The 48,963-nt window shown below is 47.0% G+C and carries 40 protein-coding genes and 2 pseudogenes (1 of these 42 cut by a window edge); 31 read left to right on the top strand and 11 right to left on the bottom strand.

From position 1 onward, the window contains the following. Nucleotides 1-157, top strand: the final stretch of a protein-coding gene (locus AC3WT9_RS30095; RefSeq protein ID WP_341091659.1) for a hypothetical protein. It extends 611 nt beyond the left edge of the window; only the last 157 of its 768 coding nucleotides appear in the window; its start codon lies off the left edge, out of view; the stop codon is at nucleotides 155-157. Nucleotides 158-356: 199 nt separating this feature from the next. Then, nucleotides 357-1,545, top strand: a pseudogene (locus AC3WT9_RS30100) (transposase). A gap of 170 nt (nucleotides 1,546-1,715) precedes the next feature. Here AC3WT9_RS30100 and AC3WT9_RS30105 read toward each other — a convergent pair. Beyond that, nucleotides 1,716-2,096: a RidA family protein gene (locus AC3WT9_RS30105; RefSeq protein WP_341091661.1), complete on the bottom strand. Its 381-nt coding sequence runs from the start codon at nucleotides 2,094-2,096 to the stop codon at nucleotides 1,716-1,718. A 105-nt stretch (nucleotides 2,097-2,201) separates the two neighbouring features. Here AC3WT9_RS30105 and AC3WT9_RS30110 point away from each other — a divergent pair, with 105 nt between their 5' ends. Together AC3WT9_RS30110 and AC3WT9_RS30115 are read left to right on the top strand one after the other, a co-directional pair. Continuing rightward, nucleotides 2,202-2,543 carry a winged helix-turn-helix transcriptional regulator gene (locus tag AC3WT9_RS30110; RefSeq protein WP_038589298.1) on the top strand — a complete coding sequence of 114 codons (342 nt, stop codon included), beginning with the start codon at nucleotides 2,202-2,204 and terminating at the stop codon, nucleotides 2,541-2,543. Nucleotides 2,544-2,646: 103 nt separating this feature from the next. After that, the gene (locus AC3WT9_RS30115) at nucleotides 2,647-3,540 is read left to right on the top strand and encodes a GNAT family N-acetyltransferase (protein ID WP_492408539.1); all 894 of its coding nucleotides are present in this window, start codon (nucleotides 2,647-2,649) and stop codon (nucleotides 3,538-3,540) included. A 103-nt stretch (nucleotides 3,541-3,643) separates the two neighbouring features. Here AC3WT9_RS30115 and AC3WT9_RS30120 read toward each other — a convergent pair whose 3' ends face one another. Further along, nucleotides 3,644-4,534: an AraC family transcriptional regulator gene (locus tag AC3WT9_RS30120; RefSeq protein ID WP_341378106.1), complete on the bottom strand. Its 891-nt coding sequence runs from the start codon at nucleotides 4,532-4,534 to the stop codon at nucleotides 3,644-3,646. Between the two features lie 123 nt (nucleotides 4,535-4,657). Between AC3WT9_RS30120 and AC3WT9_RS30125 the strand changes: the two genes are divergently transcribed. The 7 genes from AC3WT9_RS30125 to AC3WT9_RS30155 all read left to right on the top strand — a co-directional run bounded on the left by AC3WT9_RS30125 (nucleotide 4,658) and on the right by AC3WT9_RS30155 (nucleotide 13,319). Continuing rightward, nucleotides 4,658-5,572 carry a nucleotidyltransferase gene (locus tag AC3WT9_RS30125; RefSeq protein ID WP_341378107.1) on the top strand — a complete coding sequence of 305 codons (915 nt, stop codon included), beginning with the start codon at nucleotides 4,658-4,660 and terminating at the stop codon, nucleotides 5,570-5,572. A 20-nt stretch (nucleotides 5,573-5,592) separates the two neighbouring features. Next, nucleotides 5,593-8,472, top strand: a complete 2,880-nt coding sequence (gene uvrA, locus AC3WT9_RS30130) for an excinuclease ABC subunit UvrA (protein WP_341378108.1) — start codon at nucleotides 5,593-5,595, stop codon at nucleotides 8,470-8,472. 19 nt (nucleotides 8,473-8,491) lie between these two features. Next, nucleotides 8,492-8,959 carry a GNAT family N-acetyltransferase gene (locus AC3WT9_RS30135; RefSeq protein WP_341091667.1) on the top strand — a complete coding sequence of 156 codons (468 nt, stop codon included), beginning with the start codon at nucleotides 8,492-8,494 and terminating at the stop codon, nucleotides 8,957-8,959. Nucleotides 8,960-8,971: 12 nt separating this feature from the next. Continuing rightward, nucleotides 8,972-9,907 (top strand): aminoglycoside phosphotransferase family protein, encoded by a 936-nt coding sequence (locus tag AC3WT9_RS30140; protein WP_341378109.1) that lies wholly within the window; start codon nucleotides 8,972-8,974, stop codon nucleotides 9,905-9,907. A 170-nt stretch (nucleotides 9,908-10,077) separates the two neighbouring features. Next, nucleotides 10,078-10,266, top strand: a complete 189-nt coding sequence (locus AC3WT9_RS30145; RefSeq protein ID WP_341097619.1) for a glycerol-3-phosphate acyltransferase — start codon at nucleotides 10,078-10,080, stop codon at nucleotides 10,264-10,266. Nucleotides 10,267-10,457: 191 nt separating this feature from the next. Beyond that, nucleotides 10,458-12,914: an O-antigen ligase family protein gene (locus AC3WT9_RS30150; protein WP_341091670.1), complete on the top strand. Its 2,457-nt coding sequence runs from the start codon at nucleotides 10,458-10,460 to the stop codon at nucleotides 12,912-12,914. 162 nt (nucleotides 12,915-13,076) lie between these two features. Further along, nucleotides 13,077-13,319 carry a hypothetical protein gene (locus tag AC3WT9_RS30155; RefSeq protein WP_341091672.1) on the top strand — a complete coding sequence of 81 codons (243 nt, stop codon included), beginning with the start codon at nucleotides 13,077-13,079 and terminating at the stop codon, nucleotides 13,317-13,319. A gap of 327 nt (nucleotides 13,320-13,646) precedes the next feature. On the opposite strand, the gene AC3WT9_RS30160 is transcribed toward AC3WT9_RS30155, so the two are convergent. From AC3WT9_RS30160 to AC3WT9_RS30175, 4 genes are all read right to left on the bottom strand, one after another. Further along, nucleotides 13,647-15,407, bottom strand: coding sequence for an ABC transporter ATP-binding protein (locus AC3WT9_RS30160; protein ID WP_341378111.1), 1,761 nt, complete (start codon nucleotides 15,405-15,407; stop codon nucleotides 13,647-13,649). Further along, the gene (locus AC3WT9_RS30165) at nucleotides 15,407-17,158 is read right to left on the bottom strand and encodes an ABC transporter ATP-binding protein (protein ID WP_341378112.1); all 1,752 of its coding nucleotides are present in this window, start codon (nucleotides 17,156-17,158) and stop codon (nucleotides 15,407-15,409) included. Before AC3WT9_RS30165 ends, AC3WT9_RS30160 begins: the two co-directional genes overlap by 1 nt. A 120-nt stretch (nucleotides 17,159-17,278) precedes the next feature. Then, nucleotides 17,279-18,334 carry a HAMP domain-containing sensor histidine kinase gene (locus AC3WT9_RS30170; protein ID WP_341091675.1) on the bottom strand — a complete coding sequence of 352 codons (1,056 nt, stop codon included), beginning with the start codon at nucleotides 18,332-18,334 and terminating at the stop codon, nucleotides 17,279-17,281. Then, complete coding sequence (locus AC3WT9_RS30175) at nucleotides 18,331-19,005, bottom strand: response regulator transcription factor (protein WP_341091676.1); 675 nt, start codon at nucleotides 19,003-19,005, stop codon at nucleotides 18,331-18,333. Before AC3WT9_RS30175 ends, AC3WT9_RS30170 begins: the two co-directional genes overlap by 4 nt. Before the next feature lie 156 nt (nucleotides 19,006-19,161). On the opposite strand from AC3WT9_RS30175, the gene AC3WT9_RS30180 reads away from it, so the two are divergent. Continuing rightward, nucleotides 19,162-20,454 (top strand): amidase, encoded by a 1,293-nt coding sequence (locus AC3WT9_RS30180; protein WP_341378113.1) that lies wholly within the window; start codon nucleotides 19,162-19,164, stop codon nucleotides 20,452-20,454. Between the two features lie 179 nt (nucleotides 20,455-20,633). Here the strand turns inward: AC3WT9_RS30180 and AC3WT9_RS30185 are convergent, their stop codons facing one another. The 3 genes from AC3WT9_RS30185 to AC3WT9_RS30195 form a co-directional block, all read right to left on the bottom strand. Beyond that, nucleotides 20,634-21,461 carry a GNAT family N-acetyltransferase gene (locus tag AC3WT9_RS30185; RefSeq protein ID WP_341378114.1) on the bottom strand — a complete coding sequence of 276 codons (828 nt, stop codon included), beginning with the start codon at nucleotides 21,459-21,461 and terminating at the stop codon, nucleotides 20,634-20,636. 43 nt (nucleotides 21,462-21,504) lie between these two features. Next, nucleotides 21,505-22,728 carry a hypothetical protein gene (locus AC3WT9_RS30190; RefSeq protein ID WP_341378115.1) on the bottom strand — a complete coding sequence of 408 codons (1,224 nt, stop codon included), beginning with the start codon at nucleotides 22,726-22,728 and terminating at the stop codon, nucleotides 21,505-21,507. Nucleotides 22,729-22,839: 111 nt separating this feature from the next. Then, entirely contained in the window at nucleotides 22,840-24,108 is a 1,269-nt protein-coding gene (locus AC3WT9_RS30195; RefSeq protein WP_341378116.1) for a S8 family peptidase, read from the bottom strand. A 166-nt stretch (nucleotides 24,109-24,274) separates the two neighbouring features. On the opposite strand from AC3WT9_RS30195, the gene AC3WT9_RS30200 reads away from it, so the two are divergent. From AC3WT9_RS30200 to AC3WT9_RS30260, 13 genes are all read left to right on the top strand, one after another. Continuing rightward, nucleotides 24,275-24,646, top strand: a complete 372-nt coding sequence (locus tag AC3WT9_RS30200) for a hypothetical protein (RefSeq protein ID WP_341091681.1) — start codon at nucleotides 24,275-24,277, stop codon at nucleotides 24,644-24,646. A 188-nt stretch (nucleotides 24,647-24,834) separates the two neighbouring features. Continuing rightward, nucleotides 24,835-25,803, top strand: coding sequence for a hypothetical protein (locus tag AC3WT9_RS30205; protein WP_342481574.1), 969 nt, complete (start codon nucleotides 24,835-24,837; stop codon nucleotides 25,801-25,803). A 508-nt stretch (nucleotides 25,804-26,311) separates the two neighbouring features. Then, nucleotides 26,312-26,893 (top strand): TetR/AcrR family transcriptional regulator, encoded by a 582-nt coding sequence (locus tag AC3WT9_RS30210; protein WP_341091683.1) that lies wholly within the window; start codon nucleotides 26,312-26,314, stop codon nucleotides 26,891-26,893. Between the two features lie 203 nt (nucleotides 26,894-27,096). Further along, the gene (pyrH, locus tag AC3WT9_RS30215) at nucleotides 27,097-27,834 is read left to right on the top strand and encodes a UMP kinase (protein ID WP_341091684.1); all 738 of its coding nucleotides are present in this window, start codon (nucleotides 27,097-27,099) and stop codon (nucleotides 27,832-27,834) included. A gap of 251 nt (nucleotides 27,835-28,085) precedes the next feature. Beyond that, on the top strand, nucleotides 28,086-29,492 hold the full coding sequence (locus tag AC3WT9_RS30220; protein WP_341091685.1) for an FAD/NAD(P)-binding protein: 1,407 nt from the start codon (nucleotides 28,086-28,088) through the stop codon (nucleotides 29,490-29,492). A gap of 82 nt (nucleotides 29,493-29,574) precedes the next feature. Beyond that, on the top strand, nucleotides 29,575-31,410 hold the full coding sequence (locus AC3WT9_RS30225) for a UbiD family decarboxylase (RefSeq protein ID WP_341378117.1): 1,836 nt from the start codon (nucleotides 29,575-29,577) through the stop codon (nucleotides 31,408-31,410). 685 nt (nucleotides 31,411-32,095) lie between these two features. Further along, complete coding sequence (locus AC3WT9_RS30230) at nucleotides 32,096-33,172, top strand: zinc-dependent alcohol dehydrogenase (RefSeq protein ID WP_341091687.1); 1,077 nt, start codon at nucleotides 32,096-32,098, stop codon at nucleotides 33,170-33,172. Nucleotides 33,173-33,200: 28 nt separating this feature from the next. Continuing rightward, entirely contained in the window at nucleotides 33,201-35,138 is a 1,938-nt protein-coding gene (locus tag AC3WT9_RS30235) for an alpha-amylase family protein (RefSeq protein ID WP_341378118.1), read from the top strand. A 19-nt stretch (nucleotides 35,139-35,157) separates the two neighbouring features. Further along, nucleotides 35,158-36,309 (top strand): sugar ABC transporter substrate-binding protein, encoded by a 1,152-nt coding sequence (locus tag AC3WT9_RS30240; RefSeq protein WP_341378119.1) that lies wholly within the window; start codon nucleotides 35,158-35,160, stop codon nucleotides 36,307-36,309. 15 nt (nucleotides 36,310-36,324) lie between these two features. Beyond that, a complete protein-coding gene (locus AC3WT9_RS30245; protein WP_341091690.1) occupies nucleotides 36,325-36,984 on the top strand; it encodes a RibD family protein in 660 nt (219 codons plus the stop codon). Between the two features lie 21 nt (nucleotides 36,985-37,005). Further along, the gene (locus tag AC3WT9_RS30250; protein WP_341091691.1) at nucleotides 37,006-38,367 is read left to right on the top strand and encodes an MATE family efflux transporter; all 1,362 of its coding nucleotides are present in this window, start codon (nucleotides 37,006-37,008) and stop codon (nucleotides 38,365-38,367) included. Between the two features lie 217 nt (nucleotides 38,368-38,584). Next, nucleotides 38,585-39,979 carry a helix-turn-helix transcriptional regulator gene (locus tag AC3WT9_RS30255; protein WP_341378120.1) on the top strand — a complete coding sequence of 465 codons (1,395 nt, stop codon included), beginning with the start codon at nucleotides 38,585-38,587 and terminating at the stop codon, nucleotides 39,977-39,979. Nucleotides 39,980-40,181: 202 nt separating this feature from the next. Further along, nucleotides 40,182-40,304, top strand: coding sequence for a hypothetical protein (locus tag AC3WT9_RS30260; RefSeq protein ID WP_269322513.1), 123 nt, complete (start codon nucleotides 40,182-40,184; stop codon nucleotides 40,302-40,304). 327 nt (nucleotides 40,305-40,631) lie between these two features. On the opposite strand, the gene AC3WT9_RS30265 is transcribed toward AC3WT9_RS30260, so the two are convergent. Both AC3WT9_RS30265 and AC3WT9_RS30270 read right to left on the bottom strand, forming a co-directional pair. Further along, a complete protein-coding gene (locus tag AC3WT9_RS30265) occupies nucleotides 40,632-42,335 on the bottom strand; it encodes a methyl-accepting chemotaxis protein (protein ID WP_341091695.1) in 1,704 nt (567 codons plus the stop codon). A 30-nt stretch (nucleotides 42,336-42,365) separates the two neighbouring features. Further along, a complete protein-coding gene (locus tag AC3WT9_RS30270) occupies nucleotides 42,366-43,637 on the bottom strand; it encodes an ABC transporter substrate-binding protein (RefSeq protein ID WP_341091696.1) in 1,272 nt (423 codons plus the stop codon). A gap of 321 nt (nucleotides 43,638-43,958) precedes the next feature. Between AC3WT9_RS30270 and AC3WT9_RS30275 the strand changes: the two are divergent. From AC3WT9_RS30275 to AC3WT9_RS30300, 6 genes and pseudogenes are all read left to right on the top strand, one after another. Further along, a pseudogene (locus AC3WT9_RS30275) lies at nucleotides 43,959-44,302 on the top strand (transposase). Nucleotides 44,303-44,310: 8 nt separating this feature from the next. After that, nucleotides 44,311-44,451: a hypothetical protein gene (locus tag AC3WT9_RS30280; protein WP_445935383.1), complete on the top strand. Its 141-nt coding sequence runs from the start codon at nucleotides 44,311-44,313 to the stop codon at nucleotides 44,449-44,451. A 315-nt stretch (nucleotides 44,452-44,766) separates the two neighbouring features. Next, on the top strand, nucleotides 44,767-45,339 hold the full coding sequence (locus tag AC3WT9_RS30285) for a GNAT family N-acetyltransferase (RefSeq protein ID WP_341378121.1): 573 nt from the start codon (nucleotides 44,767-44,769) through the stop codon (nucleotides 45,337-45,339). Nucleotides 45,340-45,646: 307 nt separating this feature from the next. Continuing rightward, on the top strand, nucleotides 45,647-46,504 hold the full coding sequence (locus AC3WT9_RS30290; RefSeq protein ID WP_445745026.1) for a carbohydrate ABC transporter permease: 858 nt from the start codon (nucleotides 45,647-45,649) through the stop codon (nucleotides 46,502-46,504). Beyond that, nucleotides 46,501-47,325 carry a carbohydrate ABC transporter permease gene (locus AC3WT9_RS30295; protein WP_341378122.1) on the top strand — a complete coding sequence of 275 codons (825 nt, stop codon included), beginning with the start codon at nucleotides 46,501-46,503 and terminating at the stop codon, nucleotides 47,323-47,325. The genes AC3WT9_RS30290 and AC3WT9_RS30295 overlap by 4 nt, the downstream gene beginning before the upstream one ends. A 110-nt stretch (nucleotides 47,326-47,435) precedes the next feature. Further along, entirely contained in the window at nucleotides 47,436-48,818 is a 1,383-nt protein-coding gene (locus AC3WT9_RS30300; RefSeq protein WP_341378123.1) for an ABC transporter substrate-binding protein, read from the top strand. The last annotated feature ends 145 nt before the right edge of the window (nucleotides 48,819-48,963 follow it).

Here is a 48,963-nt window from a genome sequence, read left to right on the forward strand (position 1 = left end):
GGCGAACTCCGATGGCAGCGTAGAAATCTGGGATTTCAGCTTTAATAATATTGACCCAAGTGTTACGCAAATTCAGTACGCTATCTCCTACACCGCAAATGGACAAACGTATTGGGATAATAATTACGGGAACAACTACACAGTAAACCGCTATTAATACAGAAATATATCCGTGAACTTAATGCTCTTCCCCTTATTTTGGAGTAGGATCAACGTGAGCCCTTGGGTGGACGCTCCGCGAACGGACCGTTGTTTAAGCGGAAAAAGTTTCTTCAAATCTTTCTAAAATCACAAAAAGAAACCGTCCTTTGGTAAAATGGAGTTACCACACAACCATTTCAAAGGAGAGGTTTCTTTTGTACATTCAATATACCATGGACCAACTTTGCTTGCCAATGGATCTGGAAGAAGATATTCCAGAAAGTCACCTTGTTCGTGTCGTGAATGCCGCCGTCAATCGACTGGACGACGCCATTTTTGACGCTGCCTATCCCGGCGGCGGCCGCGACAGCTATCATCCTAAGATGCTTACTAAAGTCATTATTTACGCCTATACTCAGCGAATCTATTTCGTTTCGTCAAATCGCTAAGGCCGTGCGAGAGAACCTCCCTTTCATGTGGCTGGCCGGACGGCAACGCCCCAACTTTCGCACGCTGAATCGCTTCCGTTCCCAGCGAATGAGGAATATCCTTGAAACGGTATTTACAGCCGTGCTTCAGTTTCTGGCTGACGAAAAATACGTGTCTCTGGAGCATTTCTTTGTGGATGGTACCAAGATCGAGGCCAATGCCAATCGCTACACCTTTGTTTGGGGGAAAGCCGTTAGTAAACATAACACTGAAAAAAGCGGTTCGGATGTTGCGTAAGGATTTGCTTCCTCGACTGCTGAAGTACGAACAATATCAAAAGCTGCTTGGTGACCGGAACAGTTTCAGCAAGACAGATCCAGATGCAACGTTTATGCGGATGCAGGCTACGGCAGTGAAGAAAACTACGCCTATCTGGAAAAGAAAGAGATTCAGGCGGTGGTGAAGTACGGTAGCTACCATAAGGAAAAGAGTAAAGCCTGGAAAGCAAACATTGGTAAAATCGAGAACTGGACATACAACACAGCCGAGGATCACTGGACGTGCCCAGCCGGGAACATGCTGCATTTCCACAGGGGAAGCAAGGAGACCTTAGAGAGCGGCTATGAAATTCATAGACGTCATTACCGAAGCAGCTCCTGTGAAGGTCGCCCCCTAAAGGAGCGTTGCACGAAAGCGGCAGGAAATCGGGAGGTGGTCGTCAGCCTGGAACGGCTGCGATACCAGAACCAAGCGCGGGAACGGTTGCGGAGTGAAGAGGGCTATGCCTTAGCGGTACGCCGAATGACGGAGCCGGAAAGTGTATTTGGACAACTGAAGAACAACCGGGGGTTCCGGCGATTTCTGCTTCGCGGCATGGAGAAAGTGACGCTAGAAGTCGGTTGGCTTTCGCTCGCCCATAATCTATTGAAGCAAGCTGCAATGGACCAAAAACAGAAAGCAGCGATTCTCCAATAACGGGAGGATCGCTGCTTTTTTAACATTTGAAGCTTTTGAGAAATTTGAGAATCTGACTCGTCAGTAGAATATCTACTTTTGGGACAGCCCCTTTTAACTTTATGAAGAGCCGCGAGCATCGTAGTTTTGCGACATCGTAAGGCGCTGGATTTCAAGGTATGATGATGGAGTTAGTCAGTGTGTGCGACCGCACTGATTTCGATCCGTTGCTCAGGGTACGCCAGGAAGGTCACACCGATGAGACTGCCGGCTGGCCGGTGATCTCCCATGTATTCCTTGAACAGTTTGAGGCATGTCTCAAAGTCTTGCGCGTTTGTCAGATAAACCTCCACATAAGCGAGGTTCGACCTCGTGACACCAAATCCCGCCAGCACGCGATCAAGATTCTCCAGCGTCTGCCGGGTCTGTACCTCGATATCGCCCTCGCCCACAAACGCGCCCTCCGTATCGTGCGAAAATTGTCCCGAAATGTAGATGGTGCCGTTTACGCTGTATCCCTGCGTGATGCCGTGATCCCAAAGATCGTGATTGTAGGTTTTGACATTAGCCATTTTTTTCTCTCCTTTACTTCAAAGTAAGGTCAGTATAAAGTGAACGTAAATAAAAATATAGTACGCACTTTTTTGATAGGTACTACCAGAAAGGATAGTGTAAATATGAGTATGGCTGAATATAAAGGTAAGGTTAAGAATATTCAAGATACACCTTTTGGTTACACCTTGTCCGTTATTGGCGGTAAATGGAAGATGGTGATTATGTACCTGCTGGCAGAAAATCAACCGGTTCGCTTTAATGATCTGAAAAGACAGATAGGAGCTATTACGTATAAAACATTGAGTTCACAGCTGAAAGAACTGGAAGCTGACGGTATGGTGATACGGAAAGAGTATCCACAAGTTCCCCCTAAAGTCGAGTACAGTCTGACAGATAAAGCCGAAACGTTATTGCCTGTTTTGGAAGGTTTATGTGAGTGGGGGACGATACACCAAAATAATTAGATGAGTCATGGTGTACAACTTTTAATAAGTAATCTCGGTATATCATCTCAGCCTGCAGTTTCCTTACAATAAGGTCATACAGAGATTAAGGGGCTGGTTAACGATGACAGTACGATTCAGAGCCTATACTTCGGAAGATATGCTGAAAGTACGCCAATTTCTTTCACATGTTTATAGCAATCTTGGGCGGCCGAATAGTTGGCTGATTGCACGCTTTGAATTCGAGATTTTTTTCCTGCAAAAGAATGCAGGGTGGCTTCCCGAATGGGAGCAGAATATAGCGTTATGGGAAGAAGAGGACGGTAATCTGGTTGCGGTAGCCTGCAAGGATGGCGATTTCTATTTCCAGCTAGATACAGAACAGCCGCAGGAAAGCCTGCTCATGGAAATGTTCGAATTCATTGAAGAGAGGTCCCGCCAGGGAACAGCCGGTTATTGCAAACTGGCTGTTCCGGCCTTTATGCCACAGCTGGAAAAGATGGCGCTAAGTCGCGGATATGAGCTTCTTCCGAACGAAAGCGATAATTTCGTTTCTATCGCACTGGACCGGATTTTTCCTGTGGAGATTCCATCGGGGTTCACTCTTTGCTCTGGAGCGGATGTCTCTAATAGGGCTAAGGCGCAGGGGCATATTATGGCGTTTAATTATCCGGGAACTCCATATGCGGAGCAGATGCTTCAATATTATGGAGGGATTGCCGAAGCTCCCGGTTATCGGCCTGAGCTTGATCTGTCACTTGTTAATGGGCAAGGGGAGGTCGTGTCTTTCTGCAATGCTTTTCTGGATGAGGAGAACAAGATGGGCATACTTGAACCGGTGGGTACTCATAGGGATTACAGGTTGCATGGGCTGGGGCGAACGATTATTTATGAAGCGCTAAACCGGCTGCGGGCAATGGGGATGGTCAAGGCATATACGGGTCCCATGCAGCCTTTTTATCAGCACATCGGTTTTGAGCTGGACGTGGAGCTGACCGTGTGGAAGAAAGAAATATAGTATTCTATGTTGAACGTAAATCCCTTTATAGCGCGCAAAATAACCAAGCTCTGAGGTACTGGGGCTTGGTTTGTTGTATGTACTATTTTGAGGCGACTCTAATTCATAATCCCGATATCGGAAAATACAGATCACACTCGCAATAATGCTTGTTGCCCTTGGCGTAATTAATATATTCAAAGCTGAACTTCTCCTCTAATTGAAAAGGTACAGTCGGCATCCAGGTTGAGGTGATGTATTCCCAGATTTCACTCAGAGAGTGCGGCGTAATCTCCTCAGGCCGATGCAGCCCGATATAGGTAAACACACCGTATTTATGCGGTTTAATATGTTTGATATTCAGGTCAGGCGGGATGATGCTGCTGTGGTTGATTTGCAGGGAGGGCTGGTAGGTCATAGACACGGTAAAGGGCTCGGGAATGGAAGTGAAGCCGATATAGACATCCTTCTCTACCGGATTCATAATCCTGGAACGGGAAAGCGTGAAGAATTCGACACCATAACAGGCCGCAGCCTGGGACAGCCGGTTGTCCTCTGCATGAATAGTATAGGTGGGTCCTGCTATTGAAAAAGGGGGCAATACCGAGATGGAGCGAAAAAAAACGAGGCCATCTCCGGCGCGGCTCATAAAGTCGGCATTGAACCGGTCCAGGATATTCAGCGGGGAAGGCGATCTGCGCCATTTGGCCGGAGTGACATGATACTCTTCCTTAAAGGCCCTGTTGTAGGTCCGTTCACAGCTGAAGCCGTATTTGGCGGAAATATATTCAATGCTGCTCCGCTGATTCAGCAGATCGCCAAGCGACAGGGCAATCCGCCTTCTGCGCACATACTCCATTAAGCCAGTGGCTGTAGCCCCTTTCCAGATGCGCAGCAGGTGGAATTTGGAGACATTGACATGCCCGGAGATATCATCAAGACAGAGCGTTTCCAGCAGATGCTCTTCAATATATTCCGTTGTCTGGTTGATAGTTTCCAGTAAATAATGATCCATTTGGGTCTCCCTTCCAGCAATTTCTGTCCGGTTTTCATGAAAAACGTGAAGTATAATTTTACCACAAGCTCCAGAATCGGCAAGCGATTTCAATCATAGGGAGCGGTGGAGGATTAATTGGATATGGATGATAGAGTACTGCTGGAGTTAAAAGACCGCTATCTGGCTGCGACGGAAAGCTTTGTTGACAGGGTCAGGGAAGATCCGAACGTTATTGCCGTCATTGTGTGCGGAAGTCTCGCTTATGATTCAGTCTGGGAGAAAAGCGATATCGACATGGGCCTGGTCGTCCGCGACCAAACCCTGCAACAGAACGCGTATTGCCTCGTGGAGGATGGAATTACGATAAACGTCCAGCTGTTTGAGCGAAGTACCTTCAAGCGGGGTTTTGAACGAATGATCGGCGGGTCGATGCCGCAGTCTTTTTTTGCGAAGGGGCGAATGATCTATACTTCTGATGATAGTCTTTATGATTACTTCGAAGAATTCAAGCAGCTGGGAAGCTATGATATTGCGTTGTCCCTGCTTTGGAATGCCTGTGAGTTGATTGATGTGTACTACAAATGTCAAAAATGGCTGACGGTGCGCAAAGATCTGCTGTATGCCCAGTATTTTTTGCTTAAGGCAGGCAATCTGATCGCCAATATGGAGCTGTGCTCACAAGGTGAGCCGCCGATCCGGGAGTCGGTCCTTAAGATCCTCGAACACAGTCCGGAACGTATGGCCCCCTTTTACCAGAACCCGATGTCCCGGCGCTTAAGTGAGGATGAAATTCAGAACGCCATAGACACAATAGGACAAGTCCTGGACCGTCATCTCGACATGATTAAGCGCCCGGTCATTGAATTTATGGCAGATCAGGAGATGAAGACCGTAACCTTGCTGGCGAAGCATTTTCATATGCAAAGTCATTTCCTGATCAACATCCTGGAGTATATGGCCGAGAAGGGTGTCATCGAGAAGGTGTCACAAACGATCCGCATCACCTCCAAGAGCAAACCGGCCGTCGAGGAAATTGGTTTCTTGTATATTCCATAAAGAGAAGGGGGAATTGTCATATGTCCGTACGCACGACAATTGAAATATCGGGGGCCAAGCAGAACAATCTCAAGAATATCTCCGTAGAGATCCCGCGGGACAAGTTAACGGTCATCACCGGGGTATCCGGCTCGGGCAAATCCTCCCTTGCGTTTGATGTCATCTATGGGGAGGGACAGCGGAGATTTCTCGATTCAATCTCGAATTTTGCCAAAAGCAGGATCAGCCAGGTGAAGAAAGCCAAGGTTGATTCTGTGCGGGGGTTGTCCCCGGTTATTGCCATAGAGCAGAAAAAGGGCAACAATAATCCCCGCTCTACCGTAGGGACTGTGACGGATACCAATGATTATTTGCGGCTGTTGTTTGCGACAGCGGGTACCGGGCATTGTCCGGAATGCAGCCATCCGCTCAAGCAGCTGTCTGCAGCCCAGATCGCCGAACATATCTCGGCGCTGCCTAAAGGCACGGTCGTTGAGCTTCGGGCCCCAGTATACAAGATCTACGGGGAAGACTACAGCTATACTTTCCAGCAGCTGCGGACCAAAGGCTTCAAGCATTTGCTTATTGATGGGGCTCCGGTGTCATTGTCGGAAGAAATTGAGCTGGATGAATCTGCAATCTACAAGATCGAAATGGTTATTGACCGGTTCACTTTAAAGCATGACACCTACATACAACTGACCAAGACCATTGAGGCGGCGATGCTGGCGCTGGATGAGGATATATTGATCAAGGTAGAAGTGATCGGGGGAGTGGACGACGGGTTCTATGACCATTTTGGCTGCCGGGAGCATCATTTTTTCCTCTGCGATATGCAGCCGTTCCATTTCTCCTTCAATACACCGGCAAGCGCCTGCCATACCTGCATGGGTGTGGGCATGTCCTATGTCGTGGAGCCGCGTTTTCTGGTGGTTGCGCCGGAGAAAAGCATTAATAAAGGAGCGCTGAAGAGCACGGTGTTCAACACATCGGGCAAAGACAGCTACCGCTCGGTGATGATGTACAGCTTGTCCCAAAAATATGGGTTCAGCCTGGATACACCATTCCATGAACTTCCTACATCGGTTCACGAGCTGCTCTTCTTCGGCAGCAAAGGCGAACTCGTCCCCATGCTGCACCCGCCTGCCTCCCAAAAGAAGAACTGGATTACCGGCCGGGACCGGCCGTTTGCGGGATTTGTGCATGAGATGGAACATTGGTACAAGCAATACATCCGCAAGTCATCCACCTCGGAGGCGTTTGAACCGACCTTTATCAAGGAGTGCATGATCGAGCGAATATGCCCGGCATGCGGTGGAGCGAGGCTGAAGAAACAACGGCTACAGATTACGGTCGGGGACCGGAATTTTGACCAGCTTAGCCGCATGCAGCTGCATGAGCTGCTGGGATTTCTGGATGGCTTGACCTTTGAGGAAGAGGTACGGGATGTAGGGGAGACCATTATCCGCGAGCTGCATACGAGAATCTCCCTGCTGATCGAAATCGGGCTTTATTACATCAACCTGGGCAGAAGAAGCGATAGTATGTCCGGAGGCGAAATGCAGCGGATCAAAATGTCGACGCAGATCAGCAGTGAGCTGATGGGCATGCTCTATATTATGGATGAGCCGAGCATCGGACTTCACCCGCGCGATTCGAGCAAGGTGATTGATACGATGAGAAAGCTGTGCGATATCGGCAATACGATCATAGTGGTTGAACATGATCTGGATACGATACAGTCTGCCGACCATATCATCGAAATTGGTCCAGGGCCCGGTATTCATGGCGGGGAGATTGTTGCGAGCGGAACGATGAAGGATATTATGGACGAGCCGGAGTCGGTTACGGGCCAATACTTATCCGGAAGCGCAAGCATCCCTATTCCCAAGCAGCGGCGGAATCTGGGAGATCACTTCTTATCCATTCAGGGAGCCCGGGAGAATAATCTCAAGAATGTGGACCTGGACATTCCGCTGGGTGTTTTTATCTGCGTGACCGGGGTATCCGGCTCTGGGAAAAGCTCGCTGATCAACGAGATTCTGTCCAAGCAGCTGAGAATAGATAAAACGGGTGCACGGATTGTCGCCGGGGAGCATGATTATCTGTTCGGTTCGGAGCTGCTAAACCATGTGATCAATATTGATCAGACACCTATCGGGAGAAACAGCAAATCCAATCCGGCCACTTATATCGGGATATACGATAAAATCCGTGACCTGTTCGCCATGCAGCCTGTTGCCGTAGCGCGCGGGTATCAGCCAATCGACTTCAGCCTTACCCATGCAAACGGGACACGATGCGAACACTGTGCGGGCGACGGGATTATCGTCACAAGCCTGCAGTTTATGGCTGACATTGAATCCATCTGCCCGGTGTGCAAAGGCAACCGGTTCTCTGAAGAAGGGCTTGAAATCAAGATCCGGGATAAAAGCATAGCCGATGTTCTGCAAATGACCGTGGAAGAAGCCAGTATTTTCTTCGAGGAGCATAAGTATCTTAAGCATAAACTGGGGATTATGAATGAGCTGGGACTGGGATATATGACCCTTGGCCAAAGTTCAACCACCTTGTCCGGCGGAGAAGCGCAAAGAGTGAAGCTGGCTTACGAATTGGGCAAGATCAAGAAAGGCGCCCACAACCTGTATATTCTAGATGAGCCTACAACGGGATTGCATCTGGCGGATATACAGAAGCTGCTGCTTGCCCTGAACAAGCTGATGGACAGCGGGCATTCTGTCATCGTCATTGAACATCATCTGGATGTGATGAAATCGGCAGACTATATCATTGATATGGGACCGGAAGGCGGCAATGAGGGCGGATATGTTGTTGCGGAGGGAACTCCAGAGCAGGTGGCACAAGTGGAGGCTTCCCATACTGGAAGATACCTGCGCAGTGTGCTTGAACTACGGAAGTAGGAGTGAAGGAGCGAAAGTAATGAACGGACAATACAAAGTGAAATTTGCGGAAATGCAGGATGTTGATTCATGGATGTCAATGATTGAAGCTGTCCGCAGTAATTTTCCGGGTCTCCACAGCGAAGAATTGCTGGAGGGCTATAAACAGACCGTAATTAAGAACATTAACAGGCGGACGGCTATCTGCGCGGTCTATGCTGGCGAGGTTACCGGGCTGATGCTCTTCTCCTATAATGCCAAATGTCTTTCCTGCATGGCCGTACACCCGGATCACCGCAGACAAGGAATCGCCACAGCAATGATCGATCAAATGTTATCTTTGTTTCCGGAGGATACAGAGCTTTCCGTAACTACGTTTAGAGCAAATGATCCGCTGGGGGCAGCACCGCGTCCGTTATATAAGAAATTTGGATTTGTTGAGGATGAGCTGATAGAGGAATTTGATTATCCCCATCAGAAATTTGTCCTTCGCAGATCACCATCATAAAGGGGGATAACATTGAATCAGCCACAGATTTATCCATATGAATTGTCTGCTGTTGTAGAAGCGCGTATTGGATCATTTACAGTTCTCTCAGATCACAGACAAGGCAGCTCAAGAACAGGAGTGTGGAAGATTCAAGCGGCCCAAGATCAGACATGTTATTACCTGAAGACTCATAGCCGTATTCAAAGATGGCATCCCGAAGTGTATGCCTACAACCACTGGGTGAATGCTTTAAAGCCTTATGTGCCGGAGCTAATTGCAGCTTTTGAGGGAGTGGGTTGGCAAGCTATCTTAATCTCCGCACTCGATGGAGTCACTATGAGAGAGGCAAACCTGAAGCCGGCTGAGCGATACACTGCTTACAATAAAGCAGGGCAATTGACCAGGCAGCTGCATGATTCACAGACCGGTGATTGGTTTGGCCGTCCGGATAAAGACGGAAATCCCATTGAGCTATATCATCATGCGGATCCTGTTGTCTATATCCGCAGCACGCTTGAGGATATGGCCGGCAAATGTATGGAACTAAACCTTCTTCAGCCTGCTGAGCTTGAACTGCTGGAGTGGGCTCTACAGAATGCCGGTGTTTTTGAAGGCAGCAAGCCTGTCCCTATAAGCTGGGATTCAACCCCGGGCAACTGGCTGGTAGATTCTAACGGAATTTTCACCGGACTGATTGATTTCGAGAACATGTTATGGGGCGTAGATATTGACCATTTTTCGGTACTGTTTGAGAAATATTTTATTAAGGATGAACGGGCCAAGGTTGCGTTTTTTGAAGGCTACGGAGATGAGATACTGACTCAAAAGCAGATCCATATTCGAATTTGCTGCATCAAGCTGGCTTTGGGAGATCTCTATTGGGGTACTCAAAATAACATGCCTAAGGCTATAGCAAACGGGAGGAAACTTCTGGCGTCCTTGCTGAAAGCTAATGATGATAAATGATGACTTTTAACGAGGGTAGGATACTTTCGCTTATTCACAGTAATCTTCCTGCCAGTTCATTATTTTACATTTTTCGAGTTTCCTGTACAATATAAGTTACATATTATTACAGTCATCAATTGAAAATGCTTGCGTTATACATACGCTAAGGAGTGGATCAAATTATCTTAATGCAGTATTGGTGGCAACTGTCTTTAATTGGAGTCGTCAGCTATTTCCTGGGGAATATCTGCGGAGCGGTGATAGTCTCAAACAAGTTTATGCACAAGGATATCAGGGGGCTAGGAAGTGAAAATGCCGGAACGACGAACATGGCCCGGGTATTTGGCGTGAAATACGGAGTAGCGGCCTGGATTTAAAAGGAGGTAAGGGATTTGCTCAGGAATAGGTGTGTTTATGGCGCTCCAGCCGCTGTTTACACTGATTCTACTAGTCTACGGGCTTCTTAGCTCTACCATCTGCTGAAATATGGAAAAAGGGCTCATTGGGCTTGTGAGATTTATTAAACATTATAAATTTATGAATCTAGTAAGTGTGGAGGTTATAACTTGTGTCGAAACCTGTGTATGGAAAAAACGCTGTGCAGCTGAAGCATAACGAAAGATCAACAGGGGGAGTATGGCTGCTGGCTGCCGCTTTTATACTTTTTCTGGGATGGGCGCCATTTCAGAGGGGATTGTTTAACAGTCAGCAGCTCATATTCGAGAAACCTCTCTTTGTGTCTGCTCTATTATGCTGTCTTATGCTGTTTGGCTGGGTAGGTTTGAATTATAAAAAATTCAAGCTGCAGGAGCAAAGTGACTTGCTTGTCCTGGCTGCATTTATGTTGCCGGTCATTTACGCGCTAACACTGTTTGTAGCTGTTTCGCATTTCTCAGCGATGAACATGCTGTTTATTCAGACTATGTACGCTGCCGTCTTTATAATCTCCTTCTACCTGTTAAAGCAAAAGCAGGTAAACTTTGCGGTACAGCAGGCCATCTTGAGTATTGCTTATATCATTGTATGGTTTGGCCTGCTCAATTGGTTGGGGAGCGGGAAGTTAGCGGGCAGTCTGGTAGGCTGGTTCACAAAGGAAGTGGTCAATGGAACTTACAATGGCGCACTGATAACTGATTCCAACGGTTTGCGCCTGACCTCGATATTTCAGTATGCCAATACGTATGCAGCTTTCTTAATGGCCTTTCTGTTTGTTGCTCTGTTTGCACTGGTCCGCTCCAAAAAGGGGTACGGCTGGCTGATACACGGGTTCATGCTCGTCCCGATTATCGTTTCCATGCTGCTCACGCTGTCACGCGGCGGGCTTGTCATGATGCCGGTAGTATTTATATTGCTGTTGTTATTCCTGAAGTCTGTGCAGCAGATTCTATGGATCATTCATCTTGGAATTTCTGGATTGGCATCTTTAATTATTGCGTCACCCGTCACTAATCTGGGAATCAGCCTCAATACGGATTTCACGTCATCATCGGCATTAAAGGGCTGGAGCTACTTGCTCGGGGCTTCGCTCCTCACAGCCGGATTAAGCTGGGCAGTGCAGCGTTACCTGGCTCCATGGCTCCGAGGCAAGCTGGACGGCGAGAACTCCCGAAAACTGAATGGAATGTGGATTCCACTGGGTTCGGTAGCGCTTGTCGGTATTATTGCCTTTCTGCTGATCGGTACAGGCGTGCGGAGTATTCTCCCGGACCACATTGAAGTCCGGCTGGAGAATATTAACTTCAAGCAGCATAGTGTTTTGGAGCGGATTACCTTTTATAAGGATGCTGTTAAGGTTATTAAGGATAATCCGGTTCTTGGGATCGGAGGTAGCGGCTGGCAGGCAGTGTTCGGGCAATATCAGAATAATCCCTATGTCAGCCACCAAGTGCATAACTTTTTCCTGCAGTATCTGATAGAGGTGGGGATAGTCGGGTTTGTTGTGTTTATGAGTTTCATTCTCTATATTTTTTATAAGTATATCCGCGGGTATACGGCAAGGAAGCAGGATGAATTCAGCAATGGTTTCTTTTATCTGATTATTGCATTATCCATTCTTGTTCACAGTCTGTTGGATTTCAATATGAGCTATGCATTTATGGGGATTCTGGTCTTTTTGGGCATGGCCGGAATGGCAGTGGTGATGGACAGCAAACCGCTGCGCCGGAACTGGAACAAGGCAGGGGTGCGTTACGGGTACCTTGCAATCCTTACGGCAGGAGCGGTGTTCATGCTGGTTCTGTCCATTAACTATATCAGCTCCAACAATGCCGGCAATAAAGCCCGGCAGTTGTTCAGTGTCAGTCAATCCTATGATGAGCTCAAAGCTCCGCTGGTCAAGGCGCTGAAGATACGTCCAGGCCATCCGGAGTCGACGATCTATCTGTCTTCACTGGATCAGCAGGTGTATTCCCAGACGCAGAACGAACAATTTCTGGAGGAGTCGCACACCTTACTGACGACTGCGCTAAAGAGAGAGCCCTACGATAAAGAGTTATTGAAGCAGTTGGTTTCTTATTATGACCTTAAAAATCAAAGCGACCTTGCCCTCAAGGTCTACCACGATAATGCCAACAAGTACAAGTGGGATATCGATTGGTACAGTACGCTGATCAGCCGCTCCTTTATGCTGGGAGAGCAAGCCTTTAATTTAAAGGACGATGCGGCTAAACAAGAATATTTCACAATTGGACTTCAAGCCTACGATCATGTGACTGCCGGTGTGGAGCATCTGAAGACACTGCCACCCGAACAGCTGCAAGGAAATCCATTCTCTGTAACCCCGCTCATCGCCCTGAACGCGGGTAAGATAAAGTTTATGATGGGCGAAGTACAGGAAGCATCGGATATCTTAAAGCAGGCCTTAAGTGCAGATTATGCGGATGTTACTAACCGCGAGATCGCCCGCTGGTATCTGGCTGCACTGAAAAAGAATGGAGGCCAGGACCAGGCGGTCCATGATCTGCTGATTGCAGCGGACGCACAGGAGGCGGCCCGAATTGATGAAATCTTAGCTAAGCAGTATTAAAGGAAGGGACACTCTCCTGAATAAGAAATCGTTTTGCATATTGCATTTTTTGAAAATTAAAGTGTAATTGAGGCGTTTTTGCGTTATCCTCTAAGAAGACACAGCTTTCCCGGAGCTGGTCAAATCCAAAGAAAAGTAGAGAATACCGCAGGAGGAACCTGGATGTCAACTGAGATTTCACGTTCGTATATTGAGAATGTAAAGCTGGAACTGCTCAGCAGGCTTGGCCTGAAGCAGGTCTATTATAAAGGTCCGGCAGGCGATGATTTACTCTTTGAGGCCACGGGCTTTGACAAAGGAACACAGCACAAATTTTGCGTCAGAACAAAAACAGGGACCATTGATGAGTTCGTTGCAGGGAAATGGATGAAGGTCCGCAGCTTTACGGTCAAGAGTGAAAAATGAAACTTGGCACAACAATCAAAGCCGCATACCCCGCGATCTGTGGGGTATGCGGCTTTTTTGTGGTAAAGAAAACTATAGATTGTGAAAATTGTGTATCACTCGAAAACTTGATGATGCACTGGCTCAGCTACTTGGGATTGAGTAAAAGTGCCAGGAACACTATCACTATGCTGCACAGGATATTAGATATTGGTGCCACTGGGCTACTGGGCTCCGGGTGAAATGAGAAGCATAAGTGCATTTGAATTCGCCGTACTCGGCAAAATCCAATGATTTAAGTCAACCTTTTGAGGACGGCAAGCCGTTTCCACTTCTTTTGTAACCGCATTAAGATGCTTGTTCGAATTGGCTATTGTAAAGCTCCGCATAGAAGCCATTTTTGGCAAGCAGTTCATGATGGCTGCCGCTTTCCAAGATATCGCCATCCTTCAGAACCAGAATCACATCGGCATTCTTAATTGTTGAGAGCCTATGTGCAATCACGAAGGAAGTTCTTCCTTCCATAAGCTTATCCATCGCCTGCTGAATCAACAGCTCTGTTCTTGTATCGACCGAGCTTGTTGCTTCATCGAGGATGAGCATCGGCGCGTCCTTGAGCATCGCGCGGGCGATCGTAAGCTGTTGCTTTTGCCCTGTAGATAAATTGACTTTGTCGTTTAGCACGGTATCGTATCCGGCACTCAAGGTCTGTATGAAATGGTGTAAGCCCACTGACTTACAAGCCTCTTCGATTTCATTATCGGTTACGCCCGTTTTGTTGTACACTAGGTTTTCCCTGATAGTGCCCTCAAAAAGCCAGGTATCCTGCAGAACCATACAGAATAAATCATGGATATTTTCTCTGGTCAAACTGCTGATTGGGGTATCATCAATATAAATTTCCCCGCCCATTAATTCATTAAACCGGATTAGAAGGTTTACAAGCGTTGTTTTACCTGCGCCGGTAGGACCGACAATAGCGACTTTTTGTCCAGGCTTAACCTCTGCAGAGAAATCTTTAATAACAAGCTTGTCTGAATTGTCATAAGCAAATTGCACATGCTCAAATTTCACTTTGCCCGCAGCGGTTTCAAGATGTCCTTCCTTGTGACTCTCATTGTCCATTTCTTCGGCATCCAGGAATTCAAAGACACGTTTGCTTGCGGCAGACGCCGATTGCAGACTTTGTGCGGCTTGCGCAATCTGTGACAGCGGCTGTGTGAAATAACGGACATACAGAATGAAGGCCACGATAACCCCAAAGGATATCGTTCCGTTCATAGCAAGTATAGCACCTGCGACACAAACGGCCACAAACCCCAGATTGCCTATAAACATCATAATCGGCATCATGAGACCGGAGAGGAACTGTGCTTTAAATGCACTATCTTTAAGATTCGTATTCAAGGATTCAAATGTACTGCGCATTTGCGATTCGCCATTGTAGGCCTTCACTACAGTATGTCCAGAATAGACTTCCTCCACATGGCCATTGATTTTTCCTAAATATTCTTGCTGGCTTTGAAAATACTTTTGAGATTTTTTCATAATTGCCGCCATGAGGCCAAAGCCAATTACGGTGGCAACAATCGCTGTAATGGTCATGATCACGTTCGTTTTGAACATCATGAGGAGAGACCCGACAAACAGGGCGAGGGCAGTGACCAGTGTGCCGACACTTTGATTTAACGCTTGCCCGATGGTATCCACGTCGTTTGTAACCCGGGACAGGATGTCACCGGTTGTAGACTTATTATAATAAGAGATCGGAAGCCTGTTCATTTTACGGGAGAGATCGGTTCTTAAGCTTTTGGAAACCTTTTGTGTAACTACGGACATAATTAATCCTTGTGCCAAAGACAATACAGAGCTAAGGAGATAGATAAATACAAGGAAGAGTCCAATGGAAGTTACAGCTTCCATATCAATACCGGTGACGATGCCCTCGGTGATCAAGTCTGTTATCTCTGAAAGCTTATCCGGCCCGAGCAAAGTCAGTACCGTACCGATTGCTGCACTGATAATTGCAATAAGAACTACGGGAATATATTTTCTGCCATAGCGGAGAAGTTTGCTCCAGGTGTTGAGTTGCTCTTTGCTCTTGTTCATTAGGCCAGCTCCTCCTTAGAAAGTTGTGAGTAGGCAATTTCCTGGTAGATACTACAGGACTGCATTAATTCATCATGTGTCCCCATGCCTGCCATACGTCCAGCTTCCAGTACAATAATTTTGTCCGCGTCTTTGATTGTACCGATTCGTTGGGCAACAATCAGCATCGTTGTGCCGCGGGCTTCTTTCTTCAGCTCACTGCGCAATTTGCGGTCTGTCTTATAATCAAGGGCTGAGAAGGAATCGTCGAAGATCAATATTTCAGGACGGCGCGCAATGGCCCGGGCAATGGACAGACGTTGTTTCTGCCCGCCGGACAGGTTCGAGCCGCCTTGTGCGACATGAGCCTCGTAGCTGCCGTCCATCTTTTCCACAAAATCCGAAGCTTGAGAGGTATAAACGGCATCAACGACATCAGATGCAAGATTACTTCCGTTGTCACCAAAAGCAACGTTGGAGCTTACCGTGCCGCCAAACAAAATCGCTTTTTGGGATACATATCCTATTTTGTTGCGCAGTGCACTTTGCTCGTATTGGTTGACATTGATACCATCCACCAGCACCTCACCTGCTGTAGCATCATAAAAGCGGGGGATCAGGTTAACAACGGTACTTTTTCCGCATCCGGTTGAACCGATAAATGCCACGGTTTCTCCTTTTTTTGCCGTAAAACTGATGTCCTCAACAACATAATCCTCTGCATCAGGATATTTGAAGCTGACATTTCTAAATTCGACTTCGCCAACCCGATCCGCCTTGGAGGAAGTAAGCGATCCGTTCTGTAAGCTTGGTTTAGTGTCCAGCACTTCGTTGATTCTTTTGGCAGAGACATGGGCACGGGGCATTAAAATAAAAATCATGATCAACATCATGAACGCCATAACCACCTGCATCGCATAGGATGAGAAGACAATCATATCGGAAAATAAGCCCAGCTTCGCGGCACCATCGGCATTCTGAATCAACACAGCACCTACCCAATAGATAGAGAGACTTAAACCGCTCATAATGAGAGAAATACTTGGCATCAGCATGGACAATACATTGTTGGCGAAGAGATTCGTCCGGGTAAGCTCGTTGTTGGCTACGCCGAATTTATCTTCCTGATAGCCTTCTGCATTATACGCGCGAATGACACGCAGTCCGGTGAGGTTCTCTCTTGCTACACGATTTAGGTTGTCCGTCAGTTGCTGTAATCTTTGGAATTTCGGCAGCACGAGCACGATACATATGCCGACAATCAGGATTAACACGCCAATAGCGACACCGGTAGAGAGCGACCACTGCCAACTTTTGCCCGTGATCTTGAGCATCGCCCAGACTGCCAGGATAGGAGCCTTCAACAGCAGCTGCAGACCAATGACAATCAGCATCTGCACTTGCGTGATGTCATTCGTGGACCGGGTAATTAGACTGGCTGTAGAAAAGTTGTTGATTTCTTCCATGGAGAAGGACTGTACCTTATCGAACAATTTGGAGCGTAATCTTGAAGAGAAGTTAGCCGCGGTTCTGGCGGCAATGCCTGCCACAATAATGGAGGTGGCTAAGCTGCCGAGGGCACAGAGCAGCATCCAGACTCCGGCTGTAATAATTTCGCTCATTTCACTTCCCGGTGTCTGTATAAGACGGGTAATATCGCTCATGTAACCGGGCAATTCCAAATCCAGCCATACCTGTGCAACAATGAAGAGGAGGCTAAACCCGACCAGAGCCCATTCCTTCGGTTTCAAGTATTTAAGTATAGTGACCATATCTCTGACTCCTTTATGTGGTGTTGCATCCATGATAACGAAACAAGATAAACTGAAAATTAACTTTTCTGAAAGAATAAAAAGCCCTGAAAGAACCATTCAGTTCTTTCAAGACTAAAGTCAAAGTCCATCCGGTATTGTAATTGTAAACGTGGTACCTTGTGACGGGGTGCTGCTGCAGGCAATTGTTCCTTCATGCAAATGAATGATTTGGTTCACGATCGCTAATCCAAGCCCATTGCCTGCAGTCGAGTGGGAAGTATCCTGCTGATAAAATTTATCGAAGATCTTGGTAAGTCCTTCCTGGCTAATCCCGCAACCGTTGTCGCGGAACAGAATGACAATGGTATTTTCATTTTGCTTCATTTGAACTTCAATTAGGCCATTGTCAGGTGTGAACTTGATCGCGTTATCCAACAAATTCAGCCAGACTTGATTCAACAGCTCTTTGTTTCCAGAGATATTGTAATCCTGAACGTTAACATTCAGCGACATATTCTTCTTCTCCAATTTGGCAGCAAGCAGCAGCACAGATTGGCGAATCTGCTCCCCAACATTAAACCGTACTTTATTCGTTAAAATCGTCTGCGCCGCAATTTTTGAAAGCTCAAGAACATTCGAGGCGAGGGAGGCTAGTCTAGCCGATTCCTCAATAACAATGTCTAGATATTCATCCCGTTCCTCTTTGCTAAGATCATCATGCTTGAGCACTTCGGCAAATCCTTTGATCGAGACAATGGGGGTTTTGAATTCATGGGAGAAATTATTGATAAAATCGGTTCGCAGAATTTCAATTCCCCCAAGCTCTTCGGCCATCCGGTTAAAGTTCTCCGAAAGAATTTTAAATTCCGGAGGGCTTTTGAGCTGAAGACGCATGGAAAAGTCACCTTTGGCAAGCCGGTCCGTGGCTTCTATAAACATCCGGATGGATTTTACCATTTTCCGGCTTGTGACAGCCGATATCGTCGTACCGATAATTGTGCAGGCGATTAATGTCATTACGGGAAGCAAGGTGCCATCTTTGGCGATTTCTTCATTTAACAGACCAAAAACATTCGCAAGATAGAAGAGCAGCCCGGTAATCACAACAGTAATGAGAAAGATGACGAATACGGCAAGAGAGAAATAGAGGGGAAGAGAGATTCTGCTGCTGAGTTTATTACTCATCTTGCTCATGGTGTTCTCACCGCCTTGTATCCCAGACCCCGAACAGAAACCAGTTCAAACTCCGGATAAGCTTCAAACCGTTTCCGCAGACGATTGATGTGCACATTAACGGTTGTATCCGTACTTTCATTTTCCATGCCCCATATTTCGTCCATGAGCTGGATTCGGGTGAAAATCCGCTCAGGATAAGATAATAGCTTATACAACAAATAAAATTCTTTTTGCGGAAGGGTCTGTTTCTCATCCTCGCGGGTTACCGTCAAGGCGTCATAATCAAGTACGACTTTACCCACTGCCAGCTTACGGGCACTCGCAATTTGGGAACGGCGAAGCAGAGCTTGGATTCTGAGAAGCATTTCTTCGGTATCAATGGGCTTGGTCATATAATCATCGGTTCCAAGCCGGAACCCCTTTTTCTTATCTTCAGGGAGCTGTTTGGCTGTAGCCATAAGTATGGGGATCAAGCTATTGGCATCCCTTACTTCCTTTGCGAATTCATAACCATCCATATTAGGCATCATGATGTCCAGAATGATTAGATCAATATGCTGTGAATCAAGGACCTCCAAAGCTTTAACTCCGTCTTCGGCAGTAACAACAGAATATCCTTCACGTTTTAGAACAGCTTCAAGTAGTCTTCTTACATGCTTTTCATCTTCTACGACCAGAATGTTGATCATGATTTCACTCCAATTCATTTCATTGGGGGTTCAGGGTCATAATATCATCTTTCTTCTGCAATGAACAAACTGTGAAGTATAGGGAATTTATGTAACTTATAGGACTTGGCATCGTATATCATTCGAGATTATAAAAATGACCTTGGAGATGATACCGTGCAACTTGCCCGCTCCACCTTAACCGACCTGCACAGTAATGAAGAAGAACCGGATATTATATTACAGCAAGCGGTAAAGCTTTATCTGCAAAGGGTCCGCCAGTTTGAACCACAGATCCATGCCTTTGTTCCGGAAGAGCATCTGGAGGGGCGGTTGGCCATTGAAGCGGAGCGTTTGCTGGCTTCATCCGCTGCAATGGCAGTCAAACCGGCTTTATGGGGAATCCCTATCGCCATTAAGGATCTGTTGCATGTCGACGGTTTACCCACTTGTGCCGGTTCCGCGCTTCCTCCAGAAGTATTGGCTGATAAGGAAGGCTCATTGGTAAGACGTCTTCGTGACTTGGGAGTGCTGATTGCCGGAAAAACAGTGACCGAAGAATTTGCCTACAATGGGCCTATTGCTACACGGAATCCGCATAACACGGAACACACGCCCGGCGGATCAAGCGCAGGATCTGCAGCAGCGGTAGCCGCCGGCCTATGTCCCCTCGCAGTAGGCACCCAAACCTTGCGCTCTGTGATCGCACCGGCGTCCTTTTGCGGGGTGACCGGATTCAAACCGAGCTATGGAAGAGTCCCGCTGGATGGAGTGATTCTGCTGTCACCTTCTTTTGACACAATAGGCTTCTTCACACAGGATCTGCCAAGCATGGAAGTGGCTGCAGCCCATCTTGTTCCGGACTGGACCCCCCGCCAGGTAGATCGGAAGCCTGTACTCGGTATCCCTCGGGGAGTGTACATGGAACTGATGAGCCCGGAGGTCAAAGCCACCTTTACTGCGCAAATCGAACATCTTGAGCAGTTGGGCTACGAGGTCCGTTATGCAGACATGCCATGGGAAGATGAGTTTATTTACGGGGACAGCATGCTCCGGTTCATTGAAGGAGAGATGGCGCGCGGGCATGCATCCTGGTTTGAGCATTATGCTGAGCTCTATGGTCCTCCGGTGAGAGAGGCTATTCTTAGAGGCAAAGCCATCCCGGAAGATGAACTGGACGGGTACCGCAGGAAGCAATGGGGGCTGCGTGAAGAGCTGAAATTGCTGATGGTGAAAGAAGGGATAGATATTTGGGTGTCTCCAGCCCAAGGCGGAATCGCTCCGAAGGTAGCGGACAATAATACCGGATGGTCTGGTATGCCCGCCATATGGGGGTTTGCCGGATGCCCGGCTCTCAGCCTTCCGTCAGCAAGCCTTGAGGGATTGCCGCTCGGTTTTCAGTGCATCGGAAGCTTTGGCGAGGATGAATGGCTGCTGGCCTGGGCCCGGGAAGTGGCTCGGGATTTGTGAAAATATAAGAATTCATATGCTTTATGCTATAAATTATCCTTCTATTTCTCGCTGAAACGGATACCGTCCTTATGAGGACGGTATCCGTTTCCACTTGTAAAAGCCATTGATACCAATACCGCCAAGCTAAAGGTATGGGAGGAGATCCTGAAATCATTATCGGCGGCATGGCAATGTACCTATTCTCGACAGGTGAGGAAACGAAAAGCTGCAAACAAGTCTTCTACCGGAATATCATGGATTCGCAGGCCGGACAGGTTGCATTCCTGAATATTCACATTGGAAAGATCACAGCCGAATAGGGTGCTGCCGGTTAACCGGGAATCTGCAATAAGTGTGCTCTGAAGGTTCAGGTTGGTGAATTTGGAGTCACTCATATTGCAGTCCGTAAACAGGCTGCGTCTTAAATTGCTGTTGCTGTAGGAGGATTTTTCCAGATTCATATTGTAAAAGTCGGCTTCATTCATCATACAATTCTCGAATTCCGCCTTGGAGAGCTGCTGGTCCTCAAATCTCACACCTTCCTCTGCTGTTACAGCCGTGCCCGATTTGACCTTTTCATAGCCGAATTCGGTGGCGGATTCATAGATTCGCGTATAACCGGATTTCTCATAGAAATGGTGGTTGCTCAGCTGCTTGCTGGAGGTTTCCAGCTTCCAAACCCGGACAGCAGGGAATTCCTCTTCGAGAAAACTCATGATCTTCGATCCGAAGCCCCGGCCTTGATACTGCGGGTCAATGAAGATTTTATCGAGACGGGCATGTCTTCTTCCGGTGTAATTAATGCTGAACCCGCCTGCAATATGCTGCTCTACTTCTAAGACAAAATAATCTGATTCCCGGATGAAATACTTGTGCATTTCTGCAGAGTCATATCCCGGCGGGCGTAGATTATTATCATATTCATTCTCTTCCGTTGCCCAGCGCTTCATCTCCAGGTCGAACGTTCTTTTCATTACTTCAGCTAAAATCCCGGCATCTGCCGTGGTTGCTCTGCGAATATTCATGGCTGCACACTCCGTTTTCTGTAATCGTAAATCCTTAATTGTTTTATTCAGAACAAAGGTATACCCCAGCCTCCGGAATATAACTGATGGATGCGCAGCGGCCGGTAACAGCTCCAATGACTTGCAAGGTATAAATGTCGATCAGCTGCAGCAACAGGGTTTCCTGCTCTGCGATGAACTTGCGGGTAAGCATACACTGAGCATTGATCATCCTTACCATCGTATATTGATCGCTGGCCGTGTACAACAGCTCACCGCTGTCAAGATCATAAATCTGGTCCAGAGGCTCCGATGTTCTGATTCCAAACTTGTTCAGATCTTCTCCGATATAAATATTGTCATAACACTCCTCAAGTCCGCATCTTTCCATCTGCCTGTTCTTTAGACCGTATGTACATAGTTCTGAAGAATTCTCGCTAAAATTCTGTTTGCATAGGAAAAGCGAAGAGCCTCTCTGGCTGATGCCGGCATACCCATGGGCCGGATCACATTGGTCAATAATAAAAGTTTCGTCGATTGGCAGGTGATTGCGGATATTCTGAACGAACTGTTCCAGCGGAATCATGACCACACTTTGTATGGCTGTACCTTCGGGCATATCGTATTGGCTGTAATCCCATTCCGCCCTTTTCTCAGAGACTCCAATCCGGCCCGTTACAAGCATAAGCTGTTCGATATGATCCTGCTCAAAGACTGAGGTGTATGATAAGTGTACGATCCGGTCATTCGGCCCGATCCTCTCGGGAACGGGGAAGCTCTGCCCAAGCTCGACGTCGATCAGCAGATATCCGGTAAATCCGGAGTTTCGTTTTTTGGAGAAGGGGTCCAGATCACGGACAGCCACCAATAGATAGCGCTGGTTCAGCCCATACAATTCTGTGTATTTTAAAGCCGATACCTCTATGTTTTCTGCCAGATCATCTGTCAAACGAAGAATATAGACCTCCTTCGCATGCATGCTGCGGCAATCCAGTTGATGAATCGCCAAGACGGCTGTCCGGCCTTCCCAGCTCAAATAGGCATAATAAATCCAGCGCCCGGCGTCTGAATGATTAAGAATATAAGACCTATGCCCATAGCTGACGAACTCCGTGGTATGGTTGACCAGATCATAGCGAAGCACTCCGGCAAAGGGGCCGGATTCCGTAAGCTCTTCTTCATAAATAGCGTCACTGACATAAAAGACAGCGTAGCGCTCATCGAGGGTAACCCCGGAGTAAGCTACAAATTGATTTTCAAAGCCGTGCAGATGCAGCATTTCAGTCATTACCGGGCACAACTCCCCTACACTGTAATAAAACAGAATATACCATAAATTGCGTGTAAAAAGGTTAAGACCAATGTAGAAAAAGGAAAATTGAAATTTAAGGGCACGAGCTCAGCTCGTGCCCTTTGCGTTCCGCCGCAGAAATCTGACATTCACTTCTCCGCTGCCTGCCGTATTTGGACGGAGACCCAGTCGGAAAGCATTCCGTTTTAAAGTTTTTTTGACCTGTAAGGGGGAGAGGGAAGGGGAACGCTGCAGCAGCAACGCGGCTGCGCCGGAGACGATAGGCGTCGAGACGCTGGTGCCGGACAAGACAAAATACTGATTATCTATTCTCAAATACGGATATTGGCGGGCTAACTGTGAGCCGGGAGACCGCAGAGAGATGATCGTTTCGCCAGGAGCTACAATGTCAGGCTTCTTCCTTCCTCCCGGTGCCGGCCCGCGGCTGGAGAAATCGGTGATTCGGTCATCGCCTTGCGGCAGCGTCCGGCGGTCATCTACAGCCCCAACTGTTATAGACGAAGGGCTAACGCCCGGCGACTCAATTGTTCTGCGGCCTGGACCGCTGTTTCCGGCGGCAATCACGACGGTGAGCCCGGCTTTTACTGCTTTTTCTACAGCTTGGCAGAGCAGGTCGTCCTCACATGAAGTATTCACCGGTCCGCCGAAGGACAGTGAAAGAATGCGCAGCTTCAACCGCTTCCGGTGCTTAATACACCATTCAATCCCCTTAATAATCGTGGAATCATAGCCATCACCATTCTTATCCAATACTTTAATGCCCACAATTCCCGCTTCCGGTGCCGGGCCTCTGTATTTCCCCCGGCTTGCCCAGCCGTTGCCTGCCGCATCGCCGGCAATATGTGTGCCATGACCATTGTCGTCATAGGGCTGTTTCCGGTGATTGATAAAATCCTTGAAGGCTATAATCCGGTTCACCGGCCGGGTCAGATCCGGATGCGGGAATACTCCGGTATCGAGAATGGCGATATGGATTCCTTTGCCCGTAAGCCCATCCGCTTGCCGAACGGTTGCAGCTCCGATTGACGGGGTGGCTATATTTAATGAAGTCGTTTTGATTGCGTCCAAATAGACCTTGTGAACTCCATTCCAGCAGCATATGCGTTCCAGACATTTCAATGATACCTGTGAGGATACCGCATTGAGCAGAGGCAGACGGCGGCTTACGATAAATGGCTGCGGGCCGATATGTCTGTGTAGAGCAAGAAGACGGGAGGATGTGACAGGGCGTTTAAACTGAATAATAACCGGAACGGCGACCGCTTTATTGACAGAGGCATAGGTTTTCCGGACTTTGTGTTTCAGGGGCCGATTTAATTTGGTGGCATGCTGCTGCAGCCATAACTGTGCGTTCATTGCTCAGTGATCACCTCTTCAGTCAGTGTATGCACAGTAAGAGACGGTGGGTACGTATCTATGAACCTAGGACACTACCACATTTTAATTCAAATAGGCCATTGTAGTTTCAGAGAGCACGGGAAATGAATCTAATAGTGTATCCTATAAGAAAGTGGTGAAGTAAATGAAGCCAGTGGACAAGAAGACTCTTATGGCAAAACGGGCACTTATGGCAAAAAAGGCGCTTATGGCCCGCAAGGCAAAGGCATCCGCAGTGAAAAAGAAACGCAGAATCAGACAAAGCCTCGACAGATTTATCGTAATTGCTACGAATCTGTCTAATGCACCAAGAGATACAAGTGGATGGACAGCTAGCTTAACCAACGCAGGCGTAACAACAACAGCCGATTTTGATGATTTTGGTGTGGCCAGATTCCCCACAATCACCACGTTAACAACGGTACCGTATCTTTTGAGAATAAGAGATGCCAACGGAAATTCGGTAGTCAGCCGAAATGTCCCTGCAGACCGTGAATTTTTCATCGCCAGATTCTAATCTGGGGTGATCCATGGATGTGACATAGTCTAAACAGCGTGCGCCGATGCAAGACGGTGTGCGCTGTTTGTTATGATATGAAAACAAATTAGAGTAAACTGGAATTGTAATGTTTTTCCTGTATCCTCATCAGCTTGGTATTCAGATTGGAGGGGTGTCCTATATACGAGTGGATCAAAGACCGTAGCTTGCTGGAATATAGCGCCAAGCAGGAGCGATTTGAACTGGATAGGTTAACTGATTTTCATGTGAACAGACTGACGATGGACAAGCCACCTTCCGGGATGACGGCGCTTGGGCAGTATTTTATTGCTTCTAGTGTGTTGGACGACCAATCCTTCGCCCAGGTAATCCCGGTACAAGATGAAGCGATTAGAGCCATATTGATGGAGCAGGTGGCGCCACATTTTACGGTAGTAAGGGAAGCCGGACATGAAGGTGTAATAGAATCGTTTTTTCTGGAGCAGCTCAGACCGGAATCGAAGATATTGTTCGAGGAGACGAAGACCGGGATATTGCCCGTTATACAGGATTTGTACCGTCACAAGGATATGAGCAGCCATTACCATGAGGGCAAGAGACAATTGATTCATTATCCTGTGAATTTGGAGCTGCTTACGCCTTATGATGCGCCAGATGTGCAAGAACTGCAAACGCTGCTGAGAAAGTTCTATTTCAAATCCGGGGGGGAATCCAGTCTGATGCCGGTCGGCTGGATATTTGAAGATTCCTTACGGGATTCTGCCCTGCTGCGGTTTCTTGCCGGATTTGTCCCCTATGTTACGATGCTCGTGGATGCAGACAGCAACGAAGTTGTAGTGCTGCGGATGAGCGAAAATGAATGTTCACATACGCTTAAATTGAATTCAGCTAAACCGCAGCCGCCGCGCAGACACAATAATTATTTATACCTGGATATGGGCATTGGATTGGTCTTTGCGGTTGATTTAGCCGGGCAGCTACCGGTGGAGGATTGGAAAGGTCTCCGGGAGAAACAGGGGTATTATTTGCCGGAGGACAGTGACTTTGCAGATTTTGATCATGAGACCGCAGCGCCGATTCCTGAGGGCATAGGCCTTTTTTTTGATTCGGATTTCACGAAAGCAATGGTTGAGGCGGTTAACCGGGAATTGCTGAATTTCTTGGGAGGAAAATGATGAAGTCTATCAGGGGGTTTGCAGCTTTGCCAGAAACGGATGGTCCTTATGTGGTGTATATGGATTTCCGGCCCGGAAAAATAGGGCTATATATTGAACTTAAATCTTGAGATAAGGGAAAGGAGCAACGGAGGGGGATTTTGGAACTGGAGGAGCGGTAGTGTCCGACTGAAAGCTTTCCGAAGGAAAGCTAGCATCGAAAGCATAAGCAGTCTTCGGATTTCTACCGCTAATAGCGGTTAAAATCAAGAAATTTGAAGACAACAGCGGCCGGAAGTCCAAATATTCACCGTAGTAGCGACTGATCCTGTACTCTAATATCTTAAGTTCAATCTATGCAGAAAAGCTGAATTGCAGAAATCGGTAGAACTTAATCCTTACTGAGAAGACCAATAACACTTATTATTGCTCCTAGTAATATAGTCAGAAAACTCAAGCTGGGATATCTGACCTTGTAATCAACGATAGCATTAAAAATGAGTCCTAAAAAAATCAGGAGGTGCAGATCGTGCCGCCGAAATCAGATATTACGAAAGAGCAAATTATACAGGCGGCATTTGCCATTGTGCAGGAGCAGGGGCTTGAAATGTTGTCAGCCCGAAATATCGCGCAGAAGCTGAATTGCTCCACCCAGCCGATTTACAGCTTGTACGGAAATATGGAGGAGATCAAAAGTCTGGCGTATCAGAGGGTTGTAGATCATGTGCGTTACAGCATGACAAGTTATGAGGAGGGGTACTACTCACCTGCTCTCAATTTGGCTATCGGATTTTTGCATTTTGCCAAGAAAGAACAGCATTTGTTCAGATCTGTGTATCTTTCAGGTTATAAGAGCTATGATCTGGATCAAGAAGAATTTATAGGCGAAGCCATAAGTATGGCCTACATGCGTCATAGCAAACGGCTCAATTCAGCCTCAGAACACAGACTTAAGCGGGTTTTTCTGAATCTCGCCATCTATTTAATCGGGCTGGGAACCCTGATCCACTCAAGTACAAAGAAGCTGGAGATTGATGAGGCGATAATCATGGTCAGGGAGATGTATGAAACTTTGCTCCTGAGAGAAAAAGAGGGAATGAGCTGTGAATAGCGGTCTGGCGTTATTTCTGCAAGAAAGCAGATTAAGATATTAGCCGTTGCTATTTTCTTCTTGATGAGTATACAATAGATTGAATTAAAATACTGGAAGAGGTGGAAATATGAATTCATTTTTAAATCTTCATATTTTCATTTCATTGAAACACTAAGGCATTTTATGCTTTAGTGTTTTTTTATTATGCGGAGGTGTAGAGATTGGTAAGGTACAAAAGAGTTCTCATTAAACTAAGCGGCGGGGCAGTGGCAGGAAAGACAGAATTTGGTTTTGAACCGGAAAAAATGGAGCATATCGCGAGTGAAATTATGTCCGTGGTGAAACTGGGCGTTGAGGTTTCACTCGTGATCGGAGGAGGCAACATATTCCGTGGCAACATGGCGGAGAGCTGGGGCATAGAAAGAGCGGAGGCTGACAATATCGGCACGCTCGCGACCGTCATCAACAGCTTGATGCTGCGTGGAGTACTCAAAGCCAAATCTGACAGAGAAGTGCGCGTAATGACAGCAATACCGACTACATCCGTTGCTGAACCGTATATCCGTCTAAGGGCAATTCATCATTTGGAAAAAGGGTATATCGTGATTTTCGCCGGAGGCAACGGTCAGCCCTATGTGACAACAGACTATCCTTCGGTTCAACGAGCGATCGAGGTGAATTGTGATGCCCTGCTGGTTGCCAAACAAGGGGTGGATGGTGTACTTAGTGCAGATCCTAAACATGACAGGGCGGCCAGAAAGTTCAAATCCCTGCATTACAACGATGTGCTCCAGCATAACTTGAAGGTCATGGATCAGTCAGCGTTCATTCTGGCCAGGGATTATCATCTCCCGATGCATGTGTTCAACTTTGACCAGCCGGGTTCCATGAAAGACATTTGTGAAGGGATCAATCACGGAACAATCATTAGCGGAGAATCTCTTCTGGAATTGGAATAAGTGGCATGTTTTATTCTATTGAGAGTATAATAGCTTAGTTTGTCAATATACAGCTAGCTAATAAGCTTGAATATTAGTGATTATGTACAATCGGTTGGCAATAATTTAGCTATAATGACAATAAACCTAACATATATATTTAAAAGGCACAGCATTCAAGATATAATGTGGCCATCAGTATCAGCGTGAAGGTTGGCGGAGAGTCATGTATTTTGATTTCTAAAAGATGCCATCGAAAGGTCTGAGGGTTGATGAGCCTGGAAACTTTAAATGAACGAGTACAAACTGACCTTTCCTATTTGGCCTATGGCGGTACGGACTGGGTACGTCCTCTGGAGCATCTGGAAGGGCATGTCTACGATGTTGTTATTGTCGGAGGCGGTCAAAGCGGTTTGGGAGCGGCTTTTGGACTGCTGCGTGAACGGATATCTAACATTCTGGTCATTGACGAGAACAGTGAAGGGTCAGAGGGGCCTTGGGAGACCTATGCCCGGATGGTTACACTGCGGACGCCAAAGCATTTGACCTCCATTGATTTAGGGATTCCATCCCTGACCTTCCGCTCCTGGTGGGAAGCGCAGGCTGGTCCCGAGGGCTGGGAGGCCATGGACAAAATCCCGCGCGGTGAATGGATGAACTATCTGCGCTGGTACCGCCAGGTGCTCAGACTTCCTGTCATCAATGAGGTGAAGCTGAAGCTGATTGAGCCTGGAGAAGAGGGGCTCCACCGCCTGCACATTGCTGGCCCGGGAGCACCCTCCGGGTTGCTGCTGGCCCGGAAGGTGGTGCTGGCTACCGGCATTCAGGGTGGCGGTCAATGGCATGTGCCGCCGCTTATTGCCGGAAATCTGCCGGAGCATCTGTACTCGCATACTTCGGAGGCTATTGATTTCAGCGCACTGAAGGGCAAAAAAATCGCCATTCTGGGCGGCGGAGCCTCAGCCTTCGACAATGCTAATTACATGCTCTCCGAAGGTGCAGCCGAAGCCCATGTCTTTGTACGGCGGGAGAAGCTGCCGAGCGTCAACCCGATTCGCCAGATGGAAATATCGGGGATGATTGAAAGGTTCCATACGCTGGCGGATGACGATAAATATGCGGTGATCTCCCATTTCTTCAAGTACAATCAGCCGCCGACCAATGATACCTTTGCCCGTGCCGCGGCTTGGCCCGGCTTCACACTGCATCTCGGCTCCCCGTGGCTTGATGTGCAGGCTACTCCGGGAGGGGCGGTAGTAACAACTCCCAAGGGAGAGTTCGCCTTTGATTATATTGTGGTCAGCACTGGTCTTCTCAGTGATCCCGGCCTGCGTCCCGAGCTGCGGCTGGTTGAGCGTTATGTCGCCCGCTGGAGCGACCGCTATCAAGCCCCGGAAGATAAGGTGAATCCGCTGCTTGATGCGCATCCTTATCTCAGCCCGGGGTTTGCGCTGCAAAGCCGTGGGGAAGACGGGAAGAAGCTGCTGCATGGTTTGTTTGTATTTAACTATTCCGCTTTGGCCAGCTGCGGGTTGTCCGCTTCGGCGATTTCAGGTATCCGGAACGCCATACCCAAGCTTGTAGCCGGGGTGGCCGATCAGCTCTTCGGGGATGACCGTGAGAGGATTCTGCAATCCTTTTACTCCTATAATGAAATTGAATTTACCGGAGATTTGTAAGGAAAAGCTCTCTTGAGAAATCAAGAGGGCTTTTTGCTATAATAGAGAGGTTCATATTTCTTCTGCAGATTGGAGTAAGACCATGACCTATCGCAATTTGGAAGAGTGCATTATAGATTTGGAGAAGCACGGACATTTGATCCGTATTCATGAGGAAGTGGACCCCCTGCTGGAGATGGCAGCGATCCATTTAAAGGTTTATGAGGCCGGCGGCCCTGCATTATTATTTGAAAATGTTAAAGGCTCGAAGTACCGTGCGGTGTCGAACCTCTTCGGGACCATTGAGCGCAGCAAGTTTATATTCCGGGATACCTGGGATTCTTCACAGAATGTCATCGCGCTGCGCAATGATCCGATGAAGGCGCTCAAGCAACCCTTTAAATATATAGGTACAGGGCTTGCCGCGAGAAAGGCTCTGCCGCTTAAGACACTCGGCGGTGTCCCGGCAGGCTTCGAGGAAATTCAAATCTCCGACCTTCCGCAGATTAAGCACTGGCAGGGAGACGGGGGGGCTTTTGTCACCTTACCGCAGGTGTATTCGGAGGACCCGGACAAGCCGGGCATAATGAATTCCAACCTGGGCATGTACCGTATTCAGCTCAGCGGCAATGAGTATGAAGTGAATAAGGAAGTGGGGGTTCATTACCAGATCCACCGCGGCATCGGAATCCACCAGTCCCAAGCGAACAAGCGGGGCGAACCGCTTAAAGTGAGCTGCTTCATCGGCGGTCCTCCCGCACACACATTGTCTGCTGTCATGCCGCTGCCGGAGGGCTTAAGCGAAATGACCTTTGCCGGTCTGCTGGCCGGACGCCATTTCCGCTACAGCTATGTAGACGGCTTCTGCATCAGCGCGGATGCGGATTTTGTAATTACCGGGGAAATACATCCCGGTGAGACCAAACCGGAAGGTCCCTTTGGCGACCACTTGGGGTACTACAGCCTGGTGCATCCTTTCCCGGTCATGAAAGTACATAAGGTGTATGCCAAGAAAGGGGCAATCTTCCCGTTCACCGTAGTGGGACGGCCGCCGCAGGAGGATACCGCCTTTGGGGAATTGATTCATGAACTGACCGGAGGCGCTGTGAAGCAGGAGATCCCGGGAGTGAAAGAAGTACACGCGGTTGATGCTTCAGGAGTGCATCCCCTGCTGTTTGCCATTGGCAGCGAACGGTACACGCCTTATCAGCAGTTGAAGCAGCCGGCGGAGATTCTTACCATCGCCAACCGGATCCTGGGAACCGGCCAGCTTAGCCTGGCTAAGTATCTGTTCATTACGGCCGAGGAGGACCGGGCCATTAGCACTCATAATGTGGTTGATTTTCTGACCTATATTCTGGAGCGGATTGACCTTCGCCGTGACATTCATTTTCAGACCAATACTACGATTGATACGCTTGATTATTCCGGCACAGGAATGAACAGCGGCAGCAAGGTGATTTTTGCGGCAGTGGGAGAGCAGAAGCGGAGCTTGTGCACAGAAGTGCCGGAGGTTCTGTCCCGGCTACAGGGCTTCGGTGAGGCCAGAATGGTGATGCCGGGCATCGTTGCCCTGCAAGGGCCGGCATTCATTAATTATAATGAAGCGCAGCAGCAGTTAAGGTCTTTGTGCGACGCCATTGAGGAACAAGGTCCGCTCCCTACCTTGCCGATGATTATTCTGTGTGATGATAGCGAGTTTATGAGCGGGACCCTGAACAATTTCCTATGGGCGACCTTCACGCGCAGCAACCCTTCGCATGATATATATGGCGTGAACAGTGTAGTGGAGAATAAGCACTGGTCCTGCGACAATGTCATTATAGACGCCCGTACGAAACCGCATCAGGCCCCGCCATTAATCCCGGATCCTGAGGTGGAGCGCCATATTGAGCGGCTTTTTGCAAAGGGAGCCATCCTGGGAAGCCTGCGTAAATAAAACTGCAGGTTATTCTCTTGGCGGGGAGTTGGGAGAAAACAGTATATTCGAACGGAAAACCGCAGCTGATGTCGCTGCGGTTTTTTATGTGCGTCTCACAGTTGTACCTATTCGAAAATCGGTTTTTTGTCATATTTTCGCGAAATTTCGTACGAAAATAGGTAACATTGCTGGATCAAAGTCGTAACCTGCGTGTCCGGGAGTACTCTACAGAAAAAAATATAATGCAATATGCAGGCAGGACAAATTGCCAAATGATAGAGAGTTAAGAGACTCTAAGAGTGAAAATAATGCATCGGAGAGAAATAACTTACAAGTGAATTAATCCAAGAAGTCCAGGCCTAGCCTGGCTTCTAATCGCTGAGCGATCCTGTTGGCCCGGATTTTATTCCCGATCCCCTGAGCTGAGATTGTAGGACCCAATAAACGAATGCAGTCATATTTTGGAGATTATTAACGATATGAAATAGAAAAAAATAATAATGATGTAATATTCGACAATAAATTCCTTACATTTCAAAAAATATATGATAGGATAAAAAATGAAATCGTACAAACGTTTGCACAACTTCTGGTTGTTGCTTTTCGAGAGATAAAGGGGGCGTACTGAGTTGATGTGAAAATATATGAAATTATGTGAAAAGAAAAGAAAATAAATGTAAGAAAGTGGAAAGGGGATTAGGCAATGAAATCAGAACAAGCTGAATATGCAGTATCGGAGAAGATGCCAGCACTGGTATGGTGTTCCGAGGGACTGAATCTGTCTGAACTGGACATCCCTGCGGTCACACTATTAACTGATGTCAAAATAAAAATTCAAATGACGGGGATCTGCGGAACCGATCTGGCTGTCATCACAGGAAAAGAACCTGGTATTTCTGGAGTGATACGCGGTCATGAAGCTGTAGGAACTGTTATCGAAACCGGGGCGAATGTGACAGGCCTGAACATAGGCGACAGAGTAGTCATTGATCCCAATCAAAGCTGCGGCGAGTGCAGATTTTGCCGTCAAGGCAAAGAACATCTCTGCATAGGAACGGATGGGAAGGGCATGCCGATTGCCGGATTGAACAAAAATGGCACTTTTGCTCCCTGGTTCGTTACTGATGAAAAGTACTTGTATAAACTACCTGAACAAATGAGTTGGGAAGCTGCACTGGCCGTTGAACCACTCGCCTGTGTTCTGCATAACTTCCGTGAGGCCAGGATCAGCGCAGATGACTCGGTGTTAATTCTTGGTTCCGGCCCGATGGGACTTTTAGGTCAAATAGTTGCTAAACGTATGGGATGCACCACTATTGCTACGGAAATCAATACAGGCCGGCTGGCAAAGGCGAAGCAAATCTCTGACTATGCCTGCCCGCCGGAGGAGCTGACCCCGGAGCTGGTGTCAAGCATACTGGGAGAGAAGAAATTTAACATCGTAATAGATACAGTGGGCACACAGATGGAGCTGGCGGAACAGTGGGTGGAGCGCGGCGGTACGATAATCCCCTTCGGCATCAATGGGAAATATCAGTATACAATCTCACCGACCTTTTACACCCAGAACGCAGTAAGGCTCCTGGGAGCCGGTGAATATCTGAACACCTTTGAGGATGCATTTCAGTTTGCGAAGGATGTGCCGGAGGTAGCCTCCCTGATTACACGTAAGTACAGCTTGAACCAATCCGGGACAGCCATTCAGGAGTTGCTGGGACATATGCCGGATCATGCAGCTTCTTCGGACAAGCCGCTTCTAAAAACGGTGTTTGTTTTCTGAAAAGAACTTTCATAGGGAGATGCGCTCAATGATCAGACAGGATGAAAGAATAAACCGGATGCTTGAATATTTTGCCGGCTGCCAATTTAAAAAAGTGGAACCCATCTGGATACCCGCTTTGTGGAACGAGTGCGGCTATTTGTCGGTCTTGGATAACAAGGATGGCGAAATTCTCGTTGATCCGGCAGGATTTATGGTTAAGCATCTGCAATACTTGCTTGAGTTGTCTTCGGGCTATGTCAATATCGAGCAGACAGATTTAGATAATAGTGTCATCTATTGCTCCTTACTCCGTTATACTTCAGCCTGGGATTATAGCCATACCGGGAATATCCAATCCGGAACGTTTCTGAAATTTATGATTCTGTTGCCAATGCTAAAAAAAATGAATGTCAATATCCTGTACTTGCTGCCTGTAACCCAGTACAGCCATTTGAATCTCAAGGGGGATATTGGTTCGCCGTATGCCGTGTACAGCCTATTTGATTTAGATGAGAATTTACATGATCCGTTGCTGGACGGTATGGAGAAGCTGACCATCCATGATGAGCTGGCGACCTTGGTTGAGGCCTGCCATTTGCTGGATATCAAAGTAGTACTTGATTTAATCCCGCGGGTGAGTGCAAGAGATAATGTGTTTTTGGCAGAACACCCGGATTGGTTTTACTGGATTGATCTTAACGTGCTGCCGGGATTCCAGCCTCCGAAAATTGCCGAATTGGAGTTCTTCGCCGAATGTACACCGGATAAGCTGGAAACCATTTACCGCAGTGATGAAACCCGGGTTTTTCTAAACCAATTCCGTCTGCCGCCGAATGAACTGGATGCAGTCCTTTGGAGTGACCTCAAACGGCGCGCCCTTGAGTCAGGCGAATCCATATTACCGATGATCGAACGTGAGATGGGGATTACCCCGGCCCCTGCACATTCGGATTGGATTAATGATGTTCAGCCAATCTGGACAGATGTAGCTTTCTTTCGTCTATACAATGATCCCTCTCCGTTGGTCCGGTCTTATTTACCTGAAGGGCAACCGCCATACGTACTTTTTGATACGATCAAGTGCAATGTATACCCTGGAGAGGAGCCGAACCGGGAATTGTGGAACACACTGATAGAGGCAGCTTGTTTCCAACTGAACACCTATAACATTGATGGTTTCCGGATGGATATTGGACACACGCTCCCGGTTCCCTTACAGGAATCTATGTTCAAGGTGATTAAAGATATTAAGCCAACAGCGATTCTGATCAGTGAGGATTTATTCAATCGCAACCACCGTGAAGCGGCAAGAACCGGATACAATGTGATGTTAGGCAGCGGGTGGAACATCATGACTGATATCCGTGTCGAACGCTTGGAGGAGTACCTGCGGGAACTTCCGGAGTTGCAGATCCACGTATTTGCCTGCTCGGAAACAGCAGATACTCCAAGAATTACAAGCCGGGGCGGGATGGAGCTGGCCCGTCTCATGACGGTGTTTAATTATTTCCTACCGAACGGAATCCCTTATCTGACTACAGGAATGGAAGTATATGAGGAGCAGCCGCTTAATTGCGGTCTCGGGGATAATACCGGCGGTGCAGATATTCCAAAAGCTTTTTTCAATACCATGACGATCAATTGGACCAATGAATCCACACTGCTGCCGCTCCTGGAGCAATTAAAGCAGATAAAGAGACAATACTCTAATCTGCTGAAGCCAACGAACTTTTATCTTTCTGATTCACAAGGCGATATTATGATCTACTCTTACTATTTGAAAGATGAGCTGTTCAGCGTTTGTTTTAATTTGAACCCGGAAAAAGAGCAGACATTAAAGATTGAGCTTATCTATCCGGGGTCTAAAAAGACAAATCTGCTGATAGAAAGCGAACAGGGCGGATGGAACAAGCCTGGCAGCGAAGAAACCTATGAGATGCAGCCTTATCAGGCGCTGGTACTATTAATGGAACTGATCAAATGACCAAGGAGGAAGGATTGCAATGGATAAACAAACCGTACAGCAACAGCAACTGAATATCTGGCATGAATTCGATGGGAAGGGAGATACCTCCATAGAGGTGTTGGAGCAGCTCTGCCGTGAGTATAGCTCTGAATTCGGTGTTCCCATTATTCCGAAAGTCATGAATATCTCTAAACTGACCGCTGGCTTGCAGCAGATAAAAACTGCCGGAGCTGGTCCACAAATGGCGCTGGTTCCGGCAGACATGGCTGGATACGGGGAAGGAGCCGTGTATTCGGAGATTCCGGAGAAATTCTGGTCTATGTCCGGCTTCTCTGATAAGGATATCCGTTACTCCATGCGGTCGAATGACAAACAGTATGGTATTCCTATTCTAAAAGGCAATCATCTGGTGCTTTATTGCAACTCGGAAATCTATCCGGAGGCTCCAGCTTCGTGGGAAGCGATTGAGCAGCAGGCGGAGGAGCTCATGGCTAAAGGTATTGTTCCAGCCGCCACTGATCTGGCGGACCCTTATTGCTTTATCCCATTCCTGACTGCATTTGGAGGCTGGCCGCTGAAGGAAGGAAAACCCGATCTGTCAACTCCGGAAATGGAAGCGGCTCTGCGGTTCGTTCAGCGGCAAACGGCCCAAGGGGTGCTTGGCAGTTTTCACGGTTCCACTGAACTCCTGGACCGTTTTATCGCCGGAGAGATTGGTGCCATCATTTGCGGGGAATGGATTTACAATTATTTAGACCTTCATATGCGAGACAGATTGCTCGTAGGTGCGCTGCCGACTATTATTGGCAACCCGGCAGTCTCAATGGCTTCATCCATCGGTCTGGTATTTCCGCAGAATTCGTTGGAATCGGAGCAATCGGACGAGCTACTATCATTCGCCGCTTATCTGCTGAGTGAAAGCAGCCAACGGGAATGGGCGGAACGGGTACAGCGGATTCCAGTGCATACCGGGGTGTTGGAGGACATCAGGGTTACCGCCTCACCGGTCAGGGCTACACTGATTTCCTGCCTTGAAAGTGCGCGTAACATGCCAATTGAGCCGATTATGAGGGAAGTCTGGGATGCCATCTCCGCAGGCTTAAAACATTTATCACAAGAAGACGCCGCGAGATTATTGGTGTTAATGGAAGAGCATGTGAGCAGCCGCAGCAAACAGCAAACTCTATAGAGAAGAGGGAAAACCATGAAAACGACCATTTTTAGCCAAGTGTCAATCGACGGAAAGCTTACTTTAGGTGCGGGGCAGTCCAGCAAACAATTGTTCAGTATGTTCGAGGAACCTGATATTGAATATATTCATAAATTCAGGGGCTTAGTTGACGCTATTATGGTAGGGAAAAATACAATACAATATGATGATCCGATGCTGACAAACCGGTATGAGGAGAATAATAACCCGCTGAGGATTATCCCCACCTCACATATGGATATTTCACTGGACAGCCATGTTTTTGCCGACAACGGCAGAACGCTGATCGTTACCACTGAAAATGGCCAGGATCCTGAGAAGATAAGTATTTTGAAGGACAGGAACAAAGAGGTGTTAATCTGCGGAGAGGACAAAGTGGATTTTGTGGATTTGTTCCGTGAACTGGAGGCTAGCTACAACGTGCACAGCATTATGATAGAAGGCGGCGGGTTTCTAAACTGGAATGTTTTTGACCAGGATTTAGTAGATGAAATCATCTTAATGCAGCTGCCGATTATTATCGGAGGCGGGACTAATATAACGCTTGTTGACGGCAAGGGATATAATGACCTGAGCTTTGCAAAGAAGTTCAAGGTTGTGGAAGTTCTCCCGCAAAAAAACTATACACTGCTTCGTTATCAGAAGGCTGTGTGACGACGATGGGAGGGCCCGGTAATGTTAAAAGATTCAAAGGCGGATTTTTATAGCAATATCTATAAAATAGCAATTCCTGTAACTCTGCAAAGCCTGATTATGGCTCTGCTAACCTTAACCGATCAGCTTATGGTCGGACAACTCGGCGATGTGGCCGTTGCTTCTGTAGGCATATCCATAAAAATATACGGGATTATAACTGTAGTATTGGCCGGACTAGCGACAGGGGTGTCCATTTATGCCGCGCAGTTCTGGGGGAAGAAGGATGAGAGAAGCACAGCGCAGCTGCTGGGATTAGGACTGCTTCTAGGGATGGGCATCTCCATTATTTTTACGTTGCCCATTCATTTCTTCCCGGAATTCAGTCTCAGCTTATTTACTAAGGACCAGCGGCTGATCACAGAGGGGTCCGGTTTTCTGAAAGTGATCTCTCTGAGTTATATTCCGGTTATGCTGACAATGATCTATTCCGCTATTTTGCGTGCTACAGGACATGTGAAGCTCCCTATGATAACCAGCATAGCTGCAGTGTGTATTAATATTGTACTTAACTATCTGCTAATCTTCGGGAAATTCGGCTTTCCGGAATGGGGGTTAAAAGGAGCAGCGATTGCTACACTTACCGCCCGGTTGTTTGAATGCTGCTTTATCATTGCAGCTGCCTATAAGCTTCGTCTTCCCGGAGCAACCCGTATCCGCGACTGGTTCGGGGCATCCGGGACGCTTCTGGGGAAGTTCCTTCGCACTACGTATCCGATCGTATTGACCGAGCTGATTTGGGTGCTGGGTGAAACTGTGTACGCCATTATTTACAGCCGGATGGGAACTTCTGAAATAACCGCGATGACGATAACCTATCCGCTTCAGAGCTTAAGTATCGGTTTATTATCCGGGCTCTCTAGCGCGGCCGGCATCATGATTGGGAATAAGCTGGGGGCCGACGAGCAGGATGTGGCATTGGACTTTTCAAAGCGGTTTATCAAACTGGGTATTCTGGTATCCCTTGGAATCGGCGTATTGATTGCCGTATTTGCGCCTTTGTATGTATCTATCTTTCAGGTGTCAGATGAAGCGCGTCTCATGGGAACCCGGCTGGTTTGGGTATTCGCTGCATTCCTGTGGGTAAAGGTTGCCAACATGATTTTGGCGGGCGGCATTCTCAACAGCGGCGGTGACAGTAAGTTTGTATTCGCGATGGAATCCACTGCGACATGGCTGATTGGTGTCCCTTCCGGATTATTAATGTCGTTTGTCTGGAAACAGCCTGTATTTCTGGTATATATGATATTGTCTATGGAAGAAGTGGTTAGGCTTAGCATAGGACTAATACGAATATACTCCAGAAAATGGATGAAAAATTTGGTCGCTGACATATCTGCATAAGAAGAAATGGATTCGGGGGAGAAATCCCCCGTCTTGCTTTATTACAATACAATGGAAACCGAATTGCCAAAAAAAATAGATTACTATTATACACGATGATGCCAAAACTACGAATTATATATTTCAATTGACCAACGGTAAAACTATGGTTATATTTGTAATATAATAAAATTTCTCTCATATGTTGCAACGAGTTGATTCTGAAGGAGTGGTTTACTTGATAGCTACAACCACGATCCGCAGCGAGTTGGATAACCTCATGAAACAAAAAGGCTGGAATATGAGTAATCTGGGTAGAACCATCGGTATAAATGTAGGATCTATAAGCTCCATTTTAAAAGGCAATAAGGTAATGAGCGTGGATCAGGTTGACAGGGTGACCGCGGTGCTTTCGTTGCCTGCGGGTTATTTTTACGAAAATTATATTCAGGAAAGTATGATAGAAGCGACGCCTAATTGGCGAAGAATCGGCCCGTTTCTTTACCGCTGCGCAGAACTGAATAAACTGGATTGTGTTCTGAAGACGGTTACTATTCTTCTAGAGGAATTGACCTACGCACCCTTGCTCTTTGATGTTGCCAATGATTTTTTCAAGAGAAAATGGAATGATTCTGCTGCGATTCTGTATAATAATGTGGCCAGATGTGAAATCCGCCAGCATTCCGAACGTTTGGCCTTTTGCCAATACCGTCTCTTCACGCTTAGCATTGGAGATGACCAAATTCAGAATTTTGAGGCGGCCTGTCAGTTTGAACCGTTTGTCGAACGGTTAGACGAGAAGGATCAGCTGGATGCACTTAAAGATTTAGCGAATATTTACCGTTCTTTGCGGCGGTGGGACAAGGTTGAGGAGCTTGCCAGAGAGATGGGCCGGAAGGCCCGGATACAGTATTACAGCAAACACCGGAAAGAAGGAAGAGTGCAAGAGAGCTTGGCGACAAGCCTGCCGCTCTTTGTTTACATAGCCTATTCGAACCTGCTTCTTGCAAGTGTATGGGACGCCAGAGGGGATTTTCAGCAAGCCTTGGAATGCACCTATGCTTATGCCGATCTTAGTTGGGTCAAAGAGACAGACCCTGAGACGTTACATTGGGTTGAATTATTCCAGCATTGGGCACAAGTCAATACCTATATAAATAAGCTTCGAGGCGGAGATCAAAGTGTAATCTCTGACCTTGTTAAAATTACTAAAGGAAAAAAAGAAATCTTTACTGAGCTCCTTAATATTATTGAAGCTGCAAATCAGTATTCTTTTGATATCGATTACATATTAGATGAATTTGAGTCTCAAATTGTCTTTTATGAACGAGATCTCGCTTCGGATGTGTATACCCGTCAGGTCATTCCTGAACAAACAGCACGGTTTAGTTACGAGTTGTCAAAATATTACCTTAAAAAAGCAATGTATGCAGAAGGGTTTAAGTATTTATTGGAAAGTATGGAATCATACAGTGCGAAAAACAATAGTAATGCTATTATCAAATGTGTAGGCTTATTTGAGAGTTTTAAAGAATATGCGCGGCCTGAAACATTGATACAATATCAAAGATTTATTCAAAAGGTGTGGGAAAAAAATGAAAAAGAAGCTGACCTCGTTATTAGCAGTATCTAGCACTGCAAGATCCTAGTGCCTAATTGATACAGAGAACTGTCTATTCATGTCAAATGCTCAGTTTTTATTTGGGAAAATATACAACAAAAAGAAAAGATTGTGATATAATCATTTGTGTAGGCTTATCTGAGAGATTTAAAGAGTATGCGTTGTTTGAATTACTGACACAGTATCACAAATTTATTAAAAAGGGTGTGGGAAAATGAAAAAGAAGCTGACTTTGTTGTTAGTAGCTACCAGTTTTTTAGCCATTTTATTTTTGCCGGTATTGCCTTCAAATCCGTCTCATATTGTAATCCTTAATGATCAGGTTGGAGGAGCATAATCAGGCTGTCACCTCCCTTGGAACTGTTGAATTCGAGTACCCGTCTTTAAATATCTCTTCAATTATTTGAGCCTACATAACCTCTGAGTATCCGGCAGATTGTATGAGAACTGTCCTTCCTTTGCAGGGAGGGACAGTTTTTGATTGTAATGGCTGACTCCAGCACGCCTGGCAATTTCCGAGTGAGTGGGAATCACTCCCTGGCTTTGGTCTGCCAGAAGAAGTAGGAGACAACGATTTCGAATACCTTTAGATGTGGAAATGCTGTGAAGGAGTTGCTTACACAATATATTTTACAGTCAGTCTCTCGACTATTGAATAGTTATTTTAAATCTTAAAAACAGATACTGTTTGATTCATTTCTTCCGCCCTTTTGGCAAGCATGTTGGCCCCGGCAGAAACTTCCTCCATGGCTGCCGTAGTTTCCTCGACAACGGATGCTACCATTTGAGTAGAATCTGCTGCACGTTCAGAGATTTCAGCTATTTTTCTCATAGATTCCAGCATAGAAACGGTCCCTCCACTTACAGATCTTGCTTCAATAGCGGCATTGTCCACCTCACCGCTGACCTCTTCAACAGCAACAACAATATCAGAGAATACGGTACCCACACCTTCGACGAGCACCATACCTTCATTTAGTGAATGAACCCCTTCATTCATTGAGATCACAACTTCGTCGGTTCTCAATGTGATTTCGTTGACCAGAGAAGAGATTTTGCCCGTTGCTTCACTGGCCTGTGCTGCCAGTTTGCGTACTTCAAAGGCAACGACCGCGAACCCTTTTCCATGCTCCCCTGCTCTTGCAGCTTCTATGGCCGCATTTAGTGAAAGTAAGTTGGTACTGGCTGCTATGTCACTGATCATAGTTGAAATTTGACTAATCTCGGCAGACTTTTCCCCCAAAATATTAACTACTTCCGCAGATTGAGTTACCTTGCTATGAACATCTCTTATTTGAGAGACAGTGGAAGAAATTATGGCTTGACCATTATTAGCCTTCTCCTGTGCTTGGATTGTGAGATCGGACACATTAGCAAACCGATTAGTTATTTTCTCGACGCTATTAGAAACGTCTACTGTAATATTCAACGTTTCAGCTATATCTGCAAGCTGAGTTTGCGATCCCTCTGCGACTAAAGTAACACTTACGGCTATCTGCTCGCTGGCTATACTTGTCTGCTCTGCACTAGCTGTTAACTGCTCTGCTGTAGAGGCAACCAGTAACGAGTTTTCTACCACTTCTTTTAAAAGGTTACTCAGTGACTCGCACATGACATTAAAGTCGGACGCCAGCTCGCCGACCTCGTCTTTTGATCGGACCCTAAGGGGTTCGACTTGCAGGTTCCCCCTGGTTACCAACTTCATTTGTTCCGCGATCTTTAATATAGGTTTAGTGAACGATGCAGCCAGTAAAAGCGAACCGATGATTCCAAGGATAGTGCTTATGGCAGTCAGGGAAATCATTAATATTTTACCTGATTGGTAAGAACGACTCGATAGATTAGCTGCATCCATAGCGTATTGCTCATTGAGTAGCCTAAGTTTATTAACGTCGTCTAATGCGGCATTATAAATAGCAGAATTTCCATGTATGATCATGTATGACATCACTTTATTATTTTCTTCCATCGCAGTGGAAACCACTTTTAGATACCGAAGATACATTGCCCACTGACCATAAAAGTTGGTGAACAGCTCTTTTTCCTCTACTGTGGAGGCAATACTCTGGTATTTGTTTACGCTCTCTTCCATTAAACCTATCGCTTTTGCTAGGTCAACTTGATCTTTTTTTCGGGCTGCCGGATCATCTTCGATTATCATCCTAACGGTGAGTCTGTCAACTTCTGTTATCTGCTTGTCCATACCCTGAAGCAGAATAACGGCAGGTAAAGAGCGCTTATTAACTTTATCTGCTGCCACCCCCATATCCGACATCTTTATGATACCTACAATACTCGAAAGTGACAAAACGATAACTAATACGAGCGCCGCACTTATTAATTTTTTCTTTAAAGTCAATCTAAACATCGTTTCTTCCTCCTATGTCTGGTCTCGATGTCACCGTTGGGCTTTCCAGTAAATACGTATTTGCCGCAACAGCTCAGCCGAATCTATTTTCCCACTGATGTAGCTTTGAATAGATGCACCAGTGATGGCCCAATGATCAGGAGGAAGAGTTGTAATAAACGGTAATGTCTTTCCTTCCGAGATATACGCCTTGATCGATTTCCCCAAAGGATCGACAGGCTCTAAGGAAATGTTCTTGAACGCAGGAATAGTATTGGCCTTGTTGACTAGGAACTCTTGTCCGGGCTTTTCAAATACGAGCCAATTAAGAAACCTTTTTGCTTCCTCTTGCTGTTTAGGAGTGGTGGTTTTTGAGTCGATGATTATATATTTTGTTACACCAACTGTAATTTTAGAATTAACAGGATCATCCGAATTATTGTTTAACGGTAGAGGCAAGAAGCCGTATTCCCCATTTGCTGTATCATTGCTCTTAATTTCCCCCCAAGCCCAGTTGCCCATAAACCAAAGCCCTACTTTTCCCTCTCCAAGGGCCTTTGCTCCGTCATAAGTATTTTCCATAGGCGAATTCTTATTAATGTTGTTATCTTTGAGCAAATCTAAGGTTTGTACCCACCCAGACATCGCATCATTTTTAGACATATCTATGGAATTATTCTGCATACCCTTAACAAACTTTGAAAAACCTCCGGGTTGAACAGAATAAGATACAGTTAAAAGATGAGAGCCAAGTGACCAATCCATCGTAGAAAGCATGACTGGTTCTACACCCGTCTTCTTGATCTTAGTCATTAATAAGTTGAGGCTGCTTCTACTTTTTACCGATGAAGCATCGAAAGAGCCCCCAACCGCCTTGTCGAGTACCTTCTTATTGTATATTAACCCGTAGCCTTCAACTGCAAATGGAAAGCCGAGTACAGTTTCGTTTTTCTTAACAGCATCAAGTCCATTGTCTATCGTTTCAGCTACCCATTTTTCTTTACTTAAATCAACAGCTTTATCCAAAAACTGCTGTGTGTCCCCTGAATCAAGCATCGACATAGTTGCCGGGCTCCCTGAGCCGTACATTGACATTAACTTTTGATAACCAGACGTACCCTCCGGAGCGGATATTATCTCTAAAGTTACTCCAGGATGCTCTTGATTGTATTGTTTCGCTACTTCCTCTAATTGAGTTTTTATCTCAGTTTTGGAATTTAGAAGTGTGATCTTGGTTGTCTTCAGTGATGTTGGGGAAGCTGAACACCCCATTAACATTAATAGACATGCCAGGGAGAGTGAAATTCCCAGCTGTTTTCTCATTAAGTTTCCCTCCATATTATGAATACATTTCTAACGGATTTTCTATTATCCTGAGTCCTATAAATATTTATTTGCTTAAACTATAGGAAAGTTGTTCGAGCTAATTGTAATATAATAGGATTCAAAGACGAATAACCCTATCCCTTCTGATGTTTTTTCGAAAATCTAGCACTTTTAACTTATCGGCATATTTACCTAGGTGAATTAGGGATTTACTTTGGTAATATATGACTATGGAATCAAGACGTTTTCTTTATACTTTCCTGACTAGGGTGTTTATGCAAACTAGGGTTTTGTAAGAGTTTGGTAAAAGTAAGTATAATGAGACGATACGAAATCCGTGACAATCAATGGGAAAAGATCAAGGACCTGCTGCCGCCGGAACGAAAACCACAAGGAGGGAGACCCCCGAAAGACCATTGTCAGATGCTGAATGCCATGCTGTGGGTGCACCCTGGCGGGATTTACCGGAATACTACGGCTCCTGGTCCACAGTGTACAGCCGGTTTCGGCGCTGGCAAATTGCCGGCATTTGGGACCGGATTTTAGAGCATCTCTCGATTGAACCCGACTATGAAAGCATCATGATTGATGCAACGATTGTGCGTGTCCATCAAAATGGGGCGGGCTTCAGCAGGCAATTGGCCGATCACGAGGAGGCTTAACGACCAAAATCCACGCCGTTGTCGATGCTTTGGGCAACCCGCTGCGTTTTGTGCTGACCGGAGGACAGTCCCATGACTCGATAACCGGCTACGAGATCCTAAAACAGATGGACTTAATAAGAACGCAAGTGCTGGCTGACAGCTTATGACACCATTCAGTTTTTTTACCTTCTGAAGGAGCAGTCTGCAACTTCGGTCATTCCAAGTAAAAGGAATCGTTGGGAACAAAGAGAATGGGACAAAAAACTCTATAAAGAGCGTCATCTGATCGAATACTTTTTTCAGCAAAGTGAAGCATTACCGCCGATTGGCGACTCACTATGGTTTATTCTTGCCTCGTAAAAGAAGCAGTTAAAATTTAGTTTCACGAATGTAGGCGAGTCGGCTAACATCAGAGGTATTATAGAGCAGCAATTGCAGATGAAGGTCTCTTCATAATCAAAGATGCAAAAGGATGAGGATTAATGGAAGTTTTGGAAACGTTGCGTTTAGTGCTTAGGAGATTCAGAGCAGAAGATGGGCAGGATTTGCACGAATATCTCTCCTGCGAAGAGGTTGTAGAATATGAGCCTTATGGTGTTTACAATGAAGAAGACAGCCATGCTGAGGCGGTCAGACGTTCCACGGATCAGGCATTTTGGGCCGTGTGCCTGAAGGATTCAGGCAAAGTTATCGGCAACTTATACTTTCAGGAGCAGCATCCGCAGGAGTTTCAGACTTGGGAGATTGGCTACGTGTTCAACCGTGAGTATCAGGGCTGCGGCTATGCGGCTGAAGCCTGCCGCACATTGCTGGAGTACGGCTTTAATACGCTAGGAATCAGACGGGTAACCGCCCATTGTGATCCGCGGAATACACCATCCTGGCGGCTGCTCGAACGGCTGAAGCTGCGGCGGGAGGGGCATTTTCTCCAGACGGGCTATTTTAAAACCGATGAACAAGGTATGCCGAAATGGCATGATACTTTTGCCTATGGTGTGCTTGGTAAGGAATGGCTGAATCTGAACCAGGAGAAAGCGGCAGAACAACAAGTGTAAGCAAAGACCTTCTTGAGAAATCGGGGAGGTCTTTTTTTGTATAAATAGTTGAGATAATTTATCTCTCCGTTTACAAAATTTATATAATTTTAACGCTGGCTTGCCATCCTCCTGATGCTGCGTTGACATCCAAGCCTTACACTTGCAGAGGTAGTAAGAAGATAAAAGCGGACTGTTAGGTCATTAGGAGGCTTCCATTTTGAGTGAACTGGAGAATTCATTAACCCTGCCTGCAAGAGAAAAAGCGGCATCGGCTGGAGTTCCCTTACGACCGGCATATTTAAGCAAGCTGAAGGTTCAGGAGAATATGCTTGCCTACCTGTTCCTGGCTCCTTCGTTGCTGCTGTTCGGTGTGTTTTTATTCTATCCGTTGCTGAAATCCGTATATTTAAGTCTGCACAGTACGGACCCGGCGGGACGAATCGCAGCGTATGTCGGCTTTGACAATTTCAATGCCCTTTTCACTTCAGGACTATTTCTGGACGGTATCCGGGTGACGGCGCTGTTTGCCCTCCTGACGGTCCCGACCGGCCTGCTGCTTGCACTTGTGCTCGCGGCGCTTACCCACAACCAGCAGCTGCGCGGCAAACGGTTGTTCCAGTTCACCTTCTCTTTGCCAATGGTGCTGTCTGTTGGATCGGCGGCAGTGATCTGGAAATTCCTGTTTCATCCCACGCTGGGTATGCTGAATTATTTGCTGGAGCTTGCCGGGATGAGGCCGGTGGCATGGCTGGTCAATCCGGACACTGCGCTGCTGTCTATCTCATTAATGACGGTATGGATGAATCTCGGGTTCAATTACATCATTCTGTCGAGCGGAATGCAGGGTATTTCGGACGAAATCTATGAGAGTGCCAGAATTGACGGAGCGGGAGCAGTTACGGTATTTCGCAAGATCACCCTGCCTCTGCTGTCCCCGACCTTGTTCTTCGTACTCGTGGTTTCGATCATTAGTGCCTTCCAGGCGTTTGGCCAGATCAATATATTAACCGCCGGAGGACCGATGAACAGTACCAACGTGTTTGTATACTCCATCTACCGTGAAGCCTTTGTCAACTTCCGCTTCGGAACGGGCAGCGCCCAGGCACTGATGCTGTTTCTGGTTATTATGCTGCTGACGTTGATCCAGTTCAAATGGGTGGAAAGGAAAGTGCACTATCAATGAAAAAGCCAAAAGCAGGACAACTACTTAGCTACTGTGTGCTCACTGTGGTGGCGGCACTGGTATTGTATCCCGTATTCTACAGCTTCTTCATGGCCGTTATGGCCCCGGAAGAGGCCAGCGCTTATCCGCCGTCCATCGTTCCGCATTCCTTTCATCCGGAGAACTTTAGCGAAGTGTTCGATATTATTCCGATCGCCACCTTTATTGGCAATACCTTTCTGGTATCCGGCATTGTCATGATCGGCCAATTGATCACCGCCAGTCTGGCAGGTTACGCCTTCGCCCAGATGAATTTCAAAGGGAAATCACTGATGTTCAGCCTGTTCGTGGCCACGATGATGGTTCCCTGGGAAGTGACGATGATTCCCAATTATTTGACTGTACGCAGCCTGGATTGGCTGGATACTTATCAGGGTCTGACCGTACCCTTTCTGGCGACGGCGTTCGGCACCTTCCTGCTGCGGCAGTTCTTTATGCAGCTGCCCAAAGAGCTGTTTGAGGCAGCCAAAATCGACGGCTGCGGACATATTCGCTACTTTCTGTTTCATATGCTGCCGCTCTCCAGACCGGCACTGGGCACCTTGGCTGTCTACTCTTTTCTGAATATGTACAATTCCTATCTCTGGCCGCTGCTTGTTACGAACAGCAAACCGATGCGGACGGTGCAGATCGGAATCTCCATGCTTGAATTTCAGGAATCGACCTCGTGGAATCTGGTATTTGCCGGAATCACACTGGCCATTCTGCCTTCGCTGCTGCTGCTGGTATTCGGGCTGAAGCAGTTAGTCCGGGGCATGGCGGCCGGTGCACTGAAGGGATAAGTGCCCGGGATGCGCAGAGCTAAAAGCTAGTCAGCTGCTTATTGCAGATGATGAATACGTATATAGCTTCTTCAATCCAAATTATAGGGGAAAAGGGAGAGATACTTAGAATGAAACGATTCAAACAGGGTATGGTTCCATTGCTTGCGAGCCTGATGCTGGTTCTTGCTGCCTGCGGCAACAATTCAAATGCAGATGAGAACAATAATGCAGCCGGCAGCACCTCCTCAGGCAGTGATGGGGAAGTCAGTGCCGCTGCTGCTCCGGTAAAACTCAGCTGGTGGCATTCTATGTCCGGTGCGGGTGAAAAAGCGATTAATCAGATTGTCTCCGACTTCAATGCCAGCCAGACCGGCATCGAGGTGGAAGCGGTGTACCAGGGTAAATATGATGAAAGCTTGAACAAGCTGAAAGCCTCCATCGGCTCGAACAGCGGACCGGATCTGATCCAGGTCTATGAAATCGGCAGCAAGTTTATGATTGATTCGAAGATGATCACACCGGTGCAGCAGTTTATCGACCAGGACGGTTTTGATCTGTCAGGTCTGGAACCCAACATTATCCGATACTATACGATTGACGATAAGTTAAATGCGATGCCGTTCAATACGTCCAATCCGATTCTTTATTATAATAAAGATGCTTTCAAAGCAGCCGGACTTGATCCAGAGAACCCGCCTAAGACGTTTGAGGAATTCGAAGCCGCTGCCAAAGCATTAAGCAAAGACGGTAAAGCCGGAGCAACAATTGCCATCTACGGCTGGTTCATGGAGCAGCTGTTTGCCAATCAGAACGCTGATTATGTTAATAACGGTAATGGGCGCGACGCCGCTGCCACAGAATCGCTGCTAGCTTCGGATGCCGGTGTAAGCACACTGGAATGGTGGAAAAAGATGGTTGACGATAAAATAGTCGCCAATCTGGGCCGGGACACAGATGATACGGATAGCGCATTCGCGGCAGGTCAGGTAGCGATGACACTGAACTCTACGGCTTCACTGCGCAATATGGTAGAGGCGGCTGGCGGCAAATTCGAAGTCGGCACAGGTTTCCTGCCGAAACCTGCCTCAGCGAAGGACGGCGGAGTGATTGTCGGAGGAGCCAGCCTGTATATTATGAACAACAAACCGGAAGCGCAGCAGAAGGCGGCATGGGAATTTATCAAATATGTGGCCTCGCCGGAAGTTCAGGCAAAATGGAGTGTAAGCACCGGGTACTTCCCGATTAACAAGGCTGCTTATGAGCAGCAGGTGCTCAAGGATAATATGGTGAAATATCCGCAGTTCCAGACTGCTGTTGACCAGCTTCATGCTTCGAGTGCTTCAACGGCGACCTCGGGTGCGGTAATGGGCGTATTCCCCGAAGCACGCCAGATTGTTGAAGGAGCGATTGAAGAAGCGCTGAACGGACAAAAAGAGCCTAAACAGGCGCTGGAGGATGCCGGCAAACAGATTACCGAGAAAATCGGCCAGTACAATGCTACGGTGAAATAGAAATCCGCAGTTAATGAATGGGGCTGCATTCGACAGCTGAAGTGGAAGCCGGGCAGACGCCCGGCTTCTTTTTTTATGGCTTTAGCCAGTTGAGTGCGTGAAACGCGCGAAACAAAAAACCACCCGCTATGCGGGTGGAGGGAAC

It is taken from the genome of Paenibacillus sp. EB106-06-01-XG199 (assembly GCF_058791575.1).

Coding starts and splice junctions, on each gene's coding strand:
- AC3WT9_RS30300 (WP_341378123.1), top strand. CDS start 47,436: ATGAAACGATTCAAACAGGGTATGGTTCCATTGCTTGCGAGCCTGATG.
- AC3WT9_RS30225 (WP_341378117.1), top strand. CDS start 29,575: ATGACCTATCGCAATTTGGAAGAGTGCATTATAGATTTGGAGAAGCAC.
- AC3WT9_RS30155 (WP_341091672.1), top strand. CDS start 13,077: ATGTCAACTGAGATTTCACGTTCGTATATTGAGAATGTAAAGCTGGAA.
- AC3WT9_RS30200 (WP_341091681.1), top strand. CDS start 24,275: ATGAAGCCAGTGGACAAGAAGACTCTTATGGCAAAACGGGCACTTATG.
- AC3WT9_RS30110 (WP_038589298.1), top strand. CDS start 2,202: ATGAGTATGGCTGAATATAAAGGTAAGGTTAAGAATATTCAAGATACA.
- AC3WT9_RS30170 (WP_341091675.1), bottom strand. CDS start 18,334: ATGAGCAAGATGAGTAATAAACTCAGCAGCAGAATCTCTCTTCCCCTC.
- AC3WT9_RS30270 (WP_341091696.1), bottom strand. CDS start 43,637: ATGAGAAAACAGCTGGGAATTTCACTCTCCCTGGCATGTCTATTAATG.
- AC3WT9_RS30120 (WP_341378106.1), bottom strand. CDS start 4,534: ATGGATCATTATTTACTGGAAACTATCAACCAGACAACGGAATATATT.
- AC3WT9_RS30190 (WP_341378115.1), bottom strand. CDS start 22,728: ATGACTGAAATGCTGCATCTGCACGGCTTTGAAAATCAATTTGTAGCT.
- AC3WT9_RS30260 (WP_269322513.1), top strand. CDS start 40,182: ATGAAAAAGAAGCTGACTTTGTTGTTAGTAGCTACCAGTTTTTTAGCC.
- AC3WT9_RS30125 (WP_341378107.1), top strand. CDS start 4,658: ATGGATGATAGAGTACTGCTGGAGTTAAAAGACCGCTATCTGGCTGCG.
- AC3WT9_RS30290 (WP_445745026.1), top strand. CDS start 45,647: ATGCTTGCCTACCTGTTCCTGGCTCCTTCGTTGCTGCTGTTCGGTGTG.
- AC3WT9_RS30245 (WP_341091690.1), top strand. CDS start 36,325: ATGAAAACGACCATTTTTAGCCAAGTGTCAATCGACGGAAAGCTTACT.
- AC3WT9_RS30115 (WP_492408539.1), top strand. CDS start 2,647: ATGACAGTACGATTCAGAGCCTATACTTCGGAAGATATGCTGAAAGTA.
- AC3WT9_RS30230 (WP_341091687.1), top strand. CDS start 32,096: ATGAAATCAGAACAAGCTGAATATGCAGTATCGGAGAAGATGCCAGCA.
- AC3WT9_RS30295 (WP_341378122.1), top strand. CDS start 46,501: ATGAAAAAGCCAAAAGCAGGACAACTACTTAGCTACTGTGTGCTCACT.
- AC3WT9_RS30160 (WP_341378111.1), bottom strand. CDS start 15,407: ATGAACAAGAGCAAAGAGCAACTCAACACCTGGAGCAAACTTCTCCGC.
- AC3WT9_RS30175 (WP_341091676.1), bottom strand. CDS start 19,005: ATGATCAACATTCTGGTCGTAGAAGATGAAAAGCATGTAAGAAGACTA.
- uvrA (WP_341378108.1), top strand. CDS start 5,593: ATGTCCGTACGCACGACAATTGAAATATCGGGGGCCAAGCAGAACAAT.
- AC3WT9_RS30250 (WP_341091691.1), top strand. CDS start 37,006: ATGTTAAAAGATTCAAAGGCGGATTTTTATAGCAATATCTATAAAATA.
- AC3WT9_RS30285 (WP_341378121.1), top strand. CDS start 44,767: ATGGAAGTTTTGGAAACGTTGCGTTTAGTGCTTAGGAGATTCAGAGCA.
- AC3WT9_RS30240 (WP_341378119.1), top strand. CDS start 35,158: ATGGATAAACAAACCGTACAGCAACAGCAACTGAATATCTGGCATGAA.
- AC3WT9_RS30145 (WP_341097619.1), top strand. CDS start 10,078: ATGCAGTATTGGTGGCAACTGTCTTTAATTGGAGTCGTCAGCTATTTC.
- AC3WT9_RS30235 (WP_341378118.1), top strand. CDS start 33,201: ATGATCAGACAGGATGAAAGAATAAACCGGATGCTTGAATATTTTGCC.
- AC3WT9_RS30185 (WP_341378114.1), bottom strand. CDS start 21,461: ATGAATATTCGCAGAGCAACCACGGCAGATGCCGGGATTTTAGCTGAA.
- AC3WT9_RS30135 (WP_341091667.1), top strand. CDS start 8,492: ATGAACGGACAATACAAAGTGAAATTTGCGGAAATGCAGGATGTTGAT.
- AC3WT9_RS30265 (WP_341091695.1), bottom strand. CDS start 42,335: ATGTTTAGATTGACTTTAAAGAAAAAATTAATAAGTGCGGCGCTCGTA.
- AC3WT9_RS30195 (WP_341378116.1), bottom strand. CDS start 24,108: ATGAACGCACAGTTATGGCTGCAGCAGCATGCCACCAAATTAAATCGG.
- AC3WT9_RS30165 (WP_341378112.1), bottom strand. CDS start 17,158: ATGGTCACTATACTTAAATACTTGAAACCGAAGGAATGGGCTCTGGTC.
- AC3WT9_RS30220 (WP_341091685.1), top strand. CDS start 28,086: ATGAGCCTGGAAACTTTAAATGAACGAGTACAAACTGACCTTTCCTAT.
- AC3WT9_RS30105 (WP_341091661.1), bottom strand. CDS start 2,096: ATGGCTAATGTCAAAACCTACAATCACGATCTTTGGGATCACGGCATC.